Here is a 57,671-nt window from a genome sequence, read left to right as displayed (position 1 = left end):
TGTCGATCGCACAACTTGATAAAATTGCAAGTATATTGCAAGTATTCGGTAAATAGGTGCCATGATTACGATCGTGATGGGAGTCTCAGGTTCTGGCAAAACTACTGTTGGCAAGTTGCTGGCGCAATCTCTCAATTGGGATTTCAGGGATGCCGACGATTTTCACCCATCAGCTAATATCAATAAAATGAGTCGGGGCATTCCTTTAGAAGATGCGGATCGCCTTCCTTGGCTATTACAATTGCAAGCTACAATAGACAGGTGGCTGTTAGAAAATAAAAATGTGGTTTTGGCTTGTTCTGCTTTAAAAACATCTTACCGCGAAATGCTCTACCGAGACCAACAGCGGATGAAGATAGTTTATCTAAAATGTTCTTTTCAGCTATTAGCCACCAGGTTAAAAACTCGCGAAAACCACTACATGAAAGCAGACTTGCTGTTAAGCCAGTTAGACAGTCTCGAAGAACCTGAAGATGCAATTATCATAGATGCTTCGCAGCCACTAGAGTTAATCGTGCGCCAAATTATATCATGTCCGATCGATCGCCCATAATACCATTGCCGGGGCGGGTTTTTGAGATTGTCCGTTTTTGGCAAATATTATTAGTGAACCCGCCCCTACAGGAATCAGGGTAATCGATCGGACATGATATGATGTGCGGTTAATTGCCCCCAATAAAACCTATAATACTAAATCGAGCTTAAATACCAGTTTATTTCTTAGTCCCTCTTAACTAGGGCAAGAATTTGTATAGTAGCTATTTCAAACGGCGAGTCTTAGCGAGGGTTTTTAACTCGGATTTAGTATAACAGTATTTTTTTCCTAGCAACCGAGTTTATGAACCAAAATTAGCCCCCTTTCCGTTTCCAGACTGATAGGTTGGCGGCCCTAATTTTTGTACAAATATAAGAAAGCTTCTACTTCAGCCGCAGTAGGTTGAGATATAATTGCCCCCGGTTTCATCGCTGTCATCGCACCTACCGCACTGGCATAAGTTACAATTGTTTGGGCTATTTTGGGGTCGGCTAAATTCTTAATTCCATGCTTGCACAACTGTCGCACAAAACCAGCCAGAAATGCGTCGCCTGCACCTGTTGTATCCTCAACATCTACTGTAAATGCGGGGATTTTTCCTTCATTTTCCGAGATACAATAGGCGCAACCTTTCTCGCCCGCAGTCACCAAAACGCCTTCTACGGAATCGAGACGGTAGGTAATTGCTCCAGCATCGGTAGTGTCAAACAACCATTCGGCTTCTTCCTCAGATAACTTGACAAAATCAACTTTTTTTAATATTTTTCTAATGCGCGCTTTTGCTTCGTCTGGATTTGGCCAAAACACGGGACGCCAATTGATGTCAAGTATAATTTTAACGTCGTAGTGTTCTGCTAGTTCGATCGCTCGGACGATCGCCTCTCGACTTTCAGGATAAGCTAATTCTAAAGTACCTAGCACTAAATATTCGGCATTTTCAAACAGCACTTCGGGTAGTTGTGCAGCGAGGAGGCGGGTGTCGGCAAAATCCGCAGTATCAAATTTGCCAAAACCGGCAAAATTTCGATCGCCCGCTTCATTCCGCAAGACATAAACTTGCCGCGTCGGCGCACTTGGATGTCGCTGCAATCCAGCAATATCAACCCCTACTTCTTGCAATACCTGCACTAGAGAATTACCCAATTCATCCCCACCTACAGCCCCGATAAATCCCGCCGCCGTCCCTAATTTAACCAAAGCACAGGCAACATTAGCAGGAGCACCGCCGGGATATGCCGTCCAAGATTCTACCTCTTCGAGAGATACTCCTGGTTTGTCTGCTAAACAATCAAATAAAACTTCACCCAGACACAGAACGCGAGGATAAGTCATGTCTATTTTAGATTTTAGATTTTAGATTTTAGACCAGCAGTAGACAGCTCAAGAATTATTTTTAACCGATCCCAGAAAAATTGCAAGCTATATTTTAATAGCTGCTCCTATAATACCAGACTTATTGATACTGGCAGTTACTCGCTCAACGCACAAGTGCAGTGCGGCGTATCAGTTGTTTTACCTGAAAACATCTGCGGGTTTGGCCCGGATGTCAGATGCGCGCAGGTAAAGGGCTCACCCGCCACCGGAAGGGTGCCAGCAGTGCAAGTCGGTGCGCGTCATGCTGTGTCAGCGCTGAGTTTGCACTCTTGGCGATTCTGCAGGCGAGTTGGTGCTTCGGGCCCGAAAGAGTAGCACAGCAAATTTAATTTTCTCTTCATACTCGATCCCTCATCCTTTAGAATTGTAGATAGGTAAATATGCAGACATAGGAAAAATTTATGAGTGGGATTGTCTCTGGGACCCCTGTCACCCTTTCGGACAGAGAATTGCAAGTGGTAGAGTTAGTAGCAGCGGGATTGACTAATGAGAAAATCGCCGAAAAGTTAGAGATTAGCAAGCGTACAGTTGACAACCACATTAGCAATATCTTGAACAAGACGCGGGCTGACAATCGAGTTACGCTTGTACGCTGGGCTTTGCAGTGGGGAAAGGTATGTTTGGACAATATTAACTGCTGTCCTCTACCGCGGCCGATCGATAAAGAAGTATCTTAAGTAGGGATTTTGGTTGGGGACAGGCAAAGAAATGATGCAAACGGCACAAGAAAAACAACTCCGCTATCAAATTCAAAGCCCTGGATTGCCGCTGGCGGTGTATCGCGAAGTGGCGATCCATTTGCGTCAAGTTGAAGGGGTGCAAACCGGTTTAATTCCGCAGCAGTCGCAGCGGTTTGATTACTACGACAGCCAAGTTGGGGGTTTGTGGATACAGTATCCTGAAGGGTTCGATTTGGCAGGTCGCGAGCGGGTCGATCGCATTTTGGCTTATTATGGCGATCGTTACGGAGCCTGGGAATTATTAAGTCATTAGTTATTGGGAATTGTTAGCTGTTGACTGTTGACTGTTAACTGTTGACTGTTAACTTTTAACTTTTAACTAATAACTAATGATTAATGACTACTGACTACTGACTACTGACTACTGACTACTGACTACTGACTACTGACTACTGACTACTGACTAACAAAATGAGTGCAATTAAAACTTTACCGGGAACGCGGGATATTTTGCCCGCTGAAATTCAATATTGGCAAAATATAGAAGAAGTCGCTAGAACCATTTTAAAAAAAGCGGCTTATCGAGAAATTCGGACGCCAATTTTTGAACAGACATCTTTATTTGAACGCGGCATCGGAGAAGCTACCGATGTCGTGGGCAAAGAAATGTACACTTTTAAGGATAAGGGCGATCGATCGACAACTTTGCGTCCAGAAGGCACCGCCGGAGTAGTCCGAGCTTTTATTGAACACAGTTTGTACGCGGCTGGTGACGTGCAGCGTCTCTGGTATGCTGGACCGATGTTTCGCTACGAAGGCACGCAAGAAGGAAGACAGCGGCAGTTCAATCAAATTGGCGTGGAAGTCTTGGGGAGTGCGAATCCTCGTGCGGATGTCGAAGTAATTGCGATCGCCACCGACATCCTGCAAATCCTCGGTTTAAAAAATTTGCGCCTCGATATTAATTCTGTCGGAAATAAGCAAGACAGACAAAATTACCGACAAGCTTTGATAGATTATTTTACACCGCACAAAGACGAATTAGACGCGGATTCTCAAGATCGCTTGACTCGCAATCCGCTGCGGATATTGGACAGCAAAAATCAGCGCACTCAAGAAATTGTAGCTGGTGCGCCGAGTATTTTGGACTATTTGGGAGAGGAATCGCGAGATCACTTCGAGCAAGTGCAGCTTATGCTCACAAATTTAGGAATTAGCTATCAGTTAAATCCCAGATTAGTGCGCGGTTTAGATTACTATACCAACACCGCATTTGAAATTATCTCCGACGATTTGGGAGCGCAAGCAACAGTTTGCGGAGGCGGCCGCTACGACGGTTTAGTAAAGGAATTGGGCGGCCCAGATACGGCGGCAGTCGGTTGGGCAATGGGTATCGAAAGGTTGATTATCCTGCTGCAAAAGTTGCAACCTTTGCCCGCGCCAAAGTTAGATTTCTATTTGGTATCCAGGGGCGATAAAGCTGAACAGCAATCGGTATTGTTAGCTCAAAAATTGCGAAGTGCCGGGTTTAGTGTAGAGATAGATTTGAGTGCTAGTCCTTTCAAGAAACAGTTTAAAAGAGCCGACAGAAGCGGTGCAGTTGCGTGTTTAGTTTTGGGAGATACGGAAGCTGAAAACGAGACGGTACAATTGAAGTGGTTGGCGACTGGTGAACAAAGTGCGATCGCCCAATCAGAACTACTAGCAATGACAAACGAGCTACAGCAGAAGATAATTGCTGCATATTAAGTCCGGCAGGGAATGAATTCCCTGCCTCAAAGCTAAAGTCCTCTTCAGAGGACTAATTATTTTAACAGTCTTCTTCTCAGTCCTCTTCAGAGGACTTTAGCTATTAGCCAGGGGTTTCAACCCCTGGCGGACTGTCGGCTTAAGTCGTTACTAATTGGCTCTGCCCGGTAACGCAGATCCAGAGGCTCGGCCTCGTCATTAAGCCATTAACATTAATCCCAAAAACCAAGAGATATAATTTAAGCATTAAAACATTTAACCTCTGATAAACTATGTCTGTAGCAACTAAAAACCCAGAAACAAAACTCACAATCACCTGGCCGCTGCTACCAGAAAATTGTCAACTACCAGACGACCCCGTAGAAGACGAAAGCCAACCATTATTAGCCGCCGCTTTGCGCCAGCCGCTAACAGCATTTCCTGAATTAATCCAGGATGCCTTAATTGTTTCCAACTTTGCCTTGTGTGCAGGAATAAGTTTCCCAGGTTCAAGCAGCGACGAACAGCGCATTATCTGCAAAGCACCAGATTGGATGTACGTGAAACCCGTCAATCCAAAAAATGTCTCGCAAGTCCGCCGCAGTTACACGCCGCACACAGAAGGAACCATCCCTCAACTCGTGATGGAATTTCTTTCAGAAACCTATGGAGAAGAATACTCCGTTGAATTTACCTCGCGGGTGGGAAAGTGGTATTTTTACGAGCAAGTAATCAAAGTCCCCCGATACGTCATATTCCGAGCCAAAACAGCTCATTTAGAAGTTTACGCTTTAGAATCAGAGCACTACAACTTGCAAAAACCTGATGAAAACGGACGTTATTGGATACCGGGATTAGACTTGTTTTTAGGAATGTGGGAAGGAACGCACGAAGGAAGGACAGGCTGTTGGTTGAGGTGGTGGAATCCTGAAGGCAAGTTGTTGCTTTGGTCTGAGGAAAGAGCCGATCGCGAAAGCCTCCGCGCTGAAAAATTGGCCGAAAAATTGCGTCAAGCGGGGATCGAGTTAGATGATGAAGAGTGAAATATCAATTGATGAGTCGAGTTCGATCGTGTTTTGGTATGATGACACTCTTGTGGTGCCGGCATCCAGCCCGCCCTTGGCTAACTTTGCACTCCTATGTTAATAGAACGTCTCCAGCCGATCGCCTGGGCAAAAAAACCGCGACTCATATCCTTATTTTCTGGTTGCGGCGGCATGGATTTGCCATTCCACCAAGCCGGATTTGAGGTAGTTTGGGCGATCGACTCCAACAAATACGCCTGCAAAACATTCAGCAGAAACATCGCCGATGTCATCATCAACGACAGCATAGAAAATATAGACATTGCACAAGTTCCCGAAGCAGAAATATGTATAGGAGGGTTCCCCTGTCAAGATTTCTCCCTGATTTGGAAGCGCCCCGGACTTGAAGGAACCAGAGGCAATTTATATACATACTTTCTCGATTTTGTCAATAAAAAAAAGCCCAAAGCTTTTGTAGCAGAAAACGTCAAAGGCTTATTAAGTGCCAACAATTATCAAGCAATAAAACAAATAATTTCTGATTTTGAAAGTATAGCTCCCGGCTACTTAGTTAAACCCAAACTATACAACTTTGCGGATTACGGAGTTCCGCAATTTCGGCAAAGAGTGTTATTAGTTGGGATTCGGATGGATACAGGATTTAACTTTGTGCATCCTCAGCCAGAATACGGTCAAAATCGCAAAAATCCCTATCGAACTGCGGGCGAAGCACTCAAAAATGTGGAAGCAGTTCTTGACAATAACCAACATCATAAAATTCAAGCCCGCACCGTTGAAATTTTAAATCGAATTAAACCGGGAGGCAATTTCTCTGATATTCCCAAGGATAGTCCATACTATGTCAAAGGCATGATCAGTCACGTTTATCGCCGAATTCATCCTGATAAACCATCATCGACAATCATTGCTGGTGGAGGCGGCGGAACTTGGGGTTATCATTATTTAGAACCGCGTTCTTTGACAAATCGTGAAAGGGCAAGATTGCAAACATTTCCCGATGATTTTGTTTTTGAAGGTTCTACGACTGAAGTACGGAGGCAGATTGGAAATGCAGTGCCCCCGCAGGGAATCGCTGCTGTTGTTGAGTCTTTGATTCCGCTATTTAAGGGGGATTATCCGCAAGTGGATTTATATGAAATGAGTAAAAAGTTGCAGGGGATGTCTATTCAAGAACGATTAAAATGGGCTGAATAAGAGGTGTCCGAGCAGAGTTGGGAGTTAATTTAAAAGTGTGGTATAATCAAAATACCTGAGTCAGACGAAGCTTAAATCTTATGTCTAAGTCAGGTTATATATTTTTATTTATCGATGCCTGTAAACTTAATCATTGCTGGCGTGAACAAAAACTTAACTACAGGAAACCCCTCTAGAAACACACCTCATTACGAGTATCCCGAAGGCATACCTGAGTGCCATGCGGACATCGTAGAGGAACTACAGACGAAAGTTCAAGATATTCGGTTGATCCATATCCAAAAAGGAGATTCAAATAAAAAAAATCGTTCTGGCAATGCTGCTGTTGTCAAGTTGGAGATCCCGACAGGCAAAGTCTATAACCTAGAAGCTACCAGCAAGCGAGATCCTCTAAATATTCCAGGTGAAGAGGATGGACCAAAGTTGTTTTTTGAGCCAAGGCTTAACAGAATAGCATCCTGCAACAACAAAGAACACGCGGAGTACAAGCTTTTCAATAAAATTTCAGAAGAGTTAGAAAGAGATGATCTTTCCTTGGATGCAGAAGGAATACTCTACCTCTACACTGAGAGAGATATGTGTTCTGGCTGCAACATTACTTGTGATGAGGACTTTAAGATGAGGTTCCCGAATATTCAAGTGATTATCTTCTACGAACGTCCATATCCGTAGACATATCAGTATAGACAGCCAGTAAAGGCTATCAAGGCTTTACTGGCTTCTGTACCCAAAGTAAAATTGAGGTGATATGAAGGTGACAATGAACTGGCTCATAGTTTATGATTAATGAAAAACATAAGGAGGGACAGTCAATGATCGAGTTTGACATAGGCTACTACAGAAATTTTCAATTGCCCAGCAACTCAGATATTCCTGAGCAATTACAGGAAACTCTTCACAGGGTTTGGGAAAGAAAGTATCGTGATTTATACGAAACGGGTGGAAAATACAATGTAGAAGAAGCTTTTGTAGAAGTAATGACAGCTTTTGGAATGCCTAATGATGCAATATCCCATCAGCGATGTGTCTACATGGCTTATGGAATAGCATTAGCAGCTAAACCGACCATTAAACATTACTTTCCTGAAGAACACAAGGCTGATATCGTTGAAGGAATTGTATCTTGTTGGCTGAAGGAGGGTTGTGAAATCCCAGAAACTTGGGCAGATACGTTGTTTCCTCATATCGACAAAATTGGAAAATATCAAGCTACTGACGAAGCTTATAATATCTTCTACGGCTTGCTGCAAACACTCAACACTAAAACAGCCTATAATGCCATCTTAGATATTATGTATGATGCCATTACTGGTGATGCCATTACTGGTTTTACCGAAGCCAGACGAGATATGTTTAATTGGTGGTTGATTGAAGTGATTCCTGCTGCTTATTGTTTAAAGCTGCCATCTACTTTATATTCTGGAAAATGGGAATTTCCGCCACTGAGTCAGCTTGTGTAATCGATATAAGCAAATAGATCGAATAACTAATCAGGCACCATCAAACCCTTCAATATTCTCCCCTTTTCCTCCTCCCTCAACCCCTTACACTGCACCAAAACCCCAAAACCCCCCAAACCCATCGGATCGATCAATTGATGCAAAGCCTCCCGGCGCCGCAAAAACGTTGCCACATCCAATACTTCCGCATCATTTGTAGACAGAGAAGCAATACGATCGCCCAAACCCAACGCCATCAAAAACAAAGCCTGCTGAGTAAACCCTACCACATCCAAACCGCACAATTCACCCTGCCTTTCCAACGCCGTAAAATTAACATGAGCCGTTAAATCCTGCCGCCCCACATTAATATAAGGATTGCTATGATATCGGTGGCGATAATAACACTGTAGCGTCCCCTCCCTGCGCCTCGGATTGTAATAGCGGTGCGCCGGATAACCGTAATCAATAGTTAACAAATATCCCCGCTGCAACTTTTGAGCAACTGTACTCATCCAGTCCAAAGCCGCCAAATTCACCTCACTGCGATAACCATCCCCGTAAACACTCGCAGACAAATCGATGCCCACCAAATCCAAATATTCGGCCATTTTAGGGGTGGAAACTTCGCCAATTACTTCAACAAATTTTATCTCTTCTTGTTCATTTTTGGGCGTTTCTGCGGCAACGTAAATCTCCCTAACTTGCCCTTCTTCTAGAATAAATTGATGCACGGGTAAAGCATCCACTAACTCGTTAGAAAAGAAACAACCGACAATTGAGTTATTAACTATCTCATCCCAATTACACCAGTTAATACACTTGATATGGGCTAACCTTTGCCGCTGTTCCGCTTGGAGTACAGGGGAAAGTTCAACAATAATGTATTCTAAAATATGAAAGAAATCGGGATATTGTATTTGCAGATATTGCAGCACATTTTCGGCAAAATTTCCCCGCCCAGCGCCCATTTCTACGATCGCGAAGTTTTGAGGTTTGCCTAGAATTTCCCACATTTCCACAAACTGATCCGCCAAAACCTCCGCAAAATCAGCACCCCAGTGAGACGACGTGATAAAATCGCCTTGTTTGCCGATCGACTGGCGATCGCTATTATTATAATATCCGTGCTGCGGATGATATAATGCCAAATCCATATATTCAGCAAAAGTAATACGCTGCTGGGGACTGGCGGCAATTCTTTCGCAGATTAAAGCGCAGAGTTCTGGGTTGCTGTCATTGATATCTGATTGCTGGAATGTCATAATTTATGGAATCAAAGTTGATTTTATTTTATTTTTGAAATAAAGATTTTTTTCACCGCAGAGGGCGCAGAGGACACAGAGGAAGAGAGAAGAGAGAGATTTTGATTATTGATATCATATCATTTTGAAGCCGATCGCAAACTTGAGATTTGACATGGCAAATTTTCGATCGCTGTGATAAGCTAGCCTTAGATTTTAAATATAATGCTTCTTTATGATACCACCAGAATCTTGTTTAGAAGAGTTCAAAAAATCGAGCCACTTATTACCAGATTATGTAGTCATATTTAATTTAGCAGATACAAAAAGACGCGGTATTTACTTAGGTCACAGAGGCGTAGACAAGGATATAATCGCCTTTGATAATTTGTTAAAAAGTTGTATTTCTTCACAAAGATGCAAAAGAGTTCACTGGGATCTATGGATCGGTTGTCTTGCTGAACGGCAACTCAATAACATTCCAGGTTTGATAGGGAATTACGCACAAGAAGTTCCTATATTTGCAGGGTGGGAATGCAGGGCGATCGACCCCAACGGAAATCGAATATTTATTGAAGAAAAAAGAAATGTTTTAATCAGTCGCGCTGTCCGCTGCGGCTATTTGTGGGTAGAAAATGCTAATGAATTAATTATCAAAGTCAATGAATTAGTCGAGCGAGTACATCGTTTACCTGTCAATACATTTACTTCCCTAGAGTCAGAGGTAGCTGTTACTTTACCCAGATGGCGGTGTGTCCCCGCTGAAATTTTATCTTTAACTGAGTATTGTCCGTACTGCAAAGGCACAAACTTTGACTGGTCAGGAGGAGCTGATGATTGTTCTGAGGGTATTTGTACGCAGTGCGGAACCGAGGTAGATTTTCGTTACTGTTAATCTATACACTCCCAGACTCATGGGTAGTCAGAAACCGGGTTTTTACGAAAATTTTTCGTTGTAGCCGACAGTTGAAGTGAAAAACCCGGTTTCTTTGGTATTATGCGCCCAGGACTGTATATGATTCAAAAAAGTAGCGATCGCACTTTTTAGCAAACAGCCCAAAAATGCGATCGCCCTTTTCCTTCTACCTGTCAACCGAGCCCATAATAATGTCGATACTCCCCAAAATTGCCACCAAATCCGCAATCTTCACGCCGCGCACAATGTGAGGCAAAATCTGCAAATTATTAAAATCCGCAGCCCGAATCTTCCAGCGCCAAGGAAACACACTATCATCCCCGATAATATAAATCCCCAACTCACCTTTGCCACTTTCGACGCGGACATAATGTTCGCCCTTGGGAATCTTAAAAGTCGGCGCCACTTTTTTGCCAATAAACTGATAGTCAAAACCATTCCATTCAGATTTTGGCCCGCTTTCTAAGCGCTTCGCTTCCAAATTCTCGTAAGGGCCGCCGGGGAGTCCTTTCAAGGCTTGATAGATAATCTTAACCGACTCGCGCATCTCCCGAATCCGTACTAAATACCGGGCTAAACAATCGCCAGCAGCTTCGGTACAGACTTCCCAGTCGAAGTCGTCATAACATTCGTAATGGTCAACTTTCCGCAAATCCCAATTTACGCCGGAACCGCGCAACATGGGGCCGGAAAGTCCCCAGTTAATCGCTTCGTTGCGAGAAATAGTACCCAAGCCTTCAATCCGGCGGCGGAAAATTGGATTGTTGGTAATTAAACGTTCGTATTCGTCAATTTTGGGAACGAAATAATCGCAGAAATCTTGGCACTTATCTACCCAACCGTAGGGCAAATCGGCGGCGACTCCGCCGATGCGGAAATAGTTATTATTCACCATGCGATAACCTGTGGCTGCTTCCCACAAGTCGAGAATGGGTTCGCGATCGCGCATAGTATAGAAAAAAGGAGTTTGCGCCCCCACGTCCGCCAAAAACGGCCCTACCCACATCAAGTGGTTAGCAATCCGGTTCAACTCCAGCATGATTACCCGAATATAACTAGCCCGTTTGGGGACAGCAATATTCGCCAACTTTTCCGGTGCATTCACTGTCACCGCTTCGTTAAACATCCCCGCAGCGTAGTCCCAGCGGCTAACGTAGGGCACGTACATCACGTTGGTGCGATTTTCGGCAATTTTTTCCATCCCGCGGTGCAGATAGCCCAAAACTGGCTCGCAGTCCACCACATCTTCCCCGTCCAGGGTGACAATTAACCGGAGTACCCCGTGCATTGAAGGGTGGTGCGGCCCCATGTTGAGCACCATCGGTTCGGTTCTAGTCTCAATTCTTGACATAATTAAATGAATTAATGATTACTGACTATTGTTGATTTTTGTTTCGCTTTTATGATTATGAAGGATATCGAGCTCTCTGAGAAGGAGACCCTTGGATCGGATGTCAGTATTGACACCTATCACGTTCCAGTTTTGGGTCAAGAATTAATTGCGGGTTTGGCTGTGCGTCCAGGCGGACACTATTTGGACGCGACGCTTGGGGGCGGCGGACACACGAGTTTGATTTTAGCGGCGGCGCCAGATGTTACAGTGGTGGCGATCGACCGCGACGAACAAGCCATCGGTTTTTGCCAAGCCCGATTTGCCAACTCGCCCGTTGAGTTTTGGCACGGCAACTTTGCTGAATATCAGTCCCCAGATGCCGAATTTGATGGTATCATAGCAGACTTGGGCGTCAGCTCTGCTCAGTTCGATACACCGGAACGGGGATTTAGTTTTCGCCACCCAGCTCAACTAGATATGCGTATGAACCAGCAGCAATCTTTGACGGCAGAAGAGATTATCAACCACTGGGAAGAAGTTAAACTAGCAGATATTATTTACAAGTACGGCGAGGAGCGACTGTCGCGGCGCATCGCGAGGCGGATTGTGCAAAGCCGTCCTTTTCAAACTACAACAGAACTTGCAGGGGCGATCGCCTCCAGCTTCCCCCCCAAGCAGCGCAACGGCAGAATTCATCCGGCCACCCGCACTTTCCAAGCTTTAAGGATAGCTGTCAACTCCGAACTCGCTTCTTTAGAAACTTTCCTCAACCTTGCGCCAAGGTGGTTAAAACCAGGGGGGAGAATCGGAATCATTACATTTCACAGTCTCGAAGACCGACCAGTCAAGCACCAACTCAGAGGAACACCCAATTTGCAGGTACTGACAAAAAAGCCGATCGTGCCACAATCCGAAGAAGTCGCTAGAAATCCCCGCTCTCGTTCTGCTAAGCTCAGACTGGCAGAAAGAATAACTTGATTCGGCAGTAGTAATATGCTTGCTGCAAAAAGTTCAGAGATTAGGGAGACTTGGATGCAGCAATCAAGTACGATTCGGCAAAGATGTAGGGAATAGCGCCAACAACCCACCACTAACCCTCCGGGTACAGTGGGGCTTGAAATACAGCCGGTGTTGACCAGACTTAGGTAGCAATACCTGCGTTAGTAGTAAGTGTTAAATTTCACACCGAGGACAGTACCCAGCTAGTTAAGAACTCTGCAATCAGAGCATTAATTAGCAGTTTTGAATGCTGGTGTGTTTAGAAAAGTACCGACTGCTAACAAGGTCATTGCTCGTATCACAGCGTCAGTAACGAGCGGGCTAAAGCCACGCTCGCTTGTAAGAGAAATCAAACAAGCTGTACTGACCAGCTATCGCCTTAACAGGCTACGTTATTTAGGTCATGACACCCGCTTGATGCGAAGCTAGTCCCCTGCCCTGTCGCTAGTAGTTAAACAGTCTTAAAGTCACGCTCGACAGTGCTGCCAGCCGGCGCAAGCCTCTATAACATTGGCGAAGCTAACTTTACCCCAGAAATGGGAGATTGAGGACAACCATATCCTCACGCCTTGGGGCAACCATACCCCTCTGCCCCGCGAGGGGATTCAAGGCGATTGAAATCGCCGGGTCGTTTTCCTCTCAGGACTAAAGTCTCGGAGCTTCCCACTTACCGAGTATTTTTTGTGAAAGCTGACTGGGGAATTTTCCCTATTGAAGCGGCCTACCGAGGCGGGTTACAGTATCGAAAGCCTCTCATCTGTGCGAACAGATGGTGCGAAAGGAATGCTCACCTTGAGGTAAAACGGGTTTCTTTAACTCAACTTGACGTAACTGATATGTTGCATATATCCAGCCCCCCTTTTCCTCCCGCCACCTTGCTGATTACAGCTATGGTGGGGGTTTTCAAGGGGGAAGAAAGATGAGTCGGGGAGATGGAAGCAAGCTGAAACTGATGGTAGTCGATGACGAACCTGACAACTTGGATTTATTGTACCGGACGTTTCGACGCGACTTTCAGGTTTACAAAGCAGATAGCGCCCTCAGCGCCCTGGAAGTTCTAGACCAACAGGGCGAGATGGCGGTGATTATATCTGACCAGCGGATGCCAGAAATGAATGGCACCGAGTTTTTGGGGAAAACAGTCGAGCGATTTCCCGATACGATTCGGATTCTGCTAACGGGATACACAGATGTTGAAGATTTGGTCGAGGCCATCAACTCAGGTCAAGTGTTCAAATACATCACCAAACCGTGGAATCCAGAAGAACTCAAATTGGTGATCAATCAAGCCTCAGAAACTTACAAATACTACAAGCAGCGCAGCGTTGCACTGCGTCGCGCTTTACGCAAGGAATCTCTGTTCAATGAGGTAATGAGCGTGATTCGCGGGTCGCTAGATTACTCTAGTATGGTACAAACTATTGTTCAAACCGTAGGTCAAACTTTTGAGGCAAACTATTGTATGCTGCGGCCGGTAGAGGCCGATCGACTATTGCCGAGTACCTTCCCCTACCAAGCCCAAACCTCTGAAGCCAGCAGCTTTTCTTTTGATGAAAATTTGCTGGTTCAAGCCGTAGCCAGCCGCCAAACTCAAGTCAACCCAAACAGTCGCGGGGACGGTAACTCCGTTGAGATTGCCGTGCCCCTGACTTACCAGCAAGAATTGCTGGCGGTACTCGCACTGTGCCAGATTGGTGGCACTAACCCTTGGTCGGCAGAAGAGATAGAGTTAATAGAAGGTGTAGCAGCTCAAGCTGCTCTCGCCCTGTCTCAAGCTAAGCTCTACCAGCGCACTCTGGATTTAGCCAAGCAGATGCAAAACGAGTTGGAAGTGGCTCGCCAAATCCAAACAAACTTGTTACGCCAAAGTTGGCCGGATTTTGAAACTGTCAGGGTGCAAGCTTGCTGCTATCCCGCGCGGGAAGTTGGCGGCGACTTTTTTGAAGTCTACGTCCACTCTCAAGGGGATATTTGGATAGCGGTGGGAGATGTTTCGGGTAAGGGAGTTCCGGCTGCTCTATTTATGGCCAGCGCGATTTCGGTGATGCGGCGGGAACTTTCCCAAGAAGTTTCTCCAGAGCCCGATCAAGTTATGCAGAACATGAATAGCAGTATGTCTGACGACCTGATCGGCAACAACCATTTTATTACAATGGTTGTAGCTCGTTACACTCCGTCAACGGGACACCTCGCTTTTGCTAATGCCGGTCACATTTACCCGATTGTTTGGTCTCACTCGGAGGTGAAAGCTCAAGCCGCTAGCGGTAAAACGCCAGCCGAGCCTAATTTCCTGAAAGCTCGTGGCATTCCTTTGGGGATACTACCAGTTTGGAGAGGCAAAGCAGGTACGATCGAATTAAAGTCAGGAGATGTATTTCTGCTGACGAGTGACGGAATTACTGAAGCTAGCGTGACAAGTCAAGCGGTAGCAGGGGGTGTACCAACCCGTTCTATGCTACAACAAGAAGGGCTTTGGCAACTTTTGATTCAGGAACCTGGTTCTTTCAACTTGGACAATTTGTTGGCTCACATCCGAGCTGATAATCCCGTTCAAGAAGACGACCAAACCATACTCTCTCTGGAGGTTCTTTGAATCTGTCAGCGACTCCCGACGCATAGTCGGGGGTGGGTGAGAGCCGAAAAAACTTAAGCCCTGCTTGTTGACGGCCCATAGAGTAGTCCTACAAAGGACGGTGTTATCGTCACCAGTCAAAAACCACAGTAAAAACCTAGCCGGCGATGGCGCAGCTAGTTTCCTGAATCGCTTTCCTGGGGGATTAAATACCTGTAAAGGGTTAAGGTAGAAGGCATTCGTCAGAAAAAACCAACGCTTAAAAGCCAAGGATTGAAACACAGATTTTTTATACCTCACTGCTTACAGTCTCGGTATAATTATCAATTGTTAAGGGGCTTTAAGCCCATAACAAAAGTTTTCAACTATTCTCTTAACTTCTGCCTTCTACCGAATGACGAATGCCTGATTTTTAAACAGAAAAGGCTCGTATCCCCCGATTAGCGACAAGTATTGAGGCCGAATCCATTCGGCTCGTCGTATTTCATACCTGGAAGACACAGGGTTTTCAAACTTACGGGATTTTTTTATGAATACTGAGCTTCATGTGCCAAGCGACTTGCGGTTTTTAACAATTGTTGAAAATTGGTTGCTGAGCAGTTTGGAAGTAGAGCTAGGAGAGCACGTCGATTGGCCGCGTCAGTCGAATCGTTTGCGCTTGGTGTTAGCAGAAGCCTATTCTAACGTGATCCGCCATGCTCACAAAGATCAACCCAATTTGCCCGTGTTAATTCGCTTGAATTTAAAAAATAGGGATATTGGTTTAGAAATTTGGGATTACGGTAAAGGTTACGAAATGGATACTTACAATCCCCCGAGGCCGGAAGCTAAACAGGAAAGCGGCTACGGCTGGCTGATTATGAGCAGACTTATGGATCGGGTGGACTACACTTTGCAAATAGACGGTCGCAACTGTCTCAAGTTGGAAGCGAGTTTGCCGGAAAAATCTTAATTAGTCGTTAGTCATTAGTCATTAGTCATTAATGATTGGCAAGGCACTTTTTGACTCGCTTTGGCTGTCTGTCGCACGCGCTGCGGTGACAGCCAATTTTCCGTGCAGTAGCGTCAATCGATTTGAGATTTGAGATTTGAGATTTTAGAATTGAAGCATTGACTTGCGCGAGATAAATACGTTCGGCAAGTTTCATCGGATACAGGTTTTTTATTTCTGGACGGATGAATCACGTGGCGGGTATCCTGGATGCTTTATTGTCAGCCCAAGGCGAGACTGTAAGATTGTAGGGGTACAGTCCCGATCGCACAAATACCCAAGAAACCGGGTTTTTGAACAGTTAGCGACGCTTCACCTGAGATTTGGGTAAAAAACCCGGTTTCTGCCTCAATTGCGCGCAAATAATCAAGAAACCGGGTTTTTCAACGGTTGACGGCGCTTCACTGGAGATTTGGATAAAAAACCCGGTTTCTGCCTCAATTGCGCGCAAAAATAATGATGGCTTGAGCCATTACATTCGATCGACAGGTCAAACCAAAACAAACAATTTAAATGTGAAACAGATTATCAAACATCAAATTTCGTCTGCGACCGCAGATTTAGCAATTCTTGGGGAGAAGCTAACAGTTTGACCGTGACTGAAAGGATTTTTTGGTCAGAATTGAGCAAGAACAGCCATCCGACATTAACACCAAAGGCGGAAGTTTGCACCCGGCCGCTGACCTGAACTTCTACATTGCCATCTTTTAAAATTTGGCTGACACCTTTCTGGGGTTCTAGCTGCATTCCTCGCGCTTCTTTTTTGAGATAAGTGGCGATCGAAATGTTGCCGATAATGGGATCTTCAAACGGCGCGTGCAGCACCCCGTCATCTGCAAATAAATTAGCCGTCGCGTCAAAATCGCCCGCGTTTAAAGTTTCAAAATATTGCAGTATCCCTGGCATTGTGATACCTGCAATCTTTATAGAGGTAGTTAAAATAGGTCGAGTTGTTGCGGTCATAAAACAAGTGATTTCAAATGAATGAGTATACTGTAATCATTCTCTTTGTCGCAGCAAATCCCTCAAAAGATATAAGTAGGGCTAGGAAAATAATTCTCCTAAAAAAGGAGGAACCGGAGAGGGTCGATCGCAGCTTTGGGAGCGATCGACCAAAATCAATACTACTTTCAAAAAATGCAAGTTTAGCCAACCGGCAAACTCTGATACCATCAGTCATTTCCAATCCTTCAATTATTGAATCTAAAATCTAAAATCTAAAACCTAAAATGCTATAAACCCAGACACCTAAAGGCATCTGGGTTTTTGGGCAAGCCTGTTTAACAGAGCCAACCAGAATATTCTATTTGCGGATCAAATTGAGCAATTCCTTCGGAGATGCCAACAAGTCGATCGCCACAAAGAAAATTTGACCTTGGGGATCGAGCAAAAACCGCCACGCGATGTTCATACCCACATTCGATCCGAACCAGGGAGTTTCGACTTTGCCAGTGACTTTCACTTGGCGGTAGCCATCTTCTGCGGGTTCCGATACGCCTCGCTCGGGCATCATTTTCAGTCCGACGCACTCTTCGCGCATATAGTTGAGGATAGCGTCGCGACCAACGATCGGCTTTTGGAAAGGTGGTTGCAGGGCACCTTCTTCAGCAAATAAACCGACGGCTGGGGTGAAGTCGAAGGCGTTCATGTAGTCGATGTAGCTGAGCACTGTCTGCTCGCTGATACCCTCAATTTGGGTTTTCACCCGCTCTTCTGGAGCGGTGGGAGTGCTGCGGGGGGCTGAGCGTTTGCCGTACTCTTGGTTAAAAGCAGGGTCATAGCCCATGTTAACTACGGTATTCCGAAGTACGGTAATTTGCTGACCCGGATCTAGTTGCTTGATGGTTTCGAGAACTGCGGTGGCTTCGGGAGACATTTGATAGCCGGCGGGGATCGGAGCGACAACGCCCTGTTTCATCAACTGACCCAACTCGTACCAGAAACCGAGTTTGGTGTTGACCCGCAAAGAAGTGTAAATCCGGCCAATTGTTGTGTCGGCGTTGCTGGCTAGGTCAAACATAGTTTTGCTTTGAGCAGCCGGCGACATTTGCTTGATTTCGCTCAGAATGCCTTCGACAAGGGCCATGCTGGCTACTCCCGGTGCTGCTGCGGTGATGGAAACGCCCATTTCGGTGTAGGCATACCAGAGCAAGGCTAGTTGGTCTTCAACGCTGAGTTTGTAGAACGCTTCCGTGGTAGCCGGAACAACGCTAGCAATCTCGGTGTTGGAGAAAATAGATTGAGCTGATTGAATACTAACTGCCATATGTATGCTGTGGGATTCGCTGTCGGTTTTACTTGCGTACTTGAATTAGCGAATCGAATTCTCCCTAAATTAAATTATGTAACATTTTTGACATTTTGGAGTTCAAACTTATAAATATAAAGATTGCCAAAGTATTATCAATACTGTCCGAAAATTACTCTGAAAGTTACTAGACTTATGGCACAAATTGTGCAGTGGTTTCTTACGTGATGAAAAAATCAATTAATAGCGATCGCATTAAGCAAAAAGCCCTTGAGTTGGGATTTCACAAAGTCGGGATAGCCTCAACAGACACGGATTTTGATATAGAAAAACAAAGATTGCAAGCTTGGCTGGACAAGGGTTATCAGGCGGATATGGCATGGATGGCAAACCCGAAACGGCAGGATATTCAATTGGTGATGCCAGAGGTGCAGTCATTAATATGTGTCGCCATCAACTACTACACGCCCCACCAACGCCCCGCAAATCCCCTGTGGGAGGGGGGGGACGATGCAGCGATCGAATATGCTAAAATCTCTCGCTACGGTTGGGGGCGGGATTACCATAGAATTTTGCACAAAAAACTGAAGCTTTTGGCAAATTGGGTGCGATCGCAAGGCGAGGGAATTGAAGCGCGGTATTATGCTGATACCGGACCAGTTCAGGATAAAATGTGGGCGCAGCGTGCCGGGATTGGCTGGATTGCCAAAAATGGTAATGTAATTTCGCGCGAATACGGTTCTTGGGTGTTTTTGGGCGAAATCTTGACTAATCTGGAGTTAGCGTCGGATGAGTCTCATACGGAACATTGCGGCACTTGCACTCGCTGCATAGAGGCGTGTCCGACGGGAGCAATTACTGAGCCTTTTGTGGTGAATGCCGATCGATGTATAGCCTATCACACGATCGAGAATCGAGCCGAAAAATTGCCCGACGAAATTGCATCTAATTTACAAGGCTGGGTAGCAGGTTGCGACATTTGTCAGGATGTTTGTCCTTGGAATCAGCGATTTGCTAAACCAACTGATGTTGCAGACTTTGAGCCTTATCCTGAAAACATAGCACCGACACTTGCAGAATTAGCCGACATCTCCGACGAAGAATGGAACCGCAGATTTACAGCTTCGGCGCTGCGGCGCATAAAACCCGAAATGCTGCGGCGAAATGCGAAAGCCAATCAAATTAACCCTTAAAAGTTGAGATGTTCGCGCTCAGGGTGCTTAGGGTGCACCTTACCCTATAGATAATAACCCTAGGGTGTGTACGGAGCGCCAAGAGCAAATACATTATGCAGTAAGTAATTCCCAATCTAAAATCTAAAATCTAAAATCTAAAATTGTATGCTTCCCCGTTCCTTATTTGCTATTGTCCAATGACCAAAGTAATTATTTTTGATTTTGACGGCACTTTAGCAGATACAATCGATATTCTTCTAAGCATCACCAACCGTTTGTCAGTCGAATTAGGCTTTAAATCTGCAACCAAAGAGCAAATCGCTCAACTGAGCAATTTAACTTCTTGGCAAGTCCTTCAGTATTCTGGTATTTCTATCTTCAAATTCCCGCTGTTGATTAGAATGTTGAAAGCGGAGTTACGCAGCGAAATCCCCAACATTCGTTTATTTCCGGGGATTAAAGAAGTTTTACTGGAGTTAAAAAAACAGGGATTTCAACTGGGTATTATCACATCTAATTCCAGAGAAAATGTCTTGGAATCGATGAAAAAAAATGCTTTGCAAGACACTTTCACGTTTATTTACTCTGGCTCAACTTTTGGCAAACATAAAGTTATTAATAGATGGCTAAAAACCGAACATATAAATGCTAAAGAAGTCGTTTATGTGGGAGATGAGATTAGAGATATAGAAGCTGCTCGAAAAACCGGAATTAAGGTAATTGCTGTAGGTTGGGGTTTTAATTCTGAGGAGGCTTTGGTGGCACACAATCCTGATTTTTTGATTCAAAGCCCCCAGGAATTGATAGAAATTATGAGTAATTTGCGGGAAGTATAAACTGAAATTGCCAAAAGTAAGACTCCTCGGTTGAAATCTATTCTAGACAAACTCTCGTTCCAGCAGAGAGAAACTCAAGAATAAAATGGGTATTAAAGCTTGATTTGTTATCAGCCATAATCTCTTGTATCATCTCTGGGAATACATTAGGTTAATCTCCTTCGCCCCGTTTCAGTGCTGCTAAAACTGCTTGCTGGCTAACTGCTTGGTAGATTTTGCTAAAATGCTGCTTGAGTGCGTCAGAGGCGGGCGAGGATTTGCTAGCGCTTCCTTTTCCGTCGGTGGCGATGGGAATTGGGCCTAAGATATCTAATACTGTTTCGCTGCTGGGCGGCGGTACAATTACTACTAAAGATGATTCTAGCTGCTGATTGTATTCCCAAAAGCGATCGACCTTCGGCAATTTAGCATTCGCAGTAGGGGAATTTTCACCCTTGTTTAGCTGGGTATTTTCCTCTCCTTCCGTACCCCGTCTTTGACGAAGTGCTGTCAAGATTTGCTCTTTGGTTCTCCCCCGCAGTTGAAACAGTACGAAAGGGTCTTCGCCGAAGCGATCGCCCAATAAGTAGTATACTGCACTGATGTGTTTGCAAGGGTTTTGCGGGTCAGGACAGCTACAGCGCGATCGAATATCAGATAAACTTAACGGAAATAGCGTTTTGCCGGCGGCCGCAAATACATCCTCAATATTGTGCGGCATTTCTCCTGCTAAGAGTTTAGCTGAAAAAACTGCTCTTTGCGACATATTTTCAATCACATAATCCCAATCTTCATCGCTCAATGTATCGAGTCCTAAAGAAACTTGATAGGGTTTTGGATCGGTGCCTTGAACTATGGCAATTACTTCTTGATTGGGAAATTTAATGCTGAGAACTTTTCCCTCGCGCGCGTATTGCCAGCCACGTTCTAAGCGCTTTTTGAAGCGGTAGGTATTGATTAAATCTAACCACTGTTGTGTCCACCATTCTCTGTCAATCATTCGATTTTAGATTTTAGATTTTAGATTTTAGATTTGGGAATCGGGAATTGGGAATTGGGAATCGGGAATCGGCCAAACAGGGAATTGGGAATTGGGAACCGGGCATTGGCCAAACAGGGAATTTTCCCTATCTCCTTCTCTTCCCCTCTTCATTCTTCCTTCTGGCTTCAATCGGGAATTGGGAATTGGGCATCGGGCCTTGGCCAAACAGGTAATTGGGATACTGGAGTCAATCGATTTTAGATTTTAGATTTTAGATTTTAGAATTGAAGCATTGACTTGCGCGAGATAAATTCGGGGGCTCCTTTATCGGATACAGGTTTTTTATTTCTGGACGGATGAATCACGTGGCGGGTATCCTGGATGCTTTCGGTCACAAAGGAAAAAACAGCTATCCGTGTATCCGTGACATCCGTGTCGTGCTGTTGGGAATTGGTAATTAAGCACATTATTCTTCTTCGGTTTCTATAATAGCATTGCGATCGAGGATTAGTAAATTGCGAAGTTGGTCTGTATCGAGTTCGGTGAGCCAGTTTTCGCCGGCGCTGACAACTTGTTCGGCTAGAGCTTTCTTACTTTCGATCATATCGTGTATTTTCTCCTCTAACGTACCAGTGCAGACAAATTTGTGGACTTGCACATTGCGAGTTTGACCGATGCGAAATACGCGGTCAGTTGCCTGATTTTCTACTGCGGGATTCCACCATCTGTCATAGTGGAAAACGTGGGTTGCTCTGGTTAAGTTCAAACCAGTACCACCAGCTTTTAAAGATAAAATCATAATCGGCGGGCCTTGGGGGTCGTGCTGGAAGCGATCGATCATTTCTTCCCGCTGCTGTTGCCGAATTCCTCCGTACAAGAACAAAACTTCTCGCCCTAAATGCTGTTCTAGATGCGGTTTCAGGAGTTTTCCCCATTCAGCAAATTGAGTAAAAATTAAAGCCCGATCGCCCTCAGCGAGCACCTCTTCTAACATTTCCACCAACCGCTGCAATTTCCCCGATTCCTGACTCTTAATCTCCAATTCTTTCGGCTTAGCTTCTGCTTTCACAAGAGCCGGATGGTTGCAAAGTTGCTTGAGTTTTACCAGCAAAGCCAGAATCATTCCCCGGCGCTGAATGCCTTCGGCTGAGTCTAATTCAGCTATTGACTCTTCGACTATTTTCTGATATAATGCAGCCTGTTGAGTCGCCAGCCCACAAAATACAGTCATCTCCTGTTTTTCGGGCAAATCTTGGATGATTTCTTTGTCAGTTTTCAGGCGGCGGAGGATGAAAGGCCGAACGAGCGATCGCAAAGTCTGCAAAGATTCCCTATCGCCGTATTTCTCGATCGGAATTGCAAATCGGCGCTGAAAGAAATTGCGCGGCCCCAAATAGCCAGGATTGAGAAACTCCAAAATAGACCACAATTCTTGCAGTCTATTTTCCACCGGAGTTCCCGTCAGCGCAATTCTAAAAGATGCCTCGATTTGTCGCACTGCTTGCGACTGCTTAGCCTCAGAATTTTTAATATTTTGCGCTTCATCTAAAACCAATCCTTGCCACTTAATGCCTTGAATTTCTTTAGCATCACGGAACACTAGCGCATAACTGGTAACGATCAAATTTTTTCCCTTAATTGCCGTCGCAAATACTTTGCCTTTAGCGCGTTTGTCTCCGTGGTGAACTAACACTTTTAGCGTCGGGCCAAATTTCTTGACTTCCCGCTCCCAATTGCCCAATACCGATGTCGGACAAACCAGTAATGTCGGCGCTTCTAAAGAATCTTTTTCTTGTAAATGCAGCAGGAAGGCAATTAGCTCGATCGACTTTCCCAAACCCATATCGTCCGCGAGACAAGCACCCAAACCCCAGCGTTCTAAGAATGCTAACCAGCCTGCTCCTAGCGCTTGATAAGGCCGCAATTGTCCTCGGAAACTAGCCGGAGTTGCGATCGCACTTACCGCTTGATTATCGCTCAAAGTATTCAACAATTCCTGAAGTTGACCCGTAGCCTCAAAATTCACCACAGGCAATTTCTCAATCATCTGAGAATCGCCCGACGCCAAACGCAAAGCATCCTCCAAAGAAAGAGTCATTTGCTCTTTGCGACTAGCAAAAAAAGTTTGAGCAGCCCTCACATCCGGCGCGCGCAACTCCACCCACTCGCCGTTAATTTCCACCAAAGGCGAATTCAACGCAATCAATCTGTCAAACTCTGCCTTAGAAAGGCGCTGTCCGCCGATCGTCAATTCCCACTTAAAATTTAGCAGACTTTGCAATCCCAACCCCCCCTTGCCCCCCCTTACTAAGGGGGGGTTAGTTTCTCCAGCGCCTCCCCTTACTAAGGGGGGGTTGGGGGGGGTTGTTTCCGCTTGAATGCTCAAACCCAAACGACTCGCCCAACCATCCGTCTTTGTCAAACTCGGCGGCAAAACTACGCCCAACCCGCTATCAGCAAACCGCCAAGCTACAGACTTAATAAACTCGTAAGCTTGCAGCGGATTTAATTGGCAAGATTGAGGCCGCTGTGCTTGCAAACTCGGTTCAATTAACGGATAAAGTTTCGAGGCTAAACCCAAGCCGCTGAGCAAAGTTTCTTGAGGCAATTCTATTGTCCGCCCCGCATAAGCCAAACGCTCGACAGAGTTGTTCCAAACAGTTGTCGCGTCTACCAAAAATTCGTTTTCATCTGCTGCTTGCAAGCAATAATTTAAATTCCAGTTGGCTTTACCAGGAGACGGCGGTATGAGTTGAAAGCAAGTGCGAAATTGACTTTGTTGAGATAATTGATTTTGCAGCGGTGCAGTCCAAGCAGTCAGCTTGGTTGCCAAGTTTTCCAATGCTGCTGTTTCTACTTGAACTCTCCCAGATTCCTGCTGCAAAGCTTGCAGCCACTCGCGCACAGGAGAAACTGCTTTGATGTCTAAAGTAGAGCTACCAGCAGATCGCACTTGACTATCTACAATACTACTCAAAAAGCCTAACACCAATTCCTCCGCCCCCATCGGCAAATCCACCGCTAAAGGCAATTGACTCCCTTCTTCTGCCTTTTCCCCTCTTCCTTCTTCCTTCTTCCCTCTTCCTTCTTCCTTTTCCCCTCTTCCTTCTTCCTTCTTCCTTCTTCCGACGGACACCGGACTGACATCCGTTACATCCGTTACATCCGTTACAAAATCCGCTGCCGAACCTTCCTTCGATTGATATGTTCTGCAAGCTGTCGGCATTTGCTTGACAAAAGTGGCGAGGCGGAGTGTATCTGTAGAACTATCTAACAGGGGTTGCCATGTGGCAATAGCAGAACCGTCGGGCTGTTTCTCCAATCCAGGCAAAAATTTGCATCTTGCCAACAAATCCAAACTCCACCTAGCAATATGAGACCAAAAACGCAAATCTGAGCCGACAAAAGAGTCTGGTTCCGTGCTGTTAAGCGGTAGTGATTGCAAGAAAACAAAAGCTGCTTGAGGGTTGAGACAAAAACCCTCGACTTGCCAGGGATAAAGGTAAATTTCCTCGGTTTTAGCGGGTTCCTCAAGTGCTGCTGCTGAGTGCTGCGGCATCAGGGTTGCATTGGATTCTGAGATTTGGGTGGGAAGTGCGATCGCCCGAATTTCCTTTTGAATTGAGGAGTCTGGGGTGGGAATTTCTGCGTTTTGAGTTTTGGGCGATCGCCTAGTTTTTTTGCTTTTTTCCGGTGGAGTTTCTGCGGTTTCCGGTAATTGCCAGTTTAGTTTTCCCGACTGCTGTAACGAATTGAGGAAAGTCTTAAATTCCGATTCGGTCATTGCTAAGGGATGCGGTAAATTTATCCCCGATTCTATGGTTTCAATTGCCCCAATTTTTCGCCAAGTTTCTCCCCAAATAAATAAGCAACTTTTTTCATTCTCTACGAGCCAACTGCCGTGTAAAATAGCCATATTTTTTTACCCTGATATTTGTATTTAAGTGCGAGGTTGACTACAGCATTTATATGGATAAATGAAATTTTTATTTAAAACAAACCGAGGAAAAATTGACCCAGATAGGAATTAGGTAGAACCTGTGTATTTAGGTACTTATGGCACACCTTACCGCTTATTCCCTGGCTTAGATAACTAAATCCTTCTTCCTTCTTCCTTCAACGTCCCAATTCCCAAACGAAAATTCATCGTACCATCTATGGAAGGCGTTTAGCGGACGATCGACCGAAGCATCGACCCCAGACTGCAAAAAATAATTTAGAGTATAAATGCCTACAATCGAGACGCAGACAGTCGATCGCGAGGCGATTATCCCTGTCTTTTGGCGTCGGACTCTCAAACATCCTGTGGTAATGTTACGATCCCGACAGAGAAAGAATGTGGTAGATAAGGAAGCAGTGCTACATGGTAGAGATAGACAAGTCAATATCCTTCGATGGACGGGATATTAGACTGAAGATTGGTTTACTAGCGCCTCAAGCAGGCGGTGCAGTTTTGATTCAGTCGGGTGACACGGCGGTTTTAGTGACAGCGACTCGATCCCAGGGGAGAGAAGGAATTGATTTCCTGCCCCTGTTGGTGGATTACGAAGAGAGACTCTACGCTGGCGGTAAAATTCCCGGTGGATTTTTGCGCCGGGAAGGGCGCCCCCCAGAAAAAGTGACTTTGACTGGCCGTTTGATCGATCGACCGCTGCGTCCGCTATTTCCAAGCTGGCTGCGAGATGACATCCAAGTTGTAGCCACAACGGTTTCGATGGACGAACAAGTGCCACCAGACGTTTTGGCGGTGACGGGGGCTTCGGTGGCGATACTGCTGGCGAAAATGCCGTTTTACGGGCCGATGGCTGCAGTGCGAGTCGGTTTGGTAGGGGACGATTTCATCATCAACCCCACCTACAGCGAAATCAAAGAAGGCGAGTTGGATCTCGTGGTAGCTGGTTCTCCTGACGGAGTAATCATGGTAGAAGCTGGCGCTAACCAATTGCCGGAACAGGATATCATCGAGGCGATCGACTTCGGCTATGAAGCAGCCTGTGACTTGATTCAAGCCCAGCGCGAAATTATGGCGGAATTGGGCATCGATTTGGTGGTAGAGGAACGGCCATCGCAAGATTCGGCCCTGGAAAACTTTATTCGCGATCGCGCCCAAGAACCCATCCGCATCATTTTGTCAAGATTTGAAAAAGACAAAACAATACGGAATGCAGCATTGGACGAAGTTAAGGCAAATGAAGTCGAAGCTGCGATCGCCGAACTTGCCGAAGACGATCCGGTAAAACTAGCAGCCACCGCCAACAGCAAGGCGATCGGCAACGTTTTCAAAGACGTTACCAAAAAAATGATGCGGAAACAAATCCTCGAAGATGGCATCCGCGTAGACGGCCGCAAGCTAGACGAGGTGCGACCCGTTTCTTGTCGCGTAGGCGTGCTGCCGTCGCGAGTACACGGCACTGGGTTGTTTAATCGGGGGTTAACCCAAGTCTTGTCTGCAGCTACCCTGGGAACCCCAGGCGACGCCCAAGACTTAGGAGACGACTTGCACCCACAGCAAGACAAACGCTACCTGCATCACTACAATTTCCCGCCGTTTTCGGTAGCAGAAACCAAGCCGATGCGATCGCCCGGACGCCGAGAAATCGGTCACGGAGCCCTCGCAGAACGCGCTTTACTGCCGGTTTTGCCATCCAAAGAAGATTTCCCCTACGTGATTCGCGTAGTTTCAGAAGTCCTTTCTTCCGACGGTTCCACCTCAATGGGTTCAGTTTGCGCCTCAACCCTAGCATTAATGGATGCAGGCGTTCCCCTTTCCCAACCCGTCAGCGGCGCGGCAATGGGCTTAATTAAAGAAGGCGATGAAGTCCGAATTTTGACTGACATTCAGGCAATTGAAGACTTCTTAGGCGACATGGACTTCAAAGTAGCCGGTACCGACACCGGGATTACTGCTTTGCAGATGGACATGAAAATCAAAGGTTTGCCCTTAGATGTAATTGCCAATGCCATCCGCCAAGCCAAACCCGCCAGACTGCACATTTTAGAAAGAATGCTGGCAAGCATCGACACTCCCCGCAAGGAAATGTCGCCGTTTGCACCGCGTTTGCTAACCCTGAAAATCGATCCAGAATTTATCGGTTTGGTAATTGGGCCAGGTGGCAAAACGATCAAAGCCATCACCGAAGAAACCGGTGTCAAAATAGACATCGAAGACGACGGAACCGTGACAATTGCTGGCAACGACAGCGAAAAAGCTCAGCGGGCATACAACATTGTCCAAGGCATGACGCGCAAGTTGAATGCAGGAGATGTGTATGTCGGCCGCGTAACTCGAATTATTCCGATCGGCGCTTTTGTGGAAATTTTGCCCGGAAAAGAAGGAATGATTCACATTTCCCAGTTAGCTGACTACCGCGTTGGGAAAGTGGAAGACGAGTTAGCTGTGAACGATGAAGTGATTGTCAAAGTGCGAGAAATTGACAACAAAGGTCGAATTAATTTGACCCGCTTGAATATTCATCCCGACGAAGCGGTAGCCGCCCGCGAAGCGTTGAATAAATAGTTTACAGTTGGTAATTGGTAATTACTTATAGAGTAATTGCTAATTGCTAATTGCTAACTGGTGATTAGTAATTGCTAATTGCTAACTCGTGATTAAATCTGATTGTTTCAGATTTGGGAGTAGGTGCGCGACAGCGACAGATCGACAAAAGTGCGATCGGCTGTAGAAGTTAATAAAGTCGCGCACTTTCCCCTCGGCGGCTGAAACCGCAACTACACAATCGATCGCAACTGTGATTCAAGAGTGACAATCTTCGATGTCCCCGTTATAGCCGCAGGATATCTTCTATGACAATTCCCGCATCCAGGATACCCGCCACGTGATTCATCAGTCCAGAAATAAAAAACCTGTATCCGATAAAGGAGCCCCCGAATTTATCCGTGGGGTCAGTCGATTTTAGATTTTAGATTTTAGATTTTAGATTTACCCCACAGATGCAATCTGGGAGCTTGAACAAGAGTCTAAAATTTTTATATTTCCACGACTTAAGTACGTGGCACGGTATCGGTTTTTGGGCTGGGTCAATGCTTCAATTCTAAAATCTAAAATCTAAAATCTAAAATCTAAAATCGATTGACAGGGGCAGTTCTATTTGAAACAGAGAACCTTTCCCAACCTCGCTACTTACCGTTAGGTGTCCGCCGTGAGCTTCCACAATTTGCTGGGCGATCGCCAATCCCAATCCAGAGCCGCCTTTCTTCCGTGTTCGTACCTCATCAACTCGGTAAAATCGGTCAAAAATGTGTGGCAAATCTACATCGGGAATGCCGATTCCCGTATCTTCTATTTGAATTAAAATGCGATGAGATTGAGTCAATAACCGCAGCCACACTGTTCCTTCAGGTAAGGTATATTTGCAGGCATTGGTGAGTAGATTAGTGATAGCTTGTTTTAATAAATCAGAATTGGCTTTGATGATAACTCTCTCTTCAGGCAGTTCTAAATGAAGGCTTAAATGCTGGGCAACACCCTGTATTGATGAAGTGGCGATCGTATCTTTTAACAGGTCATTCAAGTGAATCGATTGAATCGACTTTGCATCTAACTGTCCTGCCTGTCGTGCTAAAAACAAGAGATCAGTCACCAACCGATTCATCGACTTAGCCGTTTCAGCAATCTTTTCCAATCGAGAGTGCTTAGGCCCGCCGGCATCGACTGGGCTGAGTAAGCCAACCTGGGCATTGCTGAGTATGGTGGCAAGCGGTGCCCTTAGTTCGTGGGAAGCATCAGACGTAAATCTTTGCATTTGGACATAGGCGTTTTGAATCGGTTGCATAGCCAATCCGCCTAAAAACCAACCTACTAGACTAATCGCGCCCAGAGTCAAGGGCAATGTTATCACCATCACAATCAGTAACTCTCTCAGTGTTTTCTGAGCATCCGTCAAAGGGATGGCAATCTGGAGGTAGCCAATCGTGCGTCCGTTGTAGTCAACCGGAAGCGTTAATTGTCGCAGCCACTCGGGGGAAGACTCAATGGTTTGAAACGCCGCGCGAGCCTGAATCCGATCCGAGGGCTGCGCCCCATAAAACTGTTGCAGTTGTCCAGTCGCTGAATACCACCTAGCGTAAACAATTTCACTGCCAGAGGGAGGAGAATAATTACCAAGAATCGGAACGTTACTCAGATCGATGTGTTCTTTTCCCTGCCGCAAACCATAGTCAATATTGGCAGCCATGACTCTTGCTTTTTTGTAGAGTAGTCGATCGCACTCTTCTAAGCTGTTAACCGCTCGCTGGTAGTAAATGATCCCGGCAAACACGATCAGAATAGCCCCCATCGAGAGCGTAAACCAGTGGGCCAGATTGCGGCGGCTACGATTAAACATCTGGATTCAAGCGATATCCCATACCATATACGGTTTCTAGCCAACTGACAGCACCTATCATCTGCAATCGCTGCCGCAGACGACGCACTAGGACAGTAATCGCATTACTCTCAGGTTCGTTGCCCCACTCCCACAAGGCTTGTTCTATTTGGCTGCGGGAGAGTATCTGACGAGGATGGCGCATCAGATACTCTAGAAATAGAAATTCACGAGTCGATAACTGCATACTTTGCTCCCCCCGTTCAATAGTCAGCGTTGATAGATGTAGAGTCATATCTTCAACCTGTAAAGTATCCCCTTTCCAAAGTGGCGATCGTCGTCCCAAGGCCCGCACCCGTGCCAGCAGTTCAAACACATCGGCGGGTTTGATGAGATAATCATCGGCTCCAGCGTCTAAAGCGCTAATTTTGTCAACAATCGCATCTTTGGCAGTCAACAGCAACACCGGGGCCGTTTTTCCCAGACGGCGGTATTGCTGGCATAAGCTTAAGCCACTGATCTCAGGTAATAACCAATCAAGGATCAACAGATCATAGTCCCGCTTCGATAAAATCCACTGGGCCGTCGCCCCATCTTCTACACCATCGACAATATGTCCAGCCTCAGAGAGAGCAGCTTGAAGTGGCTCCAGTTGATCTACATCGTCTTCTACCAGGAGAATTCGCATCCGTCTAACCATTGTTCGGCAAATTTTATGTATGTTAGAGAAGAAATTTAGGAAAAGCATCCATCACAGGTAAGATTTATGCCAATCAGTTGCTAACTAAAATGTTGGTAGTTTCTCCCGATTATTTCGAGCAATCTAAATCTAAAATCCAACATTCCCATGACTTTACCTCGCATCCTACCACTTCTACACCGCGCTGCCTGGGAATTTTGGGTACCTCTGCCATTGGTAGCAGCCTTATTCTGGACTACAGGTAACTTCATCGCGGCCCAAACTCTAAGCCGTCCGTATAACTCTGTCAACAAACTACTGGCAGATAGACCGTTAAATCGGAGATTACCAGTAACAATCTTGACCATAAATGCAGAAATCGATCGCAGCCTGGGTGTTACCACTATTTTTGTCAACACCAGTGACTCAACTTTAAAGAAGCTGGAATACGAGTTTCCTGTTACCCAAACCAGTCAGGTCGAAGCAACGATCGCCCAAGAATTAGCAATGCCGGTTGAAAATGTCCGCAAATTGATCAGCTACCGGATGAAGAACTAAGCGGTTGAGCGAAAAATTGCTCCACCATTGGCGAGTGGGAAATAGATCAAGTACCGCCGATCCCAAGCAGGGATTTAGTGCTGGTGATGAGAAGGACTAGAAATTTTGTCTTCTGTAATATCGATAGGCTCCCAGTAATTAATTGGAAAAATGTGGGGATTGTCACCTTTGAGTCACATTTGCTGTGGAAGCTAAGAGTAGACCTTGATTGTCAACCCTCTCCTAAATAGATTTTTAAGGATGAACAGTTCACGTTTCCAGCAACTCTTTTTATTTAATTTCTGGTATCGCAGGAATTCTAATTCTTCTGAGTCGGCGCCGGACTTTTGGGCAAAACGGAAATTGGTTTAAGCCTGGGTGTCGTAAAAAATTCTACTCGTTGAGAAGCTAAAACTGTGGATAGATTAGAGAACACTGCACTGGTGGAACGTAACGAACCCCAAACAGGGACTCCAAAACCCTCTATTAGTCTAATTGATGCGATCGCCCTGATTGTCGGGCTAGTAATCGGCGCAGGCATTTTTGAAACCCCTGCTCTGGTCGCGGCTAATACCGGAACCGTTGGTGGTGTCATAGGAGTCTGGCTGATAGGCGGTGTTGTGTCATTGCTGGGGGCACTTTGCTACGCCGAATTGGCAACTACATATCCCCATGTCGGCGGCAACTACTACTACCTGAAACGGGCATTGGGGCAACCGATCGCAGTTTTATTTGCCTGGGCACGCATGACCGTGATTCAGACTGGATCGATCGCGCTGCTGGCATTTGTGTTTGGCGACTATGCCTCTGAGCTATTTCGACTAGGTGGCTACTCCCCTGCAATTTACGCAGCAGTCGCGATCGCCCTGCTCACAATGCTCAACATCATTGGACTGCGCCAGAGTAAAAGCCTCCAGAACGGGCTAGCGGTGATACTCGTTTTAGGCTTACTGCTGGTCATCGTAGTGGGTCTGGCATCCTCCCCTCCTCCCGTCCCGGCCCTTTCCTCCGATGCCTCCCGTACCTCTTCCTGGGGCTTAGCGCTGGTCTTCGTGCTGCTGTCCTATGGTGGTTGGAATGAAGCCGCTTACATTTCTGCCGAAATTCACAACCCACAGCGCAATATTTTGCGATCATTCCTCTGGAGCATTGGCATCATTACAGGACTTTATCTGCTGATTAATCTGGCATATCTGCGGGGATTGGGTATCGCAGGCATGACCGACTCTCAAGCCGTTGCATCAGATTTACTGCGGCGAGTGCTGGGTGAACCGGGAGCCGCGTTTGTGAGTTTACTGGTTGTGACCGCCACCCTGGGGTCGATCAACGCCAGCATCTTTACGGGGGCACGCAGCAGCTTTGCTCTGGGGCAGGATAGGTCTGCATTTCGCTGGTTGGCACGCTGGCACCCGCATCCGAGTTCACCGACAACCGCTTATTTATTGCAAGGTGCGATCGCGCTGACCCTGATTGGGCTGGGAACCTTCACCCGCAAAGGATTTGAAACAATGGTGGACTACACTGCGCCCATCTTCTGGTTTTTCTTTTTGATCAGCACCCTGTCGTTAATTGTTTTACGCATTCGAGAACCCGATCGACTACGCCCGTTTAGCGTACCGTTTTACCCGATCGTTCCCATAATGTTCTGCGCCATTTGTGGCTACTTGCTCTATTCCAGCCTGGTTTATACAGGCATCGGCGCGATCGTAGGGGTCATCGTTGTTCTACTGGGTATTCCCTTTGCCCGTCACACTACATAGCAACTTTTTTTGGAGATTTACAATCGTGCAACTCAAAACCATTAGGCAATCATTCTTTGTTGGCGTTAGCATTTTCAGTTTTGCTGCGATCGGCTGTACCCAACAACGTAACTTTGAGACAGTGGCTCCAACTCCGGCTGCCGCATCCCCAACTAATTCTGTTTCCGATGTGGCTCAAGCGACTCCTAGCCCCACAACAGAAGCTCCCACCCGTCAACCCGATGTCGTTTACGTTCCAACCCCTGTACCGGTTGTGAATGAAATGCTGCGGCTGGCAAACGTGCAAGCCAATGACGTAGTTTACGACTTGGGTAGTGGAGACGGTAGGATTGTGATTGCAGCCGCTCAAAAGGTTGGCGCGCGGGGCATTGGTATTGACATCAGCCCAGAACGCATTCGAGAAGCTAACGAGAACGCCAAAAAGGCTGGCGTGACCGATCGTGTCCAGTTTCGTCAGGAAGATTTATTCCAAACAGACTTCAGTGAGGCAACAGTTGTCACGCTTTACCTACTGCCAGAACTCAACGTAAAACTGCGCCCCAAATTACTCAGTGAATTAAAACCAGGTACGCGCATTGTTTCCCATGAATTCGATATGGGCGAGTGGAAACCTGAGCAGGTAGTAAAAGTGGACGGCAGAACAGTCTATTACTGGGTTGTACCTGAAACTCCTCCTGCTAATTTGAAGAAGTAGTGAGACTATTGCAGCTTGAGGAGTCAGACTCTAGATACTTGGCACGTAGAAAGATCGACGTGCCAGCTCAGCACTCTAACTCACCGAAGAACGAGCGAGAAGCCCCTGGCTTTAGACATGGGGAGGAAAGCGGTTGCGACTTCAGTCGCCTTGAATCAAAATCCATAGGAATAGCCATCTTTCTTGTGAATAGGCTTGCAATATTTATGACTAATTCCTGCTACTCTTCCCTTAGTTGTAGCAAGATCGAATGAGCCAGATGCACGGCAAAGAACTCGTCCCACATAATAGCCAACTTTTTTGCCTGCGGTGACTGTTGCGCTGATAATATCGCCAGTCTGAAAACCGAAATGAATTTGTTTTCTCGACTTGTGACGAATTGGGAAGCCAAACTTATTTGTGCCACACATTTGTCGAGTACCGTGTCCTGCTGCCTTGATTAGCAGCGGTTGACAAATCAGTACCTTTAATTCTTCGACTTTGCCGACACTTGCAGCATCTAACCAATGAGATTTGGGTAGGTTTAGTCGAGTGCGATTGAATTTTGTCAAGCCACCACTGCCAGTAGAAACTGGTAAACCAGTCATATTAAGTCGGTTAAATAATGCCCAGCGAGTCGAATTGACTGCTGCTGCATCTTTTAATGGACGTTTTGCTTGAGATAAAATCCGCTTCAAAATCTCTGGCTTTTTAGATAGGAATTGCTCAACGTCTTGAGTACCTTTCTTTTTGTTGCAAGCATCGCAAGCAAGGCAAAGATTAGAAATACGATTAGATCCACCTTTAGCTTTGGGATGAATGTGTTCGACTTGTAGAGGTGTATCAGTAACTCCACAATACGCGCACTTTCTGTCTCATTTGTTCAACAAATATTCGCGAATTTCGTAGCCACATAAAACGCCTTGTTGGTATTCTAGTCCACTAATTTCTGGGTTCTCTAGTTGTTGTAAGTCGAACCGCACAAGTTCTTGAACAATAGAAGAAATGGGAGCAACTTTCGTCAATCTAGTTACCCAGGTTAGGGTTGTTTCGACACGATGCTGTAAGCTTGGGGCTAACCATCCTTTAGGACGAGTCCTGTTTAAAAATCTAGCTTTCCGATAGCGAGTATGGCGGTTTCTCCTTCCTCTACGCAGTGAACGGCGAGACTCAATGCTAGCTTTGATGGATTGACCTCTGTGAGTTAATTCTGCACCAAAAATTACGCTTTCTCCTTGGAGTAATCCAATTCCTGTAGTTTTAGACCCAGGATCTAATTTAAGGGTGATTGGTTTTTGGATTGTTGTTGCCTCTACCTTGAGAATTATCGTAAATGGATACCTTTTGAAAACAGCAGCTTTGCCAGCGGTTAGCAATTTACGAGCCATTCCTGGGCGCACTGGATTGAGCGGTTGCTTGTGGCTATCAATTACAAAAACGAAATTAGACATGAAGTCCTCCATTGCTGGGTAAAGTTCGCTCCCTTGAATGTTTTAAGAGCTTTTTAGACTGAAGGCACTGGCTTAACCCCGTTAAACCTGTTTAACATTCAGTGATAGAGCGGAAAACTAGCGACGCATTCGCCGGTATCATGACTCGAAAAACGTAGGTCTAATCCTGTCTCTGGTAAGGTTCGGGCTTTCTTCTTGCACCGCTGGCGATCGAGTCGGAGTTTCTAAAAGCCCCCGCTTTTAAGCGTGGGGTTCCTTACCTTGAGAATTATCGTAAATGGATACCTTTTGAAAACAGCAGCTTTGCCAGCGGTTAGCAATTTACGAGCCATTCCTGGGCGCACTGGATTGAGCGGTTGCTTGTGGCTATCAATTACAAAAACGAAATTAGACATGAAGTCCTCCATTGCTGGGTAAAGTTCGCTCCCTTGAATGTTTTAAGAGCTTTTTAGACTGAAGGCACTGGCTTAACCCCGTTAAACCTGTTTAACATTCAGTGATAGAGCGGAAAACTAGCGACGCATTCGCCGGTATCATGACTCGAAAAACGTAGGTCTAATCCTGTCTCTGGTAAGGTTCGGGCTTTCTTCTTGCACCGCTGGCGATCGAGTCGGAGTTTCTAAAAGCCCCCGCTTTTAAGCGTGGGGTTCCTTACGTTAAATAACCGCAATACAGTCAATCTCAACTAACACATCCTTCGGCAAACGCGAAACCTCCACACAAGCGCGCGCCGGTGCAGTTTCTGCATCAAAATATTTCGCATAAACCGCATTCACGGCGGCAAAATCATTCATATCTTTGAGGAAAACCGTAGTTTTTACCACATCTAACCAAGTAGCGCCGGCTTCTGTGAGAATGGCTTCGAGATTTGCCATAACTTGTTCGGTTTGTTTTGCCACATCGTCGGTGTAGACAATATCGTTTAGTCTAATGTCGATCGCAATTTGACCAGCTACAAACAGCATAGTACCCGTAGCGGCGATCGCTTGATTGTAAGGGCCCACGGGTGCGGGTGCTTTGTCAGTACGAATAATTTTGCGCGTCATAGATATCACTTTTTGGGATTCTTGTTGATAAATTTCCGGTTTGTAAAATTCTCCATCGGGCATGATTGTACCAGTTAAGTCTGCATCCTTGATGTTCATACCATAAGTCTTGGCATCAGTCAAATCTGCTCTCTTAAGCTTAGCAGCCTCCAGATTAGCTCGCATCAAATTAGCTCTTTGAAGACCTGTTCTCTCTAAATTTGTCCCCCGCAAACAAGCGTTTCTCAGATTGATTCCTGCCAATTCGGCTCCAGCTAAATCGGCTTCTGCTAGATTGATACCCGACAAGTCATAGTTATACAATTTCACACCGCGAAGCTTGGCTCCATGAAGATTAGTATCTTTGATTTTTACGCCAGTTATCTCCGCCCGACTTAAGTCTGCTTCAGTCAAGTTTGCTTTAATTAGGTTTGCGCTGTTGAGGTTAGCTCTGCTCAAACACACTTCAATCAAGGATGCTTCAGTGAAGTTTGCACCAGTTAGTTGGGCATCACTTAAGTTTGCTTCCTTCAAGTTGGCATTACTAAAATTAGCAGAATTCAAATTAGCCTTACTTAAGTCAGCACCGCACAAATCTGCATCAGTGAAATTTGCAGAAGAAGCTGCTACTAACCCGCTCAAATTTGCACCTTTCAGAGATGCCTTCGTGAGGTTTGTACCATTAAGCGTTGCTCTCGTTAACTTTGCCTCATTCAACTCTGCTGCTGTCAAGTTTGCAGAGCTTAAGTCGATCCCATTCAAGTCTGCACCTTTGAGGTCTACACCTCTGAGCATAGCCGACTGAAAGTTGCGTTCGCCTTTAGCGTATCTTTCTAAAAGTTCTTCAGCGTCCATAAATAACCGATCGCCCTTCCGCTAAACCCCACATTCCCAGCCTACCACCAAAACCGAAAGCGCGATCTAAATCCGCATCAATCCATTTTAATCTGCGGTCAATCAACTCCCTTTTTCAACCGCAGATAAACACAGATAAACCCAGATAAATTATATCAAATTCGTCCTTCCTCGGAATCATCCCTCTCTCTATTCTCTTTCTCTGCGTTCTCTGTGTCCTCTGCGGTTTAATCAATCCAATTTCATCTGCGGTTAACAAATTCCCATTTTTCAACCGCAGATAAAAGCAGATTTACACATTACACACCAACCGGAGCACCAACAACCTCACCTTTCAACATCCGAGAAGCAGCATCAAGCAATTGCTCCTCCAAATAAGGCTTAGTGAAATAGCCCTTCGCGCCCAAACTGTAAGCCATTTGGCGGTGTCTGTCAGCACCGCGAGAAGTTAGCATCGCGATCGGCAATTCACACAAAACCGCATCCTTCTGCATCCGAGAAAGTAGTTCCAAACCATCCATTCTCGGCATCTCAATATCGCAGAAAACGATATCGCAAGGCAGACCAGATTTCATCTTTTCCCAAGCTTCCTTACCGTCGCGAGCTTCTTCCACACGATAGCCAGACTTCTCAAAAGTAATCGACAAGAGCGATCGCACCGTAATCGAGTCATCCACAATCAGCACAGTCGGCTCAGTCTTCTCAATTTCCGCCTCCTTAGTAGCCTTCTCGCCCTCATCCCAAAGCGTACCGCCAGTGTCCTTCCGCAGCCTGCCGGTAGCCAAATCGATCAGCTCCAGAACGTCCGCAATCGCCACGATCCGACCGTCTCCGAGCACCGTGGCCCCAGCAATCCCGATCGGCTTGGGCACCGGCCCCTCCAACGGCTTGATCACAATTTCCTGTTCTGTGGAAACCTGATCCACCTGCACCGCCAAGAAATTGCCAGCAGAGCGCAGCACAATCACCGAAATCATGTCATCGTCAGTATTAAACCCGTAAACACTGCCCCGACCCAAATGGCGGCTGTAAGCCAGCAAATCCCGCAGCGGCCGGAACGGCAAACTTTGACCCCGCCACTCAATGCAAGGCAAACCATCCGCCCCCGTCGTCACCTGATCGCGAGGCACATCGATCATATCCTCGACCCCATCCATCGGGAAAGCAATGCGAGCTCGATCGCTAATGCAAGTCAGAGCCTTAGAAATACTCAACACGAGAGGTAAACGGATGGTAAACACAGTCCCCTTGCCGATCGTTGAATCGATCGACACAGTGCCCCGAATCTCCTGCAGCGAAGTCTGCACCACATTCATACCGACCCCCCGGCCGGCATACTCCGTCGCCTGTTCCTGAGTGCTGAAACCGGGCATAAACAGCAAATCGTAAACTTCCGAGCGAGACATCCTCTGAGCCTGAGCCGCCGTCAGCATACCTTGCTTAATCGCCTTCGCCTTCACCCTTTGCGGATCAATTCCGGCCCCGTCGTCAGAAACCGAAACCACCGTTTGGTTCCCTTGGTGGAAAGCGCGAATCGTAATCCTGCCGACTGCAGGCTTCCCAGCCGCCAGACGCACCTCCGGCGCTTCGATCCCGTGAGTAATCGCATTGTTCACCAAATGAGTCATCGGGTCATATAGCTGATCCACAATCATCTTGTCGATCAAAATCTCCTTACCCTCAACCTGCAACTGAGCCTGCTTCCCGCACTTAATCGCGATTTCCCGCACCGCCCGGAACAGCCTGTCCGTCGTCTCCGCAAACGGCTTCATCCGGGCGCGAGTCAAACCTTCTTGCAGTTGAGTCGTAACTTGCCGCAGTTGGCGAGTCACCTGATCCGCCTCATCCACCAAAAACTCAATGTCCGCAGCCGACTCCCGCACCCGCACGATCAGCTCAATAATCTCCTGAGCCAAACTGTGGAAAGGAGTAAACCTGTCCATTTCCTCTGGTCTCCAGGCACTTTCCCTCGTGTGGGCCGAATCCTCAGAGCGCCAGGCCGATCGGTGTCCCTGCCGGTTTGCCAGCAAAGCAATCTCCAAAAGACTCCGCTCGTAGAAATCCTGAGTCCGCTGGCTCACATCGCTCAGCAGCGTTACCTGGTGCAGCAAATTGTCCAAAAACTGGCGCATCCGTTCTTGGTCTTGCTCCAAACTGTTGCGGTTCACCACCAGTTCCCCCATCAAATTGCTGAGGTTATCCAGTTGCTTGACCGGCACCCGCATCGTCTGGTCGCCGAACCCGCCCGCGCGGGCATTCCGCCTGGGTCTGTTGATCGCCGACGGCCCCATATTGCCTTCCCCCTGTGAGCGGCCGCTGTCCTTGGGATCTTCGAGCAGTTTTTCCAAATCGCCAAATTCGTCGTCGCTCTCATCGGCAGCGGTGCGCGCGGCTTTACTAGCAGTTGTCGCCGGTAGCCCGTGAATTTCCGGCATAGTTGCGCTCTCGCTGAGGAGTTCTTCAAGATCCGAGAAAACTTCTGTATTTACCGGACTCTGATTTGTACTCGCAGAAGCTGCTATGACAGCTCCCGCACCGCCTGCAATTAACAGTGCTTCTAAATCGTCAAAATTGCCTTCAGAATCATCCTCATCGCCTGATTCGCCATCGCCAAAAAAGTCTGCCAGCGACCCCTCATCTAACTCCGAGGCATCGGCCTGGGCTGACTCGTCCTCAGCGTCCCAAAAGCCCGTCGTCAGTTCCGAAGTCACCAAAACCTCAGCATCGATCGAATCCAACAAATCATCAAAACCCTCCAACTCTGCGTTGTTGAGAGTAGCGCCGGTTTCCATCGCCGAGAGCAAGTCAGCATCGCCATCAAACATACCATCGAGAGATTCAGCAGGCAGCGGCTCTAAATCCACACTCGAAAAATCAGTTTCCAGGGCATCAAACAAATCATCTTCGCCCTCATACTCCCCGGCGACATCTGTTTCGGCTCGATCGAACAAATCAGCACTCACCCCGCCTGCCAAACCATCGGGCAGTTCGGCCGACAATTCTTCCTCATCATGAGCCGCGCCCTCATCTGGCGCCACTACAGCATCGGGCTGCTGCACCAGCCCTTCCCCAAACATATCCTCCAAGAAATCGAAAGCTGCGCCCTCATCAGATTCGAGATTTGAAATTTCCGACTCAGGACGATCGTCGGACAAAGCCCCAAGTTCAACCTCTGCCGAATTTGCCAAGCCTTGGTCGGAAACCGCCGCACCATTGTTATTATTGTCGAACAAACTCCCCAAGTCGCCCTCATCAACTCCCAAATCCGCACTCAGCAATTCTGAATCCCCATCCTTGGGCCAACCCCCACGGGCTTGCCCCGAAGCTTCTCCCTCATACTCCGTACCCGTAGGTACAGAACCGAAAAGCTCAGCCAAATCGGCAGCTTCTCGGGAAGTAGCCACTCCTTGCCGATCCCGCACAGTCTGTTCATCCTCAGAAATCGCGTCCGAGGTCATATCCCCAAACAGCGCATCCAAATCCGTATCGTCCCCTTCCAGGTTGAGCGATTGCACAGACTCGTCTTCCAGGCCGAAAGCATCTTCTAGCCAGTTTTCATCTGCTGAGATATCTAAATCAGAATTTGATGTCATGTTAAGAACGTTGCCCATTTCCTCATTTTGTGCGGTGCCTGCAGCTTGAGCTCGATCGCCCCCGTTCTCCCCACCTTCGTCTTCTGAAGAAAGGAAATTAGAAGTAATCCCCAACAACTCGCTCAAATCCGAATCCTCGCCCAGCTCAGAGAACAACTCGAAATCATCCATTTCAGGCTCTTCAAGCGCTTCGGCATTCGCTGAATCATTATTGTCCCCCCCGGCTGCCGGCTGCTTCGATTCTCCGTCTAAAGCCTCCGACTTCAGGGAATACTCCGAAGAGACTGCCTGCCCACCTGTTGCCTCAGATAAGCCTAAATCGCCGAACAAGTTCTCGAAATCAGCATTGTCCTCCGTACCACCAGCAGAAGTTTGGGCCGCCACTTCGTCCAACAGCGTACCGAGAGCATCTTCGTCAGCTTGTCCCCTCGCTGGGGCCACCGTGTCGGATCGCCGCTCCAAACCGCCCCTACCGTTACCCGTTTTAACCTGGTTGCGGGTTAACCGCTGGCTCGAACCCGCATTTTTCCGATCGGCAGCTACTGTCGAGCCCTCTGCCTCTTCTCCAAACAGCAAATCCTCCCCAAACAAACTCGTCAGGTCATCAATCGGAGGCGTCCTATTCGTTTCGGAACTTTCCGCATCGTATTCGTCAAACAACAAATCAGTAAAATCGCCGGAATTGTCATCATCGTCTAACCCCAGCATTCGGGCCGCCGATATCCCAGAAGAGTGTGCATAGTCGAGGTCTTCTTCTTCTTCCCAAGCGCCGTCGAGATCCGGGGACTCGCCGTCAAACAAGTCAGCTAAAGTGTTGAGTTCTGCCGCGCCCACTTCCGGGCCGCTGCGGGTCGAGCCTCTAAAAGCACCCGTCTCTATATCCGATTCTGCGAAGGCGGAATCTTCGTCGAACTGGGACGATCGAATGCCATTGTCATCGTTGCTGTCGCCGCTATCGAGTTGGTCGAACAGCTCGTCTATACTCAGCCCAGAAATAGTCGGCAGCAACTTGTTCAATCCATCCTGGGCATCGCCCGAACCCACCAGATCCCAGGCCTCATCCTCAACAGAAACCACATTTTTCCCGGATTTACTCGTCGGTTGAGCGAAGGCCAGCAAATCTTCAAAATCTGTTTCTGGAACCAGAACAGCCGGCTGCAGCGACAGAAGTTTTGCGCTTGGGGCGATCGACGATTCTAGACCAGAAATTACCAGTTCTTGCGCTTGTTTGATGTCTTTGATCACCGTTGGGGCTAAGGTACGGTAGGTATTGTCTGGGTTGGCGATCGCCTTGGATACAGCTTGGATCAATTCTATCCAGCAGGGCAGTTCAAATTCTTCCCCCGCCCTGAGCAAGTTCCGACAAATGTTCTTAAGTTGCCGCCTGCTTTCTGGCCCCTCCGGCTGTTTAAACTCTTGCAGGAGTTCCCGCATCCTCGCCGGCACGTCCGAGTCAAATACTAGCTGCAGCGCGCTGTCTTCTGTTGTTCTGGCATCAGGTGCGTAAACTGACCGCGAATCTGGAAAACTCTTTGATGAGGCAAAGGCCCCGACTCCCACCCCCGCCATAACTGGTTCGGGTACTGACATCGCGTAGCTCTCGTCTGCATGGTGTTCTCCGTGTCCAACGAGTCCCCCCAAGTGCCCATTAAGTTCTTCAAATACTGGTTCTAATTCTCGAACCATCTGTTCTCCCAATTCTTCTGTCAGTCCAAAAGGCCCCGACAGTTGCTCTAACAGCCCTTGCAATGTGTCAAAAATTCGCAGAAAAAGGGACTCTAGCTGTTGGTCTACTTTAACGCTGCACTCTTTTAATACTTTAAAACTATCTTCTAGTCGGTGAGCTGTTTGCTGAATGCTCGTCAGCCCCAGCATTGCTGCTCCTCCTTTGACAGAGTGAGCGGCCCTAAATACTTCGTTGACCAGTTCGGGGTCTTCGATCGTGGTTTGCAGATTCAGCAACCCTTGTTCGATCGTATTGAGGTGGTCTTTTGCCTCCTCAATAAAGTAGCCCATTATCCTCTGTTGTTGCTCCGGCAGCATAGTTTTATTCCTGATTTTAAGCGTTATTGTATTGGGTCTATGTTAGTAGTTCTAGAGAAGGTCTCTGTATATCTCGCCCCTTGCCAAGAGAATAATCTGACTGCGAGATATCGCAAATGTCCTGGCTATTTTTGTTTTCGATATGCCCTCACTTAAAAGATAGCGAATCTCGCGCACCTGTTCGGGTTGGAGTTTGCGGTGGATAGATATCTTGCCGGGAACGAAAGGAAAGCGGTTTTTTTCTATAGCATCGCGGGAGTTATCGGCGGGGGTTCCTTCCCACAAATGGTCAGGATTGACACAACCGCGATCGTCGCAACTGTGACACGCAAAATAACCGGGTTTAACAGGCCTTCCCAGTTTGTGTTCCAGTACAAGTCTGTGAGCGTAGAAACTTTTTGTTTTGCCATTAATTTTAGTACCCTTAATGGCGTAACCATCACTTCTTTTAACCAAGGTACAAATCATGCAGCCGTTCGGCTGTATTTCAGCGCGAATGCCTGGAATTACTTCTATGCCTCGCACTTGTTTTTGAGGTTTCGGCGCAGATGTACTTCCTACATCTTTAATTCGTCCTTTCTTAAACCTATCTTGAGAATTTTCCAGTCTAGAACCTTCCCATAAATGGTTTGGATTAATGCAGTTGCGGACATCACAAGTGTGGCAAGCAAAGTATTCCGGTCTAATCGGACGACCTAAGATATTTTCTAATACTAAACGGTGGACAGTAAACGTTTTCCATTCACCGTTAATGCGAAGTCTTTTGTTTGCATAGCCACTCCTAGATTTGGTTAGGGTAGAGATAATACAGCCCGTCGGCTGAACTTCACCAAAGATGCCCGGTATTACCTCTACTATGTTATCGTCCATCTGTGCAACTCCTACTTCCTTTAGGTGTTGAATTGGCATCCCCGCAGGGGTTTCAAGACTGCGAGGTTGCTTTTTGTATGCCATTATTGCCACACTAACGTGCTTGTAAATCAGCCCGCAAAAAAAGCATGAGACAATTGATTATTGTCTTTCTGCTGTTTCTACTCGGAATCTTTCCACCGATGTCAAAAGGTCGCGAGCAACGCCCACCAAATTTTGCAAAGCACCCGAAACTCGCTGCGCTTCTTGGGACGTTTCCTGAGCGGTCAGCTCGACAGCTTGCATCACACTGGCGACCGCGCGAGCTGTTTCGTTTTGCTCTACAGTGTCGGCAGTAATCGATCGCACTAGCACGTCAATTCGATTAGTAACTTGAATGATATCTTCAAGCGATCGCTTCGCCTGTTCTGCCAATCTTGTCCCCTCAATAACCTGCTGCGTCCCTTCTTCCATCGCCGTCATTACCGCGCCGGTTTCGCTTTGAATTTGCATCACGATCTGTTCGATTTCTTTCAAAGACTTAGCCGATCGGTCTGCCAATTGTCGCACCTCATCTGCCACGATCGCAAAACCCCTGCCCGCTTCCCCAGCTCTCGCCGCCTCAATACTGGCGTTGAGGGCCAACAAATTCGTCCGGGAGGCGATCGTCGCAATTAAAGCCACAATCTTAGAAATTTCTTGAGAAGCTTCCGCCAACCTCTTGACTTTTCTCGTGGTTTCTGCTACTGTTTCGCGAATTTCCAAAATCCCGGCCACCGTCCGCTCCACAGCCTCGCCCCCTTTCAGAGCCGTTGCCGCCGCGCCCCGGGCCACTTCTTCCGCCTCTCTAGCGCTCTCTGCGACCCGCTGAATCGCATCGGTGAGGACTTGCACCGAATTCAGCGTTGCCGCCAGTTCCTCAGCTTGCCGCAGCGCGTCTGAAGACAAATCGCCCGCAAACTTGGCACTATCTGTCGCGCCTTTGCTGACCTCCCGAGCCGCCTGCTTCACCTGATGGACAATTTCGCGCAGATTTTGAATTGTCAAGTTAAACGAGTCAGCAACAGCACCCAAAACGTCTGCGGTCACTTCTGCCGTCACCGTCAAGTCACCCCGGGCCGCTCCTTCCACGTCGTCTAGCAAGCGAATCACTTGGCGCTGCAAGTCTTCTTTTGCCTGTTCCTGCTCGTCAGACTTGCGCCTAGTATCGCTAATCGTGGTTTGGATGACCTTCGCCATGTGGTTGAATTTAGCAGCCATTTTGCCAAATTCATCTTCCGAGTAAACCGTAGCGCGAGCATCCAAAGTTCCTTGAGATACGGCATCGAACTGAGCTTGCAAATTGTCCGACGACTTGCGTACCTGCTTGGCGATCAACTGGCCGATGCCCCAAGAAGTTAAAAAGCTGGTAAAGCCTGCGGCTGCAGTCATTACCCAGCCTGTTTGGCGCAGGTAAACGATCGCCTCCGGTTTGTCTTGCCGCAGAGCTTGATAGGAGGCAATGTTGGTGACGAAAGCCACAGCTACCAGAGAAACAAGTCCCGCCCCGATTGCCGTGTACAACTGTTTTGTAAACAAAGGGGCATTTTCCAAGAAAGCCAGTCCCCCCTGTTCTACTGTTACCGAAGTATCGAGCGCTTCTGTTTCTGTGGGAGAAAAAGTCGACACAGACGTATCAGCCGGGCCGCTTATGCTAAATATTTCGTCATCCCGAATTGCTGAGCCATCGCTGTTGTCAAAGTCCAGGCTGCTCCCAGTCGTTCCCATCATGCCGCTGGTCGAGTTGCCGAAATTGGTGTTACCTCTAGTCAAGATCGAACTGGTGGCATCTTCTGAGATATCAAAGTCCGGCAAATTGCCCAAATCGTCAAATTCGTCAAATTCGTCTAAAAAGTCGCTGTGTTCTTGAGCGTTCCCAGTTTTTGACGACCAGGCGCTGTTGTTCTTGTCGGAAGCCCCGAAAGCTGTTGCTTGTTCGTTTTCGTCGAAAGAGAAAGAATCGCTAAAAGCGTCGTCTTCAAAAGCATCTAACTCGAAGTTGTCTCTAGAGCTAAATGCCGGGGGTTCCGAGTCGCTGTAACCGTTGCTGTTGGAGGAGGCTGGATCGACTGAATTAAATTGTCCCCGGCTCGACCTTTGACTTTGAGAGTTGGGGACAGCACCTCCCATCAACAGCGTTTCGTCTTCCGCCAGCGAATAGTTTGACGAGTAGTCCGACCCGTTATTCGACTGTTTGTTTTGAGGTCTAGAAGACCCGAAACCCGACGAGGGCATCGCCTCGGCAAAGGGGTCTTCATCTTCGACCCCAGGTGTGTTATGACCGTAATTTTGGCCAATCTGGGGCGGGGATTGGTAGTCGTAGTCGGAGTTATTGTCGAATTCGTCTGGCAAATCGAGCGCACCAAAAGGTTCGCCAAAATTGTCCGAGGGCCCGATGGGGGAGTCTAGTTGGTTCGAGTCGAAGGAATTCCCGCTTTCTGAAGAGGCAAAACTTTGACCGTTGAGCATCTGAGTCGGAGCTTCGGAAAACGAATCTCCTGAGTAAGGTGCGCTTGAACCAGAAACTTTGCTGCTAGACAAGTCAGCACCATCAAACCCTCCATCATCTAAGGCAAAAGGGTCTCCAAAGTCCGAGTCGGCAAACTCGTCTATGCCGTCTAGCGAGCCGGAGTTCTCAGCATAAGCTGCCATTCCGCCGCTGTCGCCACCAAAGGGGTTAGAATGTGAGGCTAAATCTGGGACTGAGCCTGCGCCATCGTCGTCTTCTGGTTCCCATCCCAAGCCACTCATGCCTAAGTCGGCCAAGTCCTCGTTTTCCATGTCGTCTGGGGATTGACTTCTATAGGAAAGGGATGGGGAATTTCCTTGGAAAAGTCCCAAATCCGGGTCTTCTAACCCTTCATCAAGAGATAAGTCTGGATAGAATTCTAATTCAGTTTCAGCAGACAAAGCCTCGAAATTTTCCGTTTCTAGTTCTCCAGATAAAAATTGGTCTGTGTAGGTAATTCCGCTGTGAGCGTGTTCTACCAAACTCTGGTCATCACTCAGACCTAGCACAACCGTGTACTGTTCCCGCGCCACCTCATACTGTTGCAGTCCGTAGCAGTAAATGTGTCCGCACAGCAGGCGAGCGCTGGGGTCTTCGGGAAAATCTTCTACTAATTGATAAACTAGGGCTGCGGCTTCTGAATAATTGCCATCCATGTAGGCCGCTTCTGCCCGTTGGTAGTCCTGCTGAAAGTTGGTACTTGTTGCCATTTGCCGCCCTCTTTGGATTTTAGATTTTAGATTTGAGATTTTTGATTTTTATCTTGAATTGAATGTTTAGATGCGCGCCTCACGTCGTGTGACTGTTTATGATTAGACCTCAATCGAAAATCGCAAATCGCAAATCTAAAATCGATTTCACGCTGCCCACCGCGCCGAGCGCAGAATTTTCACTTGATCTAGCAGTCGGAGCACTTTCTGAGCTGGTGCACCTAACATCCATTCTCCCCTCAGAAATGGAATCATGCCGTCTGGTGCATTGTTCTGAGAGTGCAGTTGCTCTACGTCGAGCCAGTCCATCCCCACAATTCGATCGACTGCCAGCCCCAAAATCGTGTCTTGGTCTTCCACAGCCACGATCGGGATTTCGGGTCTATCTGTGTTCAGAGGTGTTTGGTCTCCCAGAAATTGGCCGAGGTCTGCCACCCAAATCACTCGTCCTCTCATATTTAGCGTACCTAAAAGCAAAGAGGAAACGTTGGGGATCGGTGTCATGCGGTCTGGGGACGGGGATAGTACCTCTCTAATCCCTGTCGCTGGCAGAGCGAACTCGTTCCCCGAAGGAACGTAGAACCGCAGGTGCAGCTCTCCTTCGGGAGTTTCTAGTTCTTGGAATTCCGGAGCCGGATCTACGCCTAGTCCTGGTAATATAAAGTCTGGGCTACCGCTAATCATAATTCTGACACCTGCATTTCTAGCAAAATTGTTGAGGTTTCCCGCCAAGAAGAAGCCGATCGAAACTTCGATGGTCGAAACTTGACACAGCCAAGCTTGACACAGCCAAGGGGTGAATGGCGCTACTGCCGGAGGTACTTGGCAATAAATTTGTTCCGTCAATAATTGACTGCCAGCAATAAATTCGCGCGACCAATGCTTACAAATTAGCTCAAATCGACTACGAACAATTAATTTGAAACCCCTAAAGCTTCACTTTGTAATCCCACCGCCGTCTCAATTGGTAAAACTCTGGGTAATTTCTGCGATGAATGCTAAACCGATACTGGGATTAGCGAGGAGTTGTTGACATGGCTGATGTCCCGACAATCATGAACGGAGTCAGTTAAGACTGAGAATTGGACTCTCTGGCTTTGTACAGAAATACCTAGCAATAAGTAGCTCTGTACATCAGTTTTTCGGAGCGGCTGCAAGTGGAGAACAAGTATATTATATTTGCACTTTGAGCGTGTTAGACCCACTTGGGTCTAGAAATTGAACAGAGTTTTACCGACGCCCTTATGCCAGCGCGCGGATTTATACATTCTAGTTTATGGTGCGATCGCCAATAGTACGTCCAGCTTTCTCTTTGTGGTGGCCGAGACTCGATCTAACCGCAGGTACAAAAAAGCTCCCATCATGCCATGGGGGCGAAACTTATTTTTCTTCTAATTGGTCTTCTAGCGATCGGTCTAATAATCTTTCCGAGAGATTGACCCGAGGGTAGCCTGGGCCCACATATTTTTCTACCAGCATCAATAACTCGCTTTCACCAAAAGGTTTAGTGTAAAAGTCTGTAGCTCCGGCCATGCGGGCTTTAACGCGATCGATAAATCCGTCGATGCCCGTCAACATCACGATCGGCGTCTGCCGGAAAGCGCTAGAACTACGCAGCATAGCGCAAATTTCGTAGCCGTCGAGTTCCGGCATGGCGATGTCACACAGAATTAAATCGGGTTTGAGTGGAAACACCAAACTCAGGGCTTGGAGGGGATTGCCGATCGTAGTAGCTTCGTAACCGTGTTCATTTAAAATTGACTCGACTGTTTTGCGAATAGTATTGTCGTCGTCAATACAGACAACTCTGGGAACTTTGGTTTCTGGGGACGACCATTCTTTTTTGTTGTTGGTGGGGGCTACAGAGGGTTCGTAAAATACTTGCACCAATCCCTGCTGCACAAAGGGGTAAATCGCCTTAGCGACAGTGAGCACGTCTCGGTTGAGGTAGCGCGCCATTTGGCGGATCGAAGTGTGCCCGTCGGCCCAGCGTCTGAGAGTATTAAAGGTGTTGACAGGCAGCGCGACTCGCAGCTCGGAGGGATCTGAAATCACCGGGCATTGGTTGGGCGACTGAATGTGAGGGTGAAACTGCTTCCACTGCTGCACCTGTTTGACAATCTTGGCCAGGAGCGAACTAATTTCTAAGCTGGTCAGTTGAGGAGCCAAAGCTGGGCCCATTTCAAAAGTGAAGGAACCCTGGTGGAGACTGAGCAAGTCAAATAGGGTTTCGTGGATCATGCTCTGGATGATGTTGCGGCCTTGAGCTGGGGTGAGGATGTGGTTTTCTAGCAGGGCCCAGAGGTAGCCGTATTCTGGGGCATTGGTAGATGCCATATAGGGAACTTGGATTTTGTCGAGGGCGGTATCTGCTTTGTAGCGGCGCAGGTAGTCGCGCAAGCGAAACAAACTGCCCGCACTCTGGGTAGCGTAAATAATCTGACCGTTGAAGCAGAAGACATACCAGGATTGTCCTGCAAGGGAGCGCGAGGTAGGTTGAGTACCCGTGCCGCTGCCGGTGGAGGTGTAGGCCTCTACGAACAGTTCTCCGGTTCGCTGGCCTAACTCAATCAATTGCAGGATGCTGCGGATGTCTATTTCACTCAAATTTCCCTGCATGCAGCTAAAATGTCCTCCTTAAAACCGTTGGCGTCTGAGATCGGAAAGACTGTGTGCTGGCGAAAACATTGACTTTAGTTTCCGTCAATAATTTACGCGCTGATGCCGATCTCACAATTGGGAATTGACGAAAGGGCGATACTTGCTGCCGGGTCTCGGCCGCGCTACCAGTCCACAAGCTGAAACCGCGCAACTCGCGGCATTCTCTAAGTGTAGAGTTTCACCTTGTATTCCGTTACATAAGACCTACTCACATCTACTCATGACTAGACAAGTCTACTCAGTAGTATTGTAAAGCTTACTTCCTGTTTCATCCTGGCGGTGTCGAAACTCACCAGTCCACAGGCACGATCCCCGCCTAACTGACGGTTTTTGACAAATTAATTGCCGCGTTTAAGTCACGGTCAATCACCAATCCGCAATAGGAGCATTCAAACACTCTCTCGCTCAAGGAAAGTGTTTCTTTTTTTGTTCCACAGTTAGAACAGGTTTTACTGGACGGGAACCAACGGTCAGCAATTACCAACTTTGAACCGTACAACTCGCATTTGTAGGTTAACGGGCGGCGAAACTCAAAGAATCCCAGAGCGGCAACAGACGCAGCCAACTTATGATTAGCCATCATTCCGCTTACATTCAAATCCTCTATGACCATTAAACCGTGATTTTGGGCAAGTAATGTCGTCAAGTTATGTAACGTATTTTTACGTGTGTTAGCTATTTTTTTATGCAGTCTCGCTATCTTGAGTTGCGCTTTTTGACCGTTGCTTGAACCGATCATTTTAGGGCGGTTTAGCCCTTGCCTTCTTGACCTTTTGGCTGCATATTTTGGGTAGGATTTTGCCCCAGCAATTACTTCACCTGTTGAGAGAGTAGCTAATGCTTTAATGCCGAGGTCAACTCTGAAAATGCTTGTATTGCCTGATTCCTGCTGTTGGGCGTCAAACCGCCAACTGATAAACCACCTGTCGGGTTGACGGGATATCGTGCAAGACTTGGTTAATACTTGTGGCAATCTTTCATAAGTTTTCAAAATGCCAATAACAGGAAATTGAATTTTATTGTCACCCAAGATTTTAACTGCGCTTTTTAACGTGAAAGAGTCACGCCGCCCTTGATTCTTAAATATCGGCACTCCCCGAGTTTTGTTAAAACACCGTTTCCCTGCTTCGCGCAATGCCATTCATGCTTGCTGCGGTGTAGACTTGCTGCATTCATATAGCAATCCTAAATGATTCGTGTAATTCTTGTAGGGGCTCTCCCCACGCCCGGTTGCCCCAACTTGGCTGGGGTAGGCAGGGGGAGTAGGGGTAGCACTACCCCTACATATTTTTACAAATGATGCGAGGATTGCTATAGTACCAAGGATTTTTTGATTTCACTATAGCTACTAAGAGTTTGTGCAAGTCAGTAGCTGTGGGAAGTTTGAGCTTTTCACTCTCGTTGGTTTTATTGTGGTGAAGTATATTTGGGGTCAACCACAATCCCCAATTCAACGCATGACGCGCTACTCCACAATGCTGGGCTAACAATGTGCGAGTAAGTTGATTATTCAGTTTCAATTCGGTTTTGAAGCCTAACAGCATTTTTACCTCTCTATCGCTTTGAATCACGCTATATACTGCTTCAATCCCTACTCATTTCAGAAGGAATGAGTAGATGTGAGTAGGATTTTGGTTACAGTTTCTCACCCTCAGTGCCGATCGACCTTTTTGCTCGCCCCCCGCGAGCGTCATCGGCTCGCGTCATTACCCTATTCTAAGGCAGCGCGGTTCAAATCCCTAGTCCGCCGAAGGATGGCGTCCGCTTGGGGGTAGCGATGGCTTTTCTGACGATCGAGCCGCAACTAAAGCCTGGTACAATCAATAGAAAGTTTTTGACGGACTGACCTTTTTCAGCTTTAGCCTATGGCAGTCTTCGCAGTGAGAGCTAGTCTTTAATCAAGTGGCATTGGTACTGCTGTCTCATTCCTCCAGACAACTGGTGACGCCCGTAATTTCTGGAAGTTCTCCCGTGAGAACGTGCTATGCGTTAGTGCTGAAGAAAAGTTAGAAAAAATGCTATCCCCCGATTGGGCAAACAATACCAAGAAGTAAGACTTAATTGGCAAAAAGCGATCCTTACTTGCCTACACTTGTTTACTTTAGGTAAGTTGACTAAAAATCACAGGCAGTGTTATCTTTAGTCAAGAACCTTTGGCTTAAGGGGGATAGCCTACTTATGTTGGAATTAGCCGTCTACCCAACAGCGTAGGAAGTAAACACCACTTATCTTTTAGGCCTTTAAGTAACTTAAAGTAAGTTGGGATAGGTTTTACGAAGCAGAGGACTATTAGTGTGCTGTATCTAGCGGAAGTACAAAAACAGAGAAGCGGCTTTGGTCTCGGTGGCGGTAAGGCTGAACTGAAACTGCTAGCTTGTCAGCGGGGCGAACATAACTGGAGCGCCGTACCAGGTGATGACGCGATCCCAGTTGAGGAAGCTAATAAGTTTAACGACGGCACGCTGGTGCTGGTTGAGTTGAGCGCTAGCAAGCAAGTGCAGCGGATTCAGGAGGCGGCCCGCCAGTTGGTGAGCATTCTGCAAAATTTCTCGCGATTGCAGGACAAGTTTAAGGATAAGGAAGAGGAAATTGAACAGTGGAAGGCTTCTCTGACGTTTTCGAGTCAGGAACTCAATCGCCGGGAAATGGAAATGCAAGCCCGCGAAGAGCAGTTGGCTCAAATGGAAGAGGAGTTGGAGCGGCTGGAGGCTCAGCGCTCGGAAATTGAAAATACTCGAGATGAAGCTAACCGACTGCGAGAAGAAGTCGATCGCAGTCGCGTGGAAATTGAGACGGCTTGGGAACAGTTGCGGGGCGAGCAGCAACGGGTGGCCCAGCAGCAGTCTGAGGTTCCGCAGGGGGCAGTGGTTGATGAGCAGCAGACCCAGAGGATTCAGGAGTTGATGCAGAAGCTGGGAGGGGCAATTGCTTCGGCCCAAGGGGTGCGGGAACAAATGAATCAGTCTCTTGGTGCCGTGGGCGCTCAACAGGCAATTCTGGATCAGCACTGGCAGCAGTTGGAGCAAAAACAGAGCATAGCTCAACAGCAACAAGAAGAGGTCGATCGACAAAATCAGAGCCTCCAAAACCGCTGGCAAGAGTGGTACCAATCTCAAGATACTTTGGCCGGGGCTCGGGCGGAGCTTAAAGGACAGCAAAGTACCCTCAGCGCTAAGCAGGCTCAGGCTCAGTCGGTGTCTTTGCAGGTGCGGGCTGTTGAGGAGCTTTACCAGCAAGTTTCCAGGCTCGCATCTGCTTCGGGTGCTGCGGGTACGGAGCAGAAAGTAGATGTGTCAGCTTTGGAGAAGATGCCTGTTGATGAGTTACAAGGGCTGGTGCAACACCTGCAACAGGATTTGGAAAAGGTGTTCCGGTTTGTTAACGATCAAGAGGAGGAGTTGACTCTGCAGCGGGAGACAATCGAGGAGCTGCAAGAGAAAATTCAAGCTGCTTCCGAGTACGATCGCATGGCTTTGGAAAATGAAATGGCAGATGAGCTCGAAAGTTATCAGATGTTAAACGAAACTCTGGTGGGACAGCGCCTCCGGTTGCAGGAACGAGAAGATGTTTTAAAGCAGCATCAGGCGGTGCTGTGGCGGCGGCTGGGTACTGCTAATGCTTCCAAACAAGAGCGAGGAGATATTGATTTGGGGCCGATTGTCGCACAGCTCAATACTCAGCGACAGCAGCAAAGCCAAGAATTGCAAAGACTGGAAAACGAAATTCAGCAAGTGCAGGAAGCAATATCCCAAATAGAGGCAAATGTCAACCGCCAAAATGGGGAAAGTGAGGCGAAACGCTACGAACTCAAGCAGTTAGAGCAGAATTTGTTCAACCAGAAAGGTGCAGTGGCGCAACTCTGGGGCAGGGTGAATGTTTATCAAGAAATGTTGCAGCCGGTGCAGGACAATTTGAATGCGCTACGCCAAAAGCTCGAAGCGGTGGCGGGGGAACTCGATCGGGTGCAGGAGACGGGAGACGAGCAAAATCGGGTAGTTTCTGAGTTGCGGCAAGTCCTTTCGAGTTTGCTCTCAGCTTAAAATTTAATATGTAAAATTATCGAAGGGTGTTCGACTCGACCGATCGCTCCTCCAGGAAATGGATCGGTTTGCGATCGGTTGGGGGCTACTATTAAGCTCGTTAGTTTTTCTACGCTTTCAAAACTGGGCGCCGAGGGCAATATTTGTTGCAGTAGTTGCCGCATTGCCCGTCGCTGCAAGGCAAGGGGTGCTTCGCGCAAAATCGGGCGATTTAACTTGACGGGAAGTTGAAAATTCACCTGCATATTGTCTGCAATTGGAGACATTGCTCGCTGTAGCAAGTCGCTGGCTGCAAGTTCGAGATATTCTACGTCGGCGCGGAGAAGTTCGGCTGTTTGGGCTAGGGCTTGTTGGGCTTTTGGGTTGAAATGAGTTTCCAAATAAGGCAATAATTCCGATCGAATCCGGTTGCGAGTATATTGCAAGTCTTGATTTGTGGAATCTTCCCAAATTGGTAGTTTTTGCTCTTGACAAAATTGACCTGTTTGCGATCGAGTTATTTCAAGCAAGGGACGAACTAAATAGATTTTAGATTTTAGATTTGGGATTTTCGATTGGGAATTTTCATCCTGATTTTCCAATCTAAAATCGGCCGATATTTGGGAGTTGGGATTTTCGCCGGAATTCGCCAATCTAAAATCTAAAATCGGCAATCCAAAATCGGCGAGGGGCCGTTTCCAGGTGAGGGCAGAAAGTCCGTCGGCGCCACTGCCGCGAATCAGGTTGTAGAGGAGTGTTTCGGCGCGATCGCTAGCTGTATGGCCTGTAACAATGTAGGGGTAGTTGTGGGCGATCGCAATTTCGGTTAAAGCTTGATATCGCCACTGTCTGGCCGCTGCTTCTGTTTTCGGGATGTCCCAGGCTGTTTCCAAATAGTAGGATATTCCCCAGTTTTTAGCTAATTGTTCTACATGATTAGCCGAGGCTTCCGAGTCAGAACGCCAACGGTGATCGCAGTGAACAATCGCTAGATTCCACCCCCATTTTGGCTGCAAATCTAGCAGTAATTTAATTAAACACAGAGAATCTTGTCCGCCCGATACTGCTACTAGCAATCGCTGATTTGATGGCAATATTTGTCGGTACAGCAGCGTCTTGTGCACTTGAGCGTGGAGGTGCGTCCAATTGGAAGATTCAGCCATGAGAGCAGTTTTTTATTAAGCAAAAATCAGGAAGTTAGGATCGCGAATTAAATAACTTACAATTTTAATTGTTATTGTGGGACGCCCATCCCACAAACTTGTGGAAGTTATTTAATTCTCATTCCTTAGAAAACGAGCATTGTCCGGGATTTAACGGATGGATTTTCAGCAAAGAAGGGGAACCATCCCCCTCTCCCAATCTCTCAATCTTTGCCTTCCTAGCTCCACATTCCTATACTTTGGGGGTCGCGGTCTGGATACCTAGAAATAGGAAAATGATTACTTATTTCTGTTGAGTCACATTGATTTAATGGCTCATCTATATCGGTTTGAGTTGAGCTATCTACCGCAGAGTTTTGCAGGGTGTCTGAGCTTTCGGCAGCGGCAGGAAGGGCTTTTTGTTCTTTGATTTCTGGTTCAAGCGGAATGAACTCCAGACGCATTCTAAGTTTTCCTTTAGTCCAGTTTTTTCCAGCACTTAATAGCTCGCAATCCAGGCCGTCTGAGAATAATTTTTCGTCTACCAATTTTGACTGCATGATTGCCATAAATTCGCTGACTTTGAATGTACATTGATACATCAAAGCGCTGGTAGGGGCAGACACAACATCGTCTTCTTGGGGAAATATTGGCGATTCGTCCATATTAATTGTCCTTATTTTAATGAAGGAAGTTCGGCAACGGATTATGTAACGGATGTGAGGAAGACCGAAGTTATAAGAAGGAAGAGGGAGTTAATTATTAGAATCTCGCTGGTTAAGTAAGGTGGGAATTGCCCACCCTACAACCGGAGATGATATTAATCCCGATTCTTTGACTTATCCTGTTCTTCTGTGGCCCATTGGTGGATTAGGAATTAGAAAAACCAACCGTAGGAATGTAAACCTTTGCCTAACAGATTAACGCCTAGATAGCAAATCCAAACTACCACAAAACCTGTGGCTGCTAAAATTGCTGGGCGTCTTCCCTGCCAGCCGCGAGTAATGCGGGCGTGCAGGTAGGCAGCAAATACCAACCAAGTAATTAGCGCCCAAGTTTCTTTCGGGTCCCAACTCCAGTATGAGCCCCAAGCTTCGTTAGCCCAAACCGCACCGGCAATAATGCCAACAGTTAGTAAAGGGAATCCTAAACCGATGATGCGATAGCTAATGTTATCAAGAGTTTCTGCTAGATTCAAGCGCTGGGGCGAGAGAAGTTCTGCGGTTTGAGTTGGGGCGGTTGATGTGGTTTGAACGGTGGCTAATTCAAGGACTGCGGTGGTGCCCAAACCGTTATTGTTGGAGTTGAAAGAGGGTTCGCTGAAAACTAATGCGCTGTCGGCGCTGGTTTCTGCATTTTGAGGTTCGGGGTTTTGAGGGCGTTGGAGGCGGTAGTTGCCGTTGCGGTTGCTGTTGGTGCCGAAGGAACTACCGGTGAGTTCGATTTTTTGGCCGCGGGTGACGATTAAAAAGGCGATCGCCAGCAGGGCTCCTACCATTAAAGTTGAGTAACTGAGCATCATGACGCTAACGTGCATCATCAGCCAGTTTGATTTGAGGGCGGGTACTAGGGGCTCTGCAGATTGCATGGTTGCGGGCAGAGTCAGGGCTGCAAAGGCGGATATTGCCATTGCTACGGGGGATGTGGCTACTCCTACTAAGCGGGAACGACTCATGTTTTCCGCGACTAGGTGGATGGCGGTGATTCCCCAAACTAGAAAAAATAGGGATTCGTAGAGATTGCTTAAGGGGAAGTAGCCTGCTTCTATCCATCGAGAACCGAGTAAAGCGGCGATGGATAGGTTGGCGACGCCCATTCCTGCGGTTCCTAGGGCCCCCAGGTAGGGAATGCCGGGGAATGCTGCGCCAACCCAGTAAATGAGCATTGTGGAGAACAAAACGGCAAAGGAGATGTTGTCCAGCCAGTTCTGGAGTACGACCAGATCCATAAAAATTACTCCGGTAGTGTTTTTACTTATTTTTGCTAACTAGATCGATCGTACTGGGGTTGGGCAGTTTTGGGTTTAGGATTTTGAATTTTTGTGGCAATTATGAGTGATTGGCGGTTGTTGAGGTACGGGCGGGCGATCGCGCGGACGCATCAAACAAGCTACTATTGACCCACCAGACGAGTGTCACCCCGTCAAGTCACGCTTGTTGATTCTGGCTGAGGGCTTGAGGTTGGACGAGTTCCAAGGAAGGAAACACGGAATGCTGATGGGCGAAATTCGATCGCCGATTCACAAAATTAGGATTTACGCAGAGGGGGCCGGAAACCGGGTTTTTTTAGGAAAATCCTTCGTTCGTACTCGAAGATTAAGTAAAAAACCCCGTTTCTTGGTCGGGAGTGCGTCTAGGACTGAAAATATAGGATGTTTTTTGATCTGGGGCGATCTGGAATCCTTTAGAATTGATTGAGCTGAATTACCCATTTGCTGTTTTTGCAACCAGCAAAAAACGGAAGCCCCCGACAATCGTTGTGGATATTCCCCAAATTTTAGACTAAAGCTCAACCTCCCAGATTTATCAAGGCGAGTCAAATCTAAAATCTAAAATCTAAAATCTAAAATGGACTGAGGGTTCGAGCAGTTGCATAGGTTAGAGGAGATGTTGGGTTAATGCGTCGAGATTCAATATTTTACCTTAATGTCCGCAGAAGGCTCCCGCTATAACCGAGGGGGATTTATCGAGATCCGCGAGTCCCCCCGATGGTTTAGCGGCGAGATGAATGCCGACCAGCTAACGATTGAGCGATAGCGAATCATTATAATTATACCCGTGTTTGTGTTGGGTAAAATGTGGTATCATTCTACCATGTTAGTAATAGAAGCAAAGTTAAAAGGAACTCAATCACAGTACAGTAAGTTGGATGAAGCAATCCGCACCGGACAATTCATCCGCAACACTTGTCTGCGATATTGGGAAGATAACAAAGGAGTCACTAGGAATGACCTCCAAAAGCTTTGCTCGGTACTAGCTAAAAACAAGGAAACCCCTTGGACGAAGAAGCTTAACTCTCAAGCTAGACAGGCTCACGCAGATAGAGCGTGGTCTGCTATTGGGCGTTTTTATGAAAACTGTAGATTGGGTAAGCCTGGTAAAAAAGGCTACCCCAAATACAAGAAGTTCAGCCGTTCCATTGAGTACAAAAACAGTGGATGGAAATTATCTGCTGATAGAAGACAGATAACCTTCACCGATGGTTTTGAAGTAGGAACGATGAACTTATGGAGCTCTAGGGATTTGGTCGGGTATTCAGAAAAACAAATCTCTAGGGTTCGAGTTATCAGACTTGCTGATGGCTACTACGCTCAGTTCTTAGTGAACTGGGATAGAAGAGAGGAGCATGAGTTTCAAGGAAAAATGACGGGAATCGACTTAGGGCTTAAAGAGTTCTACACCGATTCTGATGGAAATACTGTCGATAACCCTCGATATCTGAGAAAGTCCGAACGGGGAGCGTGTCACTTTTGCAATGAGTATAAATACCCAAAAATACTAGGGCAGAGGTTTTGAGCTATTTTTGGGCAAA

Annotated in this window: 43 protein-coding genes and 2 pseudogenes; 22 read left to right on the top strand and 23 right to left on the bottom strand. The window is 47.1% G+C overall.

The window, feature by feature from the left end:
• The first annotated feature begins 61 nt into the window (after nucleotides 1–61).
• Entirely contained in the window at nucleotides 62–553 is a 492-nt protein-coding gene (locus QUB39_RS17985) for a gluconokinase (RefSeq protein ID WP_333232235.1), read from the top strand.
• A gap of 336 nt (nucleotides 554–889) precedes the next feature.
• Here the strand turns inward: QUB39_RS17985 and QUB39_RS17980 are convergent, their stop codons facing one another.
• Nucleotides 890–1,867: a carbohydrate kinase gene (locus tag QUB39_RS17980; protein ID WP_333058191.1), complete on the bottom strand. Its 978-nt coding sequence runs from the start codon at nucleotides 1,865–1,867 to the stop codon at nucleotides 890–892.
• A gap of 443 nt (nucleotides 1,868–2,310) precedes the next feature.
• On the opposite strand from QUB39_RS17980, the gene QUB39_RS17975 reads away from it, so the two are divergent.
• From QUB39_RS17975 to QUB39_RS17945, 7 genes are all read left to right on the top strand, one after another.
• Nucleotides 2,311–2,586, top strand: a complete 276-nt coding sequence (locus tag QUB39_RS17975; protein ID WP_006633901.1) for a photosynthetic electron transport-dependent transcriptional regulator PedR — start codon at nucleotides 2,311–2,313, stop codon at nucleotides 2,584–2,586.
• 34 nt (nucleotides 2,587–2,620) lie between these two features.
• Complete coding sequence (locus QUB39_RS17970; protein WP_333058204.1) at nucleotides 2,621–2,902, top strand: hypothetical protein; 282 nt, start codon at nucleotides 2,621–2,623, stop codon at nucleotides 2,900–2,902.
• A 158-nt stretch (nucleotides 2,903–3,060) separates the two neighbouring features.
• A complete protein-coding gene (gene hisS / locus QUB39_RS17965) occupies nucleotides 3,061–4,338 on the top strand; it encodes a histidine--tRNA ligase (RefSeq protein ID WP_333210826.1) in 1,278 nt (425 codons plus the stop codon).
• A 272-nt stretch (nucleotides 4,339–4,610) separates the two neighbouring features.
• Nucleotides 4,611–5,360, top strand: a complete 750-nt coding sequence (locus QUB39_RS17960) for a Uma2 family endonuclease (protein ID WP_333485120.1) — start codon at nucleotides 4,611–4,613, stop codon at nucleotides 5,358–5,360.
• 96 nt (nucleotides 5,361–5,456) lie between these two features.
• Nucleotides 5,457–6,557: a DNA cytosine methyltransferase gene (locus QUB39_RS17955; protein ID WP_333262682.1), complete on the top strand. Its 1,101-nt coding sequence runs from the start codon at nucleotides 5,457–5,459 to the stop codon at nucleotides 6,555–6,557.
• Between the two features lie 114 nt (nucleotides 6,558–6,671).
• A complete protein-coding gene (locus QUB39_RS17950) occupies nucleotides 6,672–7,229 on the top strand; it encodes a deaminase domain-containing protein (RefSeq protein WP_333485119.1) in 558 nt (185 codons plus the stop codon).
• Between the two features lie 140 nt (nucleotides 7,230–7,369).
• The gene (locus QUB39_RS17945; protein WP_333485118.1) at nucleotides 7,370–8,017 is read left to right on the top strand and encodes a hypothetical protein; all 648 of its coding nucleotides are present in this window, start codon (nucleotides 7,370–7,372) and stop codon (nucleotides 8,015–8,017) included.
• A 26-nt stretch (nucleotides 8,018–8,043) separates the two neighbouring features.
• Here QUB39_RS17945 and QUB39_RS17940 read toward each other — a convergent pair whose 3' ends face one another.
• Nucleotides 8,044–9,261 (bottom strand): class I SAM-dependent methyltransferase, encoded by a 1,218-nt coding sequence (locus QUB39_RS17940; protein WP_333485117.1) that lies wholly within the window; start codon nucleotides 9,259–9,261, stop codon nucleotides 8,044–8,046.
• A gap of 214 nt (nucleotides 9,262–9,475) precedes the next feature.
• On the opposite strand from QUB39_RS17940, the gene QUB39_RS17935 reads away from it, so the two are divergent.
• Entirely contained in the window at nucleotides 9,476–10,135 is a 660-nt protein-coding gene (locus QUB39_RS17935; protein ID WP_333056425.1) for a hypothetical protein, read from the top strand.
• A gap of 187 nt (nucleotides 10,136–10,322) precedes the next feature.
• On the opposite strand, the gene QUB39_RS17930 is transcribed toward QUB39_RS17935, so the two are convergent.
• Complete coding sequence (locus QUB39_RS17930; RefSeq protein WP_333056426.1) at nucleotides 10,323–11,507, bottom strand: NAD(P)H-quinone oxidoreductase subunit H; 1,185 nt, start codon at nucleotides 11,505–11,507, stop codon at nucleotides 10,323–10,325.
• 57 nt (nucleotides 11,508–11,564) lie between these two features.
• Between QUB39_RS17930 and rsmH the strand changes: the two genes are divergently transcribed.
• The 4 genes from rsmH (at nucleotide 11,565) to QUB39_RS17910 (ending at nucleotide 16,012) form a co-directional block, all read left to right on the top strand.
• On the top strand, nucleotides 11,565–12,467 hold the full coding sequence (gene rsmH / locus QUB39_RS17925; RefSeq protein WP_333395782.1) for a 16S rRNA (cytosine(1402)-N(4))-methyltransferase RsmH: 903 nt from the start codon (nucleotides 11,565–11,567) through the stop codon (nucleotides 12,465–12,467).
• A gap of 704 nt (nucleotides 12,468–13,171) precedes the next feature.
• Nucleotides 13,172–13,411, top strand: a complete 240-nt coding sequence (locus QUB39_RS17920) for a hypothetical protein (RefSeq protein WP_333210839.1) — start codon at nucleotides 13,172–13,174, stop codon at nucleotides 13,409–13,411.
• Entirely contained in the window at nucleotides 13,408–15,081 is a 1,674-nt protein-coding gene (locus QUB39_RS17915) for a SpoIIE family protein phosphatase (protein WP_333056430.1), read from the top strand. Before QUB39_RS17920 ends, QUB39_RS17915 begins: the two co-directional genes overlap by 4 nt.
• A gap of 508 nt (nucleotides 15,082–15,589) precedes the next feature.
• On the top strand, nucleotides 15,590–16,012 hold the full coding sequence (locus tag QUB39_RS17910; RefSeq protein ID WP_006633914.1) for an ATP-binding protein: 423 nt from the start codon (nucleotides 15,590–15,592) through the stop codon (nucleotides 16,010–16,012).
• Between the two features lie 567 nt (nucleotides 16,013–16,579).
• Here the strand turns inward: QUB39_RS17910 and QUB39_RS17905 are convergent.
• From QUB39_RS17905 to QUB39_RS17895, 3 genes are all read right to left on the bottom strand, one after another.
• Nucleotides 16,580–17,014, bottom strand: coding sequence for a nuclear transport factor 2 family protein (locus QUB39_RS17905; protein ID WP_333210843.1), 435 nt, complete (start codon nucleotides 17,012–17,014; stop codon nucleotides 16,580–16,582).
• An 81-nt stretch (nucleotides 17,015–17,095) separates the two neighbouring features.
• Nucleotides 17,096–17,224 carry a hypothetical protein gene (locus QUB39_RS17900; RefSeq protein ID WP_333056432.1) on the bottom strand — a complete coding sequence of 43 codons (129 nt, stop codon included), beginning with the start codon at nucleotides 17,222–17,224 and terminating at the stop codon, nucleotides 17,096–17,098.
• 130 nt (nucleotides 17,225–17,354) lie between these two features.
• A complete protein-coding gene (locus QUB39_RS17895; RefSeq protein WP_333056433.1) occupies nucleotides 17,355–18,317 on the bottom strand; it encodes an orange carotenoid protein N-terminal domain-containing protein in 963 nt (320 codons plus the stop codon).
• Nucleotides 18,318–18,526: 209 nt separating this feature from the next.
• On the opposite strand from QUB39_RS17895, the gene queG reads away from it, so the two are divergent.
• Together queG and QUB39_RS17885 are read left to right on the top strand one after the other, a co-directional pair.
• Nucleotides 18,527–19,492 (top strand): tRNA epoxyqueuosine(34) reductase QueG, encoded by a 966-nt coding sequence (gene queG / locus QUB39_RS17890; RefSeq protein WP_333056434.1) that lies wholly within the window; start codon nucleotides 18,527–18,529, stop codon nucleotides 19,490–19,492.
• Nucleotides 19,493–19,671: 179 nt separating this feature from the next.
• On the top strand, nucleotides 19,672–20,310 hold the full coding sequence (locus tag QUB39_RS17885; RefSeq protein ID WP_333056435.1) for an HAD-IA family hydrolase: 639 nt from the start codon (nucleotides 19,672–19,674) through the stop codon (nucleotides 20,308–20,310).
• Nucleotides 20,311–20,461: 151 nt separating this feature from the next.
• On the opposite strand, the gene QUB39_RS17880 is transcribed toward QUB39_RS17885, so the two are convergent.
• Both QUB39_RS17880 and QUB39_RS17875 read right to left on the bottom strand, forming a co-directional pair.
• The gene (locus QUB39_RS17880; RefSeq protein WP_333056436.1) at nucleotides 20,462–21,289 is read right to left on the bottom strand and encodes an SWIM zinc finger family protein; all 828 of its coding nucleotides are present in this window, start codon (nucleotides 21,287–21,289) and stop codon (nucleotides 20,462–20,464) included.
• A 448-nt stretch (nucleotides 21,290–21,737) separates the two neighbouring features.
• Complete coding sequence (locus QUB39_RS17875; protein ID WP_333210848.1) at nucleotides 21,738–25,187, bottom strand: DEAD/DEAH box helicase; 3,450 nt, start codon at nucleotides 25,185–25,187, stop codon at nucleotides 21,738–21,740.
• Between the two features lie 311 nt (nucleotides 25,188–25,498).
• Here QUB39_RS17875 and QUB39_RS17870 point away from each other — a divergent pair, with 311 nt between their 5' ends.
• Both QUB39_RS17870 and QUB39_RS17865 read left to right on the top strand, forming a co-directional pair.
• Nucleotides 25,499–25,681, top strand: coding sequence for a hypothetical protein (locus tag QUB39_RS17870; protein WP_333210849.1), 183 nt, complete (start codon nucleotides 25,499–25,501; stop codon nucleotides 25,679–25,681).
• Nucleotides 25,635–27,788 carry a polyribonucleotide nucleotidyltransferase gene (locus tag QUB39_RS17865; RefSeq protein WP_333056438.1) on the top strand — a complete coding sequence of 718 codons (2,154 nt, stop codon included), beginning with the start codon at nucleotides 25,635–25,637 and terminating at the stop codon, nucleotides 27,786–27,788. Before QUB39_RS17870 ends, QUB39_RS17865 begins: the two co-directional genes overlap by 47 nt.
• A gap of 556 nt (nucleotides 27,789–28,344) precedes the next feature.
• Here QUB39_RS17865 and QUB39_RS17860 read toward each other — a convergent pair.
• Together QUB39_RS17860 and rppA are read right to left on the bottom strand one after the other, a co-directional pair.
• Nucleotides 28,345–29,616 carry a HAMP domain-containing sensor histidine kinase gene (locus QUB39_RS17860; protein WP_333056439.1) on the bottom strand — a complete coding sequence of 424 codons (1,272 nt, stop codon included), beginning with the start codon at nucleotides 29,614–29,616 and terminating at the stop codon, nucleotides 28,345–28,347.
• Entirely contained in the window at nucleotides 29,609–30,283 is a 675-nt protein-coding gene (rppA, locus tag QUB39_RS17855; protein ID WP_333056440.1) for a two-component system response regulator RppA, read from the bottom strand. Before rppA ends, QUB39_RS17860 begins: the two co-directional genes overlap by 8 nt.
• A 159-nt stretch (nucleotides 30,284–30,442) precedes the next feature.
• Here rppA and QUB39_RS17850 point away from each other — a divergent pair, with 159 nt between their 5' ends.
• The 3 genes from QUB39_RS17850 (at nucleotide 30,443) to QUB39_RS17840 (ending at nucleotide 33,265) form a co-directional block, all read left to right on the top strand.
• Nucleotides 30,443–30,832 carry a hypothetical protein gene (locus tag QUB39_RS17850; protein WP_333056441.1) on the top strand — a complete coding sequence of 130 codons (390 nt, stop codon included), beginning with the start codon at nucleotides 30,443–30,445 and terminating at the stop codon, nucleotides 30,830–30,832.
• Between the two features lie 395 nt (nucleotides 30,833–31,227).
• Nucleotides 31,228–32,571: an amino acid permease gene (locus tag QUB39_RS17845; protein ID WP_333210852.1), complete on the top strand. Its 1,344-nt coding sequence runs from the start codon at nucleotides 31,228–31,230 to the stop codon at nucleotides 32,569–32,571.
• Between the two features lie 25 nt (nucleotides 32,572–32,596).
• Nucleotides 32,597–33,265: a class I SAM-dependent methyltransferase gene (locus tag QUB39_RS17840; RefSeq protein ID WP_333210854.1), complete on the top strand. Its 669-nt coding sequence runs from the start codon at nucleotides 32,597–32,599 to the stop codon at nucleotides 33,263–33,265.
• 155 nt (nucleotides 33,266–33,420) lie between these two features.
• On the opposite strand, the pseudogene iscB reads toward QUB39_RS17840, so the two are convergent.
• The 10 genes and pseudogenes from iscB to QUB39_RS17790 form a co-directional block, all read right to left on the bottom strand.
• Nucleotides 33,421–34,695: pseudogene (iscB, locus tag QUB39_RS17835) on the bottom strand (RNA-guided endonuclease IscB).
• Between the two features lie 260 nt (nucleotides 34,696–34,955).
• A pseudogene (locus tag QUB39_RS17830) lies at nucleotides 34,956–35,090 on the bottom strand (RRXRR domain-containing protein); the annotation flags it as partial.
• Between the two features lie 261 nt (nucleotides 35,091–35,351).
• Entirely contained in the window at nucleotides 35,352–36,575 is a 1,224-nt protein-coding gene (locus QUB39_RS17825) for a Rid family detoxifying hydrolase (protein WP_333056445.1), read from the bottom strand.
• Nucleotides 36,576–36,874: 299 nt separating this feature from the next.
• Complete coding sequence (locus QUB39_RS17820) at nucleotides 36,875–42,211, bottom strand: response regulator (protein WP_333210857.1); 5,337 nt, start codon at nucleotides 42,209–42,211, stop codon at nucleotides 36,875–36,877.
• Between the two features lie 51 nt (nucleotides 42,212–42,262).
• Nucleotides 42,263–43,165, bottom strand: coding sequence for an HNH endonuclease (locus QUB39_RS17815; protein WP_333056447.1), 903 nt, complete (start codon nucleotides 43,163–43,165; stop codon nucleotides 42,263–42,265).
• Between the two features lie 57 nt (nucleotides 43,166–43,222).
• Nucleotides 43,223–46,318 carry a methyl-accepting chemotaxis protein gene (locus QUB39_RS17810; RefSeq protein WP_333056448.1) on the bottom strand — a complete coding sequence of 1,032 codons (3,096 nt, stop codon included), beginning with the start codon at nucleotides 46,316–46,318 and terminating at the stop codon, nucleotides 43,223–43,225.
• Between the two features lie 147 nt (nucleotides 46,319–46,465).
• On the bottom strand, nucleotides 46,466–46,999 hold the full coding sequence (locus QUB39_RS17805; protein WP_039887356.1) for a chemotaxis protein CheW: 534 nt from the start codon (nucleotides 46,997–46,999) through the stop codon (nucleotides 46,466–46,468).
• Nucleotides 47,000–47,698: 699 nt separating this feature from the next.
• Nucleotides 47,699–48,937, bottom strand: a complete 1,239-nt coding sequence (locus tag QUB39_RS17800) for a response regulator (protein WP_333056449.1) — start codon at nucleotides 48,935–48,937, stop codon at nucleotides 47,699–47,701.
• A gap of 358 nt (nucleotides 48,938–49,295) precedes the next feature.
• A complete protein-coding gene (locus tag QUB39_RS17795; protein WP_333210859.1) occupies nucleotides 49,296–50,120 on the bottom strand; it encodes an RNA-guided endonuclease TnpB family protein in 825 nt (274 codons plus the stop codon).
• A 139-nt stretch (nucleotides 50,121–50,259) separates the two neighbouring features.
• Nucleotides 50,260–50,550 carry a helix-turn-helix domain-containing protein gene (locus QUB39_RS17790; protein WP_333056451.1) on the bottom strand — a complete coding sequence of 97 codons (291 nt, stop codon included), beginning with the start codon at nucleotides 50,548–50,550 and terminating at the stop codon, nucleotides 50,260–50,262.
• 723 nt (nucleotides 50,551–51,273) lie between these two features.
• Here QUB39_RS17790 and hmpF point away from each other — a divergent pair.
• On the top strand, nucleotides 51,274–53,019 hold the full coding sequence (gene hmpF, locus QUB39_RS17785; RefSeq protein WP_333210862.1) for a pilus motility taxis protein HmpF: 1,746 nt from the start codon (nucleotides 51,274–51,276) through the stop codon (nucleotides 53,017–53,019).
• On the opposite strand, the gene tilS is transcribed toward hmpF, so the two are convergent.
• From tilS to ccsB, 3 genes are all read right to left on the bottom strand, one after another.
• Complete coding sequence (gene tilS, locus QUB39_RS17780) at nucleotides 53,016–54,161, bottom strand: tRNA lysidine(34) synthetase TilS (protein ID WP_333056453.1); 1,146 nt, start codon at nucleotides 54,159–54,161, stop codon at nucleotides 53,016–53,018. The genes hmpF and tilS overlap by 4 nt on opposite strands.
• A gap of 218 nt (nucleotides 54,162–54,379) precedes the next feature.
• Nucleotides 54,380–54,805 carry a KGK domain-containing protein gene (locus tag QUB39_RS17775; RefSeq protein WP_333056454.1) on the bottom strand — a complete coding sequence of 142 codons (426 nt, stop codon included), beginning with the start codon at nucleotides 54,803–54,805 and terminating at the stop codon, nucleotides 54,380–54,382.
• A gap of 212 nt (nucleotides 54,806–55,017) precedes the next feature.
• Nucleotides 55,018–56,088 (bottom strand): c-type cytochrome biogenesis protein CcsB, encoded by a 1,071-nt coding sequence (ccsB, locus tag QUB39_RS17770; protein ID WP_333056455.1) that lies wholly within the window; start codon nucleotides 56,086–56,088, stop codon nucleotides 55,018–55,020.
• An 865-nt stretch (nucleotides 56,089–56,953) separates the two neighbouring features.
• Here ccsB and QUB39_RS17765 point away from each other — a divergent pair.
• On the top strand, nucleotides 56,954–57,655 hold the full coding sequence (locus QUB39_RS17765; protein ID WP_333210864.1) for a transposase: 702 nt from the start codon (nucleotides 56,954–56,956) through the stop codon (nucleotides 57,653–57,655).
• Nucleotides 57,656–57,671 lie beyond the last annotated feature (16 nt).

The organism is Microcoleus sp. AT8-B5, assembly GCF_036705565.1.
GTDB lineage: Bacteria > Cyanobacteriota > Cyanobacteriia > Cyanobacteriales > Microcoleaceae > Microcoleus.
The sequence above is the reverse complement of the archived record's forward strand: the minus strand, read 5'-3'. Positions and strand labels throughout refer to the sequence as shown.

Excerpts from the sequence above, each read along its gene's own strand:
- QUB39_RS17895 (WP_333056433.1), bottom strand. The coding sequence starts at position 18,317 with ATGGCAGTTAGTATTCAATCAGCTCAATCTATTTTCTCCAACACCGAG.
- QUB39_RS17875 (WP_333210848.1), bottom strand. The coding sequence starts at position 25,187 with ATGGCTATTTTACACGGCAGTTGGCTCGTAGAGAATGAAAAAAGTTGC.
- QUB39_RS17975 (WP_006633901.1), top strand. The coding sequence starts at position 2,311 with ATGAGTGGGATTGTCTCTGGGACCCCTGTCACCCTTTCGGACAGAGAA.
- QUB39_RS17800 (WP_333056449.1), bottom strand. The coding sequence starts at position 48,937 with ATGCAGGGAAATTTGAGTGAAATAGACATCCGCAGCATCCTGCAATTG.
- QUB39_RS17980 (WP_333058191.1), bottom strand. The coding sequence starts at position 1,867 with ATGACTTATCCTCGCGTTCTGTGTCTGGGTGAAGTTTTATTTGATTGT.
- rsmH (WP_333395782.1), top strand. The coding sequence starts at position 11,565 with ATGAAGGATATCGAGCTCTCTGAGAAGGAGACCCTTGGATCGGATGTC.
- QUB39_RS17825 (WP_333056445.1), bottom strand. The coding sequence starts at position 36,575 with ATGGACGCTGAAGAACTTTTAGAAAGATACGCTAAAGGCGAACGCAAC.
- QUB39_RS17900 (WP_333056432.1), bottom strand. The coding sequence starts at position 17,224 with ATGGTATCAGAGTTTGCCGGTTGGCTAAACTTGCATTTTTTGAAAGTA.
- QUB39_RS17810 (WP_333056448.1), bottom strand. The coding sequence starts at position 46,318 with ATGGCAACAAGTACCAACTTTCAGCAGGACTACCAACGGGCAGAAGCG.
- QUB39_RS17880 (WP_333056436.1), bottom strand. The coding sequence starts at position 21,289 with ATGATTGACAGAGAATGGTGGACACAACAGTGGTTAGATTTAATCAAT.
- QUB39_RS17930 (WP_333056426.1), bottom strand. The coding sequence starts at position 11,507 with ATGTCAAGAATTGAGACTAGAACCGAACCGATGGTGCTCAACATGGGG.
- QUB39_RS17885 (WP_333056435.1), top strand. The coding sequence starts at position 19,672 with ATGACCAAAGTAATTATTTTTGATTTTGACGGCACTTTAGCAGATACA.
- QUB39_RS17775 (WP_333056454.1), bottom strand. The coding sequence starts at position 54,805 with ATGGACGAATCGCCAATATTTCCCCAAGAAGACGATGTTGTGTCTGCC.
- QUB39_RS17820 (WP_333210857.1), bottom strand. The coding sequence starts at position 42,211 with ATGCTGCCGGAGCAACAACAGAGGATAATGGGCTACTTTATTGAGGAG.
- QUB39_RS17795 (WP_333210859.1), bottom strand. The coding sequence starts at position 50,120 with ATGGCATTGCGCGAAGCAGGGAAACGGTGTTTTAACAAAACTCGGGGA.
- QUB39_RS17960 (WP_333485120.1), top strand. The coding sequence starts at position 4,611 with ATGTCTGTAGCAACTAAAAACCCAGAAACAAAACTCACAATCACCTGG.
- QUB39_RS17865 (WP_333056438.1), top strand. The coding sequence starts at position 25,635 with ATGGTAGAGATAGACAAGTCAATATCCTTCGATGGACGGGATATTAGA.
- QUB39_RS17950 (WP_333485119.1), top strand. The coding sequence starts at position 6,672 with ATGCCTGTAAACTTAATCATTGCTGGCGTGAACAAAAACTTAACTACA.
- queG (WP_333056434.1), top strand. The coding sequence starts at position 18,527 with ATGAAAAAATCAATTAATAGCGATCGCATTAAGCAAAAAGCCCTTGAG.
- QUB39_RS17945 (WP_333485118.1), top strand. The coding sequence starts at position 7,370 with ATGATCGAGTTTGACATAGGCTACTACAGAAATTTTCAATTGCCCAGC.
- QUB39_RS17850 (WP_333056441.1), top strand. The coding sequence starts at position 30,443 with ATGACTTTACCTCGCATCCTACCACTTCTACACCGCGCTGCCTGGGAA.
- QUB39_RS17860 (WP_333056439.1), bottom strand. The coding sequence starts at position 29,616 with ATGTTTAATCGTAGCCGCCGCAATCTGGCCCACTGGTTTACGCTCTCG.
- QUB39_RS17915 (WP_333056430.1), top strand. The coding sequence starts at position 13,408 with ATGAGTCGGGGAGATGGAAGCAAGCTGAAACTGATGGTAGTCGATGAC.
- QUB39_RS17955 (WP_333262682.1), top strand. The coding sequence starts at position 5,457 with ATGTTAATAGAACGTCTCCAGCCGATCGCCTGGGCAAAAAAACCGCGA.
- QUB39_RS17985 (WP_333232235.1), top strand. The coding sequence starts at position 62 with ATGATTACGATCGTGATGGGAGTCTCAGGTTCTGGCAAAACTACTGTT.
- rppA (WP_333056440.1), bottom strand. The coding sequence starts at position 30,283 with ATGCGAATTCTCCTGGTAGAAGACGATGTAGATCAACTGGAGCCACTT.
- ccsB (WP_333056455.1), bottom strand. The coding sequence starts at position 56,088 with ATGGATCTGGTCGTACTCCAGAACTGGCTGGACAACATCTCCTTTGCC.
- hisS (WP_333210826.1), top strand. The coding sequence starts at position 3,061 with ATGAGTGCAATTAAAACTTTACCGGGAACGCGGGATATTTTGCCCGCT.
- QUB39_RS17970 (WP_333058204.1), top strand. The coding sequence starts at position 2,621 with ATGCAAACGGCACAAGAAAAACAACTCCGCTATCAAATTCAAAGCCCT.
- QUB39_RS17815 (WP_333056447.1), bottom strand. The coding sequence starts at position 43,165 with ATGGCATACAAAAAGCAACCTCGCAGTCTTGAAACCCCTGCGGGGATG.
- QUB39_RS17765 (WP_333210864.1), top strand. The coding sequence starts at position 56,954 with ATGTTAGTAATAGAAGCAAAGTTAAAAGGAACTCAATCACAGTACAGT.
- tilS (WP_333056453.1), bottom strand. The coding sequence starts at position 54,161 with ATGGCTGAATCTTCCAATTGGACGCACCTCCACGCTCAAGTGCACAAG.
- QUB39_RS17910 (WP_006633914.1), top strand. The coding sequence starts at position 15,590 with ATGAATACTGAGCTTCATGTGCCAAGCGACTTGCGGTTTTTAACAATT.
- QUB39_RS17870 (WP_333210849.1), top strand. The coding sequence starts at position 25,499 with ATGCCTACAATCGAGACGCAGACAGTCGATCGCGAGGCGATTATCCCT.
- QUB39_RS17940 (WP_333485117.1), bottom strand. The coding sequence starts at position 9,261 with ATGACATTCCAGCAATCAGATATCAATGACAGCAACCCAGAACTCTGC.
- QUB39_RS17905 (WP_333210843.1), bottom strand. The coding sequence starts at position 17,014 with ATGACCGCAACAACTCGACCTATTTTAACTACCTCTATAAAGATTGCA.
- QUB39_RS17935 (WP_333056425.1), top strand. The coding sequence starts at position 9,476 with ATGATACCACCAGAATCTTGTTTAGAAGAGTTCAAAAAATCGAGCCAC.